The 57,671-nt window shown below is 72.4% G+C and carries 40 protein-coding genes and 1 pseudogene (2 of these 41 cut by a window edge); 19 read left to right on the top strand and 22 right to left on the bottom strand.

What is annotated here, in order from left to right; all coding sequences use genetic code 11:
* The 5 genes from ACWD38_RS06730 to ACWD38_RS06710 form a co-directional block, all read left to right on the top strand.
* A protein-coding gene (locus tag ACWD38_RS06730) for an amino acid adenylation domain-containing protein (protein WP_450123532.1) crosses the window boundary here: on the top strand, positions 1 to 6,591 show its final stretch. Its footprint begins 9,300 nt before the window's first position; 6,591 of the gene's 15,891 nt are visible here — the last part of the coding sequence; its start codon lies off the left edge, out of view; it ends in the stop codon at positions 6,589 to 6,591.
* Positions 6,588 to 7,487, top strand: a complete 900-nt coding sequence (locus ACWD38_RS06725) for a proline iminopeptidase-family hydrolase (protein WP_450123531.1) — start codon at positions 6,588 to 6,590, stop codon at positions 7,485 to 7,487. The genes ACWD38_RS06730 and ACWD38_RS06725 overlap by 4 nt, the downstream gene beginning before the upstream one ends.
* Before the next feature lie 11 nt (positions 7,488 to 7,498).
* On the top strand, positions 7,499 to 8,710 hold the full coding sequence (locus ACWD38_RS06720; RefSeq protein ID WP_450123530.1) for an MFS transporter: 1,212 nt from the start codon (positions 7,499 to 7,501) through the stop codon (positions 8,708 to 8,710).
* 89 nt (positions 8,711 to 8,799) lie between these two features.
* Positions 8,800 to 9,771: a diiron oxygenase gene (locus ACWD38_RS06715; protein ID WP_450123529.1), complete on the top strand. Its 972-nt coding sequence runs from the start codon at positions 8,800 to 8,802 to the stop codon at positions 9,769 to 9,771.
* A complete protein-coding gene (locus ACWD38_RS06710; protein WP_450123528.1) occupies positions 9,771 to 10,697 on the top strand; it encodes an SAM-dependent methyltransferase in 927 nt (308 codons plus the stop codon). The genes ACWD38_RS06715 and ACWD38_RS06710 overlap by 1 nt, the downstream gene beginning before the upstream one ends.
* Before the next feature lie 66 nt (positions 10,698 to 10,763).
* On the opposite strand, the gene ACWD38_RS06705 is transcribed toward ACWD38_RS06710, so the two are convergent.
* The 3 genes and pseudogenes from ACWD38_RS06705 to ACWD38_RS06695 form a co-directional block, all read right to left on the bottom strand.
* Positions 10,764 to 11,249, bottom strand: coding sequence for a hypothetical protein (locus ACWD38_RS06705; protein ID WP_450123527.1), 486 nt, complete (start codon positions 11,247 to 11,249; stop codon positions 10,764 to 10,766).
* A gap of 109 nt (positions 11,250 to 11,358) precedes the next feature.
* Entirely contained in the window at positions 11,359 to 12,957 is a 1,599-nt protein-coding gene (locus tag ACWD38_RS06700; RefSeq protein ID WP_450123526.1) for an ABC-F family ATP-binding cassette domain-containing protein, read from the bottom strand.
* A 349-nt stretch (positions 12,958 to 13,306) separates the two neighbouring features.
* A pseudogene (locus tag ACWD38_RS06695) lies at positions 13,307 to 13,950 on the bottom strand (dienelactone hydrolase family protein).
* A 460-nt stretch (positions 13,951 to 14,410) separates the two neighbouring features.
* On the opposite strand from ACWD38_RS06695, the gene ACWD38_RS06690 reads away from it, so the two are divergent.
* Positions 14,411 to 15,499: a hypothetical protein gene (locus ACWD38_RS06690; RefSeq protein WP_450123525.1), complete on the top strand. Its 1,089-nt coding sequence runs from the start codon at positions 14,411 to 14,413 to the stop codon at positions 15,497 to 15,499.
* Between the two features lie 53 nt (positions 15,500 to 15,552).
* On the opposite strand, the gene ACWD38_RS06685 is transcribed toward ACWD38_RS06690, so the two are convergent.
* Together ACWD38_RS06685 and ACWD38_RS06680 are read right to left on the bottom strand one after the other, a co-directional pair.
* Entirely contained in the window at positions 15,553 to 16,293 is a 741-nt protein-coding gene (locus ACWD38_RS06685; RefSeq protein WP_450123524.1) for a glycoside hydrolase family 16 protein, read from the bottom strand.
* Between the two features lie 54 nt (positions 16,294 to 16,347).
* Positions 16,348 to 18,297 carry a BTAD domain-containing putative transcriptional regulator gene (locus ACWD38_RS06680; protein ID WP_184480206.1) on the bottom strand — a complete coding sequence of 650 codons (1,950 nt, stop codon included), beginning with the start codon at positions 18,295 to 18,297 and terminating at the stop codon, positions 16,348 to 16,350.
* Positions 18,298 to 18,676: 379 nt separating this feature from the next.
* On the opposite strand from ACWD38_RS06680, the gene ACWD38_RS06675 reads away from it, so the two are divergent.
* Genes ACWD38_RS06675 through ACWD38_RS06660 form a run of 4 tightly spaced genes read left to right on the top strand, consistent with a single transcriptional unit; the run spans position 18,677 to position 24,118 of the window.
* On the top strand, positions 18,677 to 20,197 hold the full coding sequence (locus ACWD38_RS06675) for a hypothetical protein (protein ID WP_450123523.1): 1,521 nt from the start codon (positions 18,677 to 18,679) through the stop codon (positions 20,195 to 20,197).
* A gap of 11 nt (positions 20,198 to 20,208) precedes the next feature.
* Positions 20,209 to 20,700, top strand: coding sequence for a hypothetical protein (locus tag ACWD38_RS06670; protein ID WP_450123522.1), 492 nt, complete (start codon positions 20,209 to 20,211; stop codon positions 20,698 to 20,700).
* Positions 20,697 to 23,192 carry an Hsp70 family protein gene (locus ACWD38_RS06665; protein ID WP_450123521.1) on the top strand — a complete coding sequence of 832 codons (2,496 nt, stop codon included), beginning with the start codon at positions 20,697 to 20,699 and terminating at the stop codon, positions 23,190 to 23,192. The genes ACWD38_RS06670 and ACWD38_RS06665 overlap by 4 nt, the downstream gene beginning before the upstream one ends.
* The gene (locus tag ACWD38_RS06660; protein WP_450123520.1) at positions 23,186 to 24,118 is read left to right on the top strand and encodes an OmpA family protein; all 933 of its coding nucleotides are present in this window, start codon (positions 23,186 to 23,188) and stop codon (positions 24,116 to 24,118) included. The genes ACWD38_RS06665 and ACWD38_RS06660 overlap by 7 nt, the downstream gene beginning before the upstream one ends.
* A 162-nt stretch (positions 24,119 to 24,280) precedes the next feature.
* On the opposite strand, the gene ACWD38_RS06655 is transcribed toward ACWD38_RS06660, so the two are convergent.
* From ACWD38_RS06655 to ACWD38_RS06615, 9 genes are all read right to left on the bottom strand, one after another.
* A complete protein-coding gene (locus ACWD38_RS06655) occupies positions 24,281 to 25,363 on the bottom strand; it encodes a cytochrome P450 (protein WP_450123519.1) in 1,083 nt (360 codons plus the stop codon).
* Positions 25,360 to 30,459 carry an amino acid adenylation domain-containing protein gene (locus ACWD38_RS06650; RefSeq protein ID WP_450123518.1) on the bottom strand — a complete coding sequence of 1,700 codons (5,100 nt, stop codon included), beginning with the start codon at positions 30,457 to 30,459 and terminating at the stop codon, positions 25,360 to 25,362. Before ACWD38_RS06650 ends, ACWD38_RS06655 begins: the two co-directional genes overlap by 4 nt.
* Positions 30,460 to 30,521: 62 nt before the next feature.
* Positions 30,522 to 31,334, bottom strand: a complete 813-nt coding sequence (locus ACWD38_RS06645; RefSeq protein ID WP_184480187.1) for a hypothetical protein — start codon at positions 31,332 to 31,334, stop codon at positions 30,522 to 30,524.
* Complete coding sequence (locus ACWD38_RS06640) at positions 31,331 to 32,569, bottom strand: class I SAM-dependent methyltransferase (protein ID WP_450123517.1); 1,239 nt, start codon at positions 32,567 to 32,569, stop codon at positions 31,331 to 31,333. The genes ACWD38_RS06645 and ACWD38_RS06640 overlap by 4 nt, the downstream gene beginning before the upstream one ends.
* The gene (locus ACWD38_RS06635) at positions 32,566 to 34,998 is read right to left on the bottom strand and encodes a non-ribosomal peptide synthetase (protein ID WP_450123516.1); all 2,433 of its coding nucleotides are present in this window, start codon (positions 34,996 to 34,998) and stop codon (positions 32,566 to 32,568) included. Before ACWD38_RS06635 ends, ACWD38_RS06640 begins: the two co-directional genes overlap by 4 nt.
* The gene (locus ACWD38_RS06630; protein ID WP_450123515.1) at positions 34,998 to 36,326 is read right to left on the bottom strand and encodes a serine hydroxymethyltransferase; all 1,329 of its coding nucleotides are present in this window, start codon (positions 36,324 to 36,326) and stop codon (positions 34,998 to 35,000) included. The genes ACWD38_RS06635 and ACWD38_RS06630 overlap by 1 nt, the downstream gene beginning before the upstream one ends.
* Positions 36,320 to 36,583 carry a phosphopantetheine-binding protein gene (locus ACWD38_RS06625; protein ID WP_450123514.1) on the bottom strand — a complete coding sequence of 88 codons (264 nt, stop codon included), beginning with the start codon at positions 36,581 to 36,583 and terminating at the stop codon, positions 36,320 to 36,322. Before ACWD38_RS06625 ends, ACWD38_RS06630 begins: the two co-directional genes overlap by 7 nt.
* Complete coding sequence (locus ACWD38_RS06620) at positions 36,580 to 37,386, bottom strand: hypothetical protein (RefSeq protein WP_450123513.1); 807 nt, start codon at positions 37,384 to 37,386, stop codon at positions 36,580 to 36,582. The genes ACWD38_RS06625 and ACWD38_RS06620 overlap by 4 nt, the downstream gene beginning before the upstream one ends.
* The gene (locus ACWD38_RS06615) at positions 37,383 to 37,919 is read right to left on the bottom strand and encodes an isochorismatase family protein (protein ID WP_450123512.1); all 537 of its coding nucleotides are present in this window, start codon (positions 37,917 to 37,919) and stop codon (positions 37,383 to 37,385) included. Before ACWD38_RS06615 ends, ACWD38_RS06620 begins: the two co-directional genes overlap by 4 nt.
* Positions 37,920 to 38,210: 291 nt before the next feature.
* Here ACWD38_RS06615 and ACWD38_RS06610 point away from each other — a divergent pair, with 291 nt between their 5' ends.
* A complete protein-coding gene (locus tag ACWD38_RS06610; protein ID WP_450123511.1) occupies positions 38,211 to 39,185 on the top strand; it encodes a 3-oxoacyl-ACP synthase III family protein in 975 nt (324 codons plus the stop codon).
* A gap of 311 nt (positions 39,186 to 39,496) precedes the next feature.
* On the opposite strand, the gene ACWD38_RS06605 is transcribed toward ACWD38_RS06610, so the two are convergent.
* From ACWD38_RS06605 to ACWD38_RS06595, 3 genes are all read right to left on the bottom strand, one after another.
* Positions 39,497 to 42,088 (bottom strand): MMPL family transporter, encoded by a 2,592-nt coding sequence (locus ACWD38_RS06605; protein WP_450123510.1) that lies wholly within the window; start codon positions 42,086 to 42,088, stop codon positions 39,497 to 39,499.
* A 146-nt stretch (positions 42,089 to 42,234) separates the two neighbouring features.
* Positions 42,235 to 43,548 (bottom strand): RbtT/DalT/CsbX family MFS transporter, encoded by a 1,314-nt coding sequence (locus tag ACWD38_RS06600; RefSeq protein WP_184480162.1) that lies wholly within the window; start codon positions 43,546 to 43,548, stop codon positions 42,235 to 42,237.
* Positions 43,549 to 43,562: 14 nt separating this feature from the next.
* A complete protein-coding gene (locus ACWD38_RS06595; RefSeq protein WP_184480159.1) occupies positions 43,563 to 44,654 on the bottom strand; it encodes an alcohol dehydrogenase catalytic domain-containing protein in 1,092 nt (363 codons plus the stop codon).
* A 572-nt stretch (positions 44,655 to 45,226) separates the two neighbouring features.
* Between ACWD38_RS06595 and ACWD38_RS06590 the strand changes: the two genes are divergently transcribed.
* Together ACWD38_RS06590 and ACWD38_RS06585 are read left to right on the top strand one after the other, a co-directional pair.
* A complete protein-coding gene (locus ACWD38_RS06590) occupies positions 45,227 to 46,150 on the top strand; it encodes a sugar-binding domain-containing protein (protein ID WP_184480156.1) in 924 nt (307 codons plus the stop codon).
* A gap of 285 nt (positions 46,151 to 46,435) precedes the next feature.
* Complete coding sequence (locus tag ACWD38_RS06585) at positions 46,436 to 46,690, top strand: hypothetical protein (RefSeq protein ID WP_184480152.1); 255 nt, start codon at positions 46,436 to 46,438, stop codon at positions 46,688 to 46,690.
* Positions 46,691 to 46,857: 167 nt separating this feature from the next.
* Here the strand turns inward: ACWD38_RS06585 and ACWD38_RS06580 are convergent, their stop codons facing one another.
* A complete protein-coding gene (locus ACWD38_RS06580; RefSeq protein ID WP_450123509.1) occupies positions 46,858 to 48,141 on the bottom strand; it encodes an FAD-dependent oxidoreductase in 1,284 nt (427 codons plus the stop codon).
* A gap of 163 nt (positions 48,142 to 48,304) precedes the next feature.
* On the opposite strand from ACWD38_RS06580, the gene ACWD38_RS06575 reads away from it, so the two are divergent.
* Positions 48,305 to 49,207: a LysR family transcriptional regulator gene (locus ACWD38_RS06575; RefSeq protein WP_184480149.1), complete on the top strand. Its 903-nt coding sequence runs from the start codon at positions 48,305 to 48,307 to the stop codon at positions 49,205 to 49,207.
* Positions 49,208 to 49,927: 720 nt separating this feature from the next.
* Here the strand turns inward: ACWD38_RS06575 and ACWD38_RS06570 are convergent.
* Together ACWD38_RS06570 and ACWD38_RS06565 are read right to left on the bottom strand one after the other, a co-directional pair.
* On the bottom strand, positions 49,928 to 50,344 hold the full coding sequence (locus tag ACWD38_RS06570; protein ID WP_450123508.1) for a (R)-mandelonitrile lyase: 417 nt from the start codon (positions 50,342 to 50,344) through the stop codon (positions 49,928 to 49,930).
* A gap of 196 nt (positions 50,345 to 50,540) precedes the next feature.
* Positions 50,541 to 51,104, bottom strand: coding sequence for a helix-turn-helix domain-containing protein (locus ACWD38_RS06565; RefSeq protein WP_450123507.1), 564 nt, complete (start codon positions 51,102 to 51,104; stop codon positions 50,541 to 50,543).
* Positions 51,105 to 51,248: 144 nt separating this feature from the next.
* Here ACWD38_RS06565 and ACWD38_RS06560 point away from each other — a divergent pair, with 144 nt between their 5' ends.
* The gene (locus ACWD38_RS06560; RefSeq protein ID WP_450123506.1) at positions 51,249 to 51,737 is read left to right on the top strand and encodes a YbaK/EbsC family protein; all 489 of its coding nucleotides are present in this window, start codon (positions 51,249 to 51,251) and stop codon (positions 51,735 to 51,737) included.
* Positions 51,738 to 52,148: 411 nt separating this feature from the next.
* Here the strand turns inward: ACWD38_RS06560 and ACWD38_RS06555 are convergent, their stop codons facing one another.
* Positions 52,149 to 53,126 carry a LysR family transcriptional regulator gene (locus ACWD38_RS06555; RefSeq protein WP_184480136.1) on the bottom strand — a complete coding sequence of 326 codons (978 nt, stop codon included), beginning with the start codon at positions 53,124 to 53,126 and terminating at the stop codon, positions 52,149 to 52,151.
* Positions 53,127 to 53,253: 127 nt separating this feature from the next.
* Here ACWD38_RS06555 and ACWD38_RS06550 point away from each other — a divergent pair, with 127 nt between their 5' ends.
* The 4 genes from ACWD38_RS06550 (at position 53,254) to ACWD38_RS06535 (ending at position 56,803) form a co-directional block, all read left to right on the top strand.
* Complete coding sequence (locus ACWD38_RS06550; protein ID WP_450123505.1) at positions 53,254 to 54,279, top strand: SDR family oxidoreductase; 1,026 nt, start codon at positions 53,254 to 53,256, stop codon at positions 54,277 to 54,279.
* Between the two features lie 77 nt (positions 54,280 to 54,356).
* Positions 54,357 to 55,109, top strand: coding sequence for an SDR family NAD(P)-dependent oxidoreductase (locus tag ACWD38_RS06545; protein ID WP_450123504.1), 753 nt, complete (start codon positions 54,357 to 54,359; stop codon positions 55,107 to 55,109).
* A gap of 142 nt (positions 55,110 to 55,251) precedes the next feature.
* Positions 55,252 to 55,671 (top strand): putative quinol monooxygenase, encoded by a 420-nt coding sequence (locus ACWD38_RS06540; protein WP_450123503.1) that lies wholly within the window; start codon positions 55,252 to 55,254, stop codon positions 55,669 to 55,671.
* 454 nt (positions 55,672 to 56,125) lie between these two features.
* The gene (locus ACWD38_RS06535; protein ID WP_450123502.1) at positions 56,126 to 56,803 is read left to right on the top strand and encodes an EF-hand domain-containing protein; all 678 of its coding nucleotides are present in this window, start codon (positions 56,126 to 56,128) and stop codon (positions 56,801 to 56,803) included.
* Between the two features lie 60 nt (positions 56,804 to 56,863).
* Here ACWD38_RS06535 and ACWD38_RS06530 read toward each other — a convergent pair whose 3' ends face one another.
* Positions 56,864 to 57,671, bottom strand: the 3' portion of a protein-coding gene (locus ACWD38_RS06530) for a DegT/DnrJ/EryC1/StrS family aminotransferase (RefSeq protein WP_184480122.1). It continues 329 nt past the right edge of the window; the window shows 808 of its 1,137 coding nt (coding positions 330-1,137); its start codon lies beyond the right edge, outside the window — the gene reads right to left on this strand; the stop codon is at positions 56,864 to 56,866.

Below are 57,671 nucleotides of genomic sequence, written 5' to 3'. Positions count from 1 at the left end.
CGCACGTTCTTCGACTGGCGGCACCGGCCGGTGCAGGTGGTGGCCGGGCACGCCGAGGTGGACTGGCGCTACCACGACCTCACCGGGCACCCCGATCCGCAGCGGGCGTTCGACGACCTGCTCGCCGAAGACCGGGGCGTCCCGTACGACCTCGGCACCCCGGGCTTGTTCCGGGTGCGGCTGTTCCGGTTCTCCGACCGCCGGTTCACCTGCCTGCTCAACACCCACCACGCGATCCTCGACGGGTGGAGCAGTCCACTGCTGGTCGACGCCGTGCACGCCGCTCACCGCGCCTTGCGCGACGGCGATCCGGTGCCGCAGCCGACCGACCACGCGCCCGCCGGGCACCGGTACCTGAGCCGGGCGGTCGGAACGCACGACGCGTACTGGCGCGACCAGGTGCGAGGCGCCGGGGAACCGTGCGATCTCGGCGGCCTGCTGCGACCGGAGCAGCGGCACGTGGACCTCGGCACCCGTTCGCAGGTCGAGGACCAGCGCCAGGAGACGCAGGTGCTCGACGCGCACCTGGTCCGGAAGGCGCGCGGCGCGGCGGCGAGCGGTGGGGTCACGTTCAACGCGGTCCTGCAGCACGCGTGGCACCGGCTGCTGGCCACCTACGGCAACAGCACCACCACCGTCGTGGGCACGGTGCTCGCGGGGCGCGATCTGCCGGTGGCGGGCATCGACGAGGCCGTCGGCCTGTTCCTGAGCACCGTGCCGCTGGTGGTGCGCCACGACGGCACCGGCACCGTGCTCGACGAGATCCGCGCTGTCCAGGATTCGGTGCAGGAGGCCAACGCGCGCAGCGCGGTCGACCTCGCGGCGCTGCAACCAGCGGGCAGGCGGCTGTTCGACGCGCTGTTCATCTACGAGAACTACCCGGCTTCCGCGGCCGACGAATCCGACCTGCGCCCGGTCTTCCGCTTCCGCCACCAGAAGCGCGACTACCCGCTGGTTCTGTCCGTCGTGGAGGACGCGGAGGACGTCTCGCTCGTGCTGGACTTCGCGGGTGAGCTGATCGAGCCGGAGACCGCCCGCCGGTTGCTGCGCGGGGTCGAATCGGTGCTCACCCGGTTCGCGGAAGCTCCGGACGCGGCGGCCGACGGGCTCGACCTGACCGACGAGTCCGACGTGGCGCGGCAAGCGGAGTGGAACGACACCGGTTCCGCCGAACCCGCGCATCCCCTGCTGCACCGGGGTTTCGAGCTCCACGCGGCCCGGTCCCCGCACGCCCCGGCGGTGGAGCAGGACGGGCGGGTGCTGAGCTACGCGCACCTCAACGCCGAGGCGAACCGGCTCGCGCGGCATCTGGAGAGCATTGCGGGCGAGGGCGAGCGCGTCCTGCTGCTGCTCGATCGCGGACCACGACTGATCATCGGACTGCTGGCGGTGCTCAAGTCCGGTGGGGCCTACATCCCCGTCGACGCGAGCTACCCCGATGCTCGGATCGACCGCATGGTCACCGGCAGCGGTGCGCGGGGCGTGCTGACCGAACTGCGCCACGCCGACCGCGTCGCGCGGCGGTGGCCGGAGCTGGTCGCGGTCGTGATGGACGACCCGGACACCGCAGCGCGGCTCGGCCGGGAGGACGCCGCCGACCGGGAGAAGCCGATGACCGGCGATGAGCCGGCCTACGTGCTGCACACCTCCGGCAGCACCGGCGACCCGAAGGGCGTGGTCGTGGGGCACCGCGCGGTGACCAGCACGGTGGAAGCCGTTCGCAGGCGGCACTTCGCGGATTCCGGTCCGCTGCGCACGTGCAGCATGACCAACCACGTCTTCGACATCTTCGGGTTGGAGTACGGGCTGACGCTGCTCACCGGCGGCTGCATCGTGCTGGCGGACCCGATGATCCCCGAACTGGACTGCGCGGGCCTGGACTTCGTCCAGATGACTCCGAGCCTGCTGGAGATGAAGCGCCGGGTCCTGCGGCGCACCACCGGGACGCGGTTGCTGGTGGGCGGCGAGAAGCTGGAACGGCACCTGCTGGCGGTCGCGCTGGAGCACTTCACCGAGGTCGTCAACGTCTACGGGCCGACCGAGACCACGATCTGGTCGACCTCGCGGACCTATCGCGGCGAGCTCGGCGGGACCGAACCGGTGAGCATCGGCCGCGCGCTGCCGGGTGAGCAGGCGCACGTGCTCGGCCGGGGCGGGATGCCGCTGCCCGTCGGGGCGGTGGGCGAACTGCACATCGGCGGCACCGGGCTCGCGCACGGCTACACCGGTGATCCGGAGCTGACCGCGCGGCGGTTCGTCGACGGGCACCGGCTGTACCGCACCGGGGACTTCGTGCGGTGGCTCGGCGACGGCGAACTGGAGTTCCTCGGCCGGGGCGACGGCCAGGTCAAGCTGCGGGGCCATCGAATCGACCTCGGCGAGGTGGAGGCGGCGCTGTCCGCGCACCCGGCCGTGCGGCACGGCGTGGCGCGGGTGGTCTCCCCGGAGGGCGCTCCGGCGGCGGCACGGCTGGTCGCCTACTACGTGTCCGCGGTCGAGGGAGACGTCGAGCAGGAGGCGTTGCAGCGGCACTTGGCGGAGCTGCTGCCGCCGCACGCGATGCCCTCGGCGCTCGTCGCGCTGGACGAGATCCCGCTGACCTACAGCGGGAAGCTCGACGTGCTCGCGCTGCCGGTGCCCGGTGCGGAGTCCGCGGCCCGGCAGGTCGCCCCGCGCGGTGAGGTGGAAGCCGAGCTGGCCCGCGCGTGGCAGGAGGTGCTGGGACAGGAGCGGGTCGGCGTGCACGACCGGTTCTTCGACCTCGGGGGGAACTCGGTGCTGCTGACCCAGGCGCACGCCAGGCTCGCCGAACCGCTGCGCGGCAGGGTCCGGCTCAACGACCTGTTCACCCATCCGACGATCGCCGAGCTCGCCGCGCACCTCATCGGTCAGTCCGAAGTGGACGATTCTGCTGATGTCGCGATTCCGGTGGCGGACCAGGACATCGCCGTGATCGGCATGGCCTGCCGCTTCCCCGACGCTGACGACGTCGACGAGTTCTGGCGCAACCTCGCAGCCGGGCACGAGTCGATCGTCCGGCACGACCTCGAAGGGCTGCGCGCGGCGGGGGTGGCCGCCGACGTGCTCGACCACCCCGACTACGTGCCCGCGCAGAGCAGGCTGCGCGACATCGCCGGGTTCGACGCCGCGTTCTTCGGCTTCTCCCGGCGGGAAGCCGAGATCATGGACCCGCAGCACCGGGTCTTCCTGGAGTGCGCCTGGCACGCGCTGGAGGACGCGTTCCACGATCCGCGCGGTGACGGCGGCAGCGTCGGCCTGTTCGCCGGGGTGGGGCACAACGGTTACCTGGACGAACACGTCCGCCCGGCGCTGGCGCCGCTGGACCCCGCCGGTGAGTACCAGGCGATGATCCACAACCGATCCGACTTCCTGCCCACCAAGACCGCCTACCGCCTGAACTTGACCGGACCGGCCGTCACTGTGCAGACGGCGTGCTCGTCGTCGCTGGTCGCGGTGCACCAAGCCGCGTCGGCGCTGCTGGTGGGGGACTGCGACGTGGCGCTCGCGGGCGGGGTGTCGATCGGCAAGCTCGGCACCGAGGGCTACCTGCACCAGGAAGGCATGGTGTTCTCCCCGGACGGGTACTGCCGTGCGTTCGACGCCGGGGCAGGGGGCACCGTCGAGGGTCAGGGAGTCGGCCTGGTGGTGCTCAAACCGCTGGCGCGGGCCCTCGCCGACGGCGACCCGGTGCGCGCGGTGATCAAGGGTTCGGCGATCAACAACGACGGGCACGACAAGGTGGGCTACACCGCCCCCAGCGCTCGCAGGCAGACGGCGGTGATCCGGGCGGCGCACCGTCGGGCGGGGGTCGATCCGGCCACGATCGGCTACGTCGAAGCGCACGGCACCGGCACTGCCTTGGGCGATCCGATCGAGTTGGCCGGGCTGCGCGCCGCGTTCGGCGGCGGCGCCACCGGGCCGAACTGCGTGCTCGGCGCCGTGAAGACCAACATCGGCCACCTCGACGCCGCCTCCGGTATCGCAGGCCTGATCAAAGCCGTGCTGTGCCTGGAGAAGCGCGAACTGGTGCCGACGCTGCACCACCGCGAGCCGAACCCGGCGCTGGAGCTCGACGGCAGCGGTTTCACCATCGGCACCGAACATCGGACGTGGCAGGGCGACCTGCTCCGGGCCGGGGTCAGCTCCTTCGGCATCGGGGGCACCAACGCCCACGTCGTCCTGGAGCAGGCACCGGCTCCCGCGCGGCGGACGGAGTCCGGCGGCACCAGGAACCTGCTGGTGTTGTCGGGCCGAACCCCGGATGCCGTGCAGCGGCAGTCGCGCGCCTTGGCGGCGCACCTGGTCGAGGAGCCCGAGGCGGACCTGGGTCGGGTCGGCTACACGCTGGTGGCGGCGAGGCGTCGGTTCGAGTTCGGCAGGGTGGTCGTGGGAGCCGATCGCTCCGCGCTGCTCGAAGCGCTCGACCGGCCGGTGGACGAGTGCGTGCCGGCGCGGGAGGGACGACCTGCGGTCTTCCTCTTCCCCGGCCAAGGTGCCCAGTACGAAGGAATGGGCGCCGGTCTCTACGACGCCGAACCGGCCTTCAAGGCCGCCGTGGACGAATGCGCGGCGCTGCTGCGGGAAGCGTTCCCCGGAGTGGACGAGCAGGACCTGCTGGGGCGCACCGCGCGGGTGCACGAACCGCTGTTCACCCAGCCCGCGCTGTTCGTCGTCGAGTACGCGCTCGCGAAGCTGCTGCTGTCCTGGGGACTGCGCCCCGCCGCGATGCTCGGGCACAGCCTGGGCGAGTACGTGGCGGCCTGCCTGGCGGGAGTCTTCTCGTTGCCGGACGCGCTGCGGCTGGTGTGCGCGCGAGCACGGGCGATGGCCGCGACCGAACCGGGCGCGATGCTCGCCGTTCCGCTGCCCGCCGAAGAGGTGCGGGCGGAGGAGCACGGTGTGGACCTCGCCGCCGTCAACGACGCCGACAGCTGCGTGCTGTCCGGGACGGTCGACGCGATCGAGCGGTGCGCGGCGGTGCTCGCGCAGCGCGGTGTCGCGGCCAAGCGGCTGTCCGTTGAGCGGGCCTTCCACTCGCGGCTGCTGGACCCGGTGCTCGCCGACTTCGAGAAGGCCTTCGACGGGGTCGATGCGCACCACCCGGAAACGCCGTTCGTGTCCGGGTTGACCGGTGACTGGGCGGACCCGGACGAGGTGACGCGGTCGCCGTACTGGGTTCGGCACTTGCGCGAGCAGGTCGCCTTCGCCGCCGGGCTGGACCGCCTGCACGACTCGGACGTGGTGGGGGACGCGCTGCTGGTGGAGGTCGGACCCGGCCGGGCGTTGACCCGGTTCGCCCGCAAGAACCCCCGCCGGGCAGGTGCACCGGCGATCGCGGCCATGCCCGGACGCGCCGACGAGCACCGCACCGCGCTGGCCGTGCTCGGCACTGCGCACGCGGCGGGGACGGCGATCGACGCCGACGCCCTGTTCGAACTCGGCCCGGCCGACCGGGTTCGCCTTCCCGGCTACGCCTTCGACGGCACCGAGCACTGGATCGGGCGTGGTCCCGCCCGCGCTGAAGCGGTGGCGGCCCCGGCTGGGGCGGGCGGGATCGACACCGTCGTCGACGAGGCCTGGCGAGCGGTGCTGGGAGTGACCGGGGTGCGTCCGGAGGACGACTTCTTCGAGCAGGGCGGCGACTCGCTCGCGGCGGTGCAGCTGGTGGCGCGGATCGAGCGCGGCACCGGTCGTCGCCTCGAGTTCATGGCGCTGCCGCGCCACACGCCGGCCGCACTGCTGGAGCAGTTGCGCGGGCAGTCCCCGGAACGGGCACCTGCCAGATCGGTGGTGCGCGTCAAGCAGGGCGACCCGGACCTGGTCGCGCCGCTCGTGCTGGTGCATCCGGTCGGCGGCGACGTGTACTTCTACCGGGAGCTGGCGCAATGCCTGCCCGAGAACCAGCCGGTGTTCGTGATCCGGTCTCCCATGCTCGACGGGCTGGCCGAGTTCGACACCATCGAGCGGATGGCCGAGTCCTACGTGGACATGCTCGACGAGCTGGGCCTCAAACCGCCGTACCGGCTGGGCGGGGCGTCGTTCGGCGGCATCGTGGCCTACGAGATGGCCCAGCTGGTGTTCCGGCGCACCGGCTGCGCGCCCGAGGCGGTGCTGATCGACAGCCCCGCGCACGGGCACTTGCCGGACCGGATGTCGGAGGTGGAGATCCTGCACTACCTGGTGCGCTACGGGCTGCCGCCGGAGATCTTCCCGCTCGCCGAGGTCGAAGCCCTGGACGGCCTGCAGGACAAGATCGACCACCTGGCCCGGTCGGCGCGCGGAACGGTGTTCGAGGAGATGCTGGCCGCCGAGTTCCTTCCCCGGTACCTGGAGACCTGGTGCAGGCACAACGAGGCGATGCACCGCTACGTCCCCCGGCCGTACGGGGGCGATGTCGTGTTCTTCTCGCACCAGGAGGAGATCCCGGACTTCCCCGCGGGCCAGGACCGGCATTGGCGGGAGCTGGCCCGCGGCGGATGGCGGCACGTCCCGGTGCCGGGGAACCACTTGAGCATGAACGCGATGCCGCACGTGGCGACCATCGCCGAAGGATTGGGGAGGACTCGATGATCGGGCACGGTGCGGAAGCGGGCGTGGGGGAGCGGATCGCGGTGCCGGGCGGCCGGGTGTGGAGCGAGCTGCTCAACCCCGGCGCCGCGGGAGTCCCGGTCGTGGTGGTGCACGGTGGACCGGGCACTCCGCACGACTACCTGCGGCCGGTGGCCGATCTGCTCCCCGCGCACCCGGTGCTGGTCTACGACCAGCTCGGCTGCGGGCGATCGGATCGCCCGGACGACCCGGAACTGTGGCGGCTGCCCCGGTTCGTCGACGAGCTCGCGGAGGTGGTGCGCGCCCACCGGTTCGACCGCTTCCACCTGTACGCGCACTCCTTCGGCACCATGATCGCCTGCGATCTCGCGCTGCGCGGGGAGCCCGGACTCGCCTCCTTGGTGCTGCACTCGCCGGTGCTCAGCGTCCGGCGCCACGAGCGCGAGATGCAGGACCTCCTGATGCGGATGCCGCCGCGGGTGTCCTCGGCGATCAGCGCGGTCGTGCGGGGCGTTCCGGGCGGCGCGGAGCAGGCGGACGCGATGCTGCACTTCGCCGAGCGGTACCTGTGCAGGCGGCTGCCGTGGCCGGACGTGCTGGCGCACGGCTCGGCGGCGGCGAGCACCACCGTGCGCGACGCGATGTGGGGCCCGACCGAATTCCAGGTATCGGGAAATCTGCGCTCCTATCACCGGTCCGACCGGTTGTCCGAGTTGGGTATTCCCGTTCTGCTAACGTGCGGCGAACACGATTTCACCTCGCCCAAGGTGTGTCGTGCGCATTCTCGGGGATTTTCGGACGCTCGCGTTACGGTAATCCCAAATGCGTCACACATGGCGCATCTGGAGGAGCCCGAGGAATGCGCGCGGCAGTGGGGTGAATTCTTCGAGAACGTCGTGAACGCAGTCCCCTCGTGAGAAGCGGAACAATGACTGAAGAAACCCGGCCCACACCCGGGAAGTACCTCCCGGCGCTGCTGGTCGTCACCCTGATCGGCACCATCATCGAAATCGACATGTCCGTGCCGAGCTTCCCGGACATCGCCCGCGAGCTCGGCGTCGCGGGCTCGGTCGTGCAGCTGACCATCACCCTGAACTTCCTGGGTTATTGCCTCGGCGCGCTCGTCTACGGTCCGCTCTCGGACCGGTTCGGCAGGCGCGGCGTCATGCTCATCGGCAACTCGATCATGCTCGTCGGCGCGCTGGGCTGCGCGATCGCCCCGAGCATCGAATTCCTGCTCGCCGCGCGGTTCGTGCAGGGGATCGGCGCGAGCACGTCGGTGGTCCTGGTGTTCGTCATCATCAGCGACCTCTACCGCGGTGAGCGCGCCATGGCGATGTTCGGCATGACCAACGCCGCGATGTCCATCCTGATGACGATCGCCCCTCCGCTGGGCGGCCTGGTCAACCGCACGATCGGGTGGCGCGGCAACTACCTCGTCGTCTTCGCCGTCACCGCGCTCGGCCTGCTGCTGGTGGCGCTGTTCCTGCCCGAGACGAAGGGGCAGCTGGACCGCAGCGGCGCCCGGAAGGTCGTCGGCGACTACCGCAGGCTGCTCGGCAGCGGGCTGTTCGTGGCGACGTCGCTGGTGCCGAGCCTGCTGTTCGCCTCGTACATGGTGTTCATCGCCTCCAGCTCGTTCCTCTACGTCGGTGCGTTCGGGCTTTCGACGCTGGAGTTCGCCCTGCACCTGCTGCTGATCGTGGCCTCGTTCGCCATCCCGAGCATGCTGGCGACGAAGGTGATCCCGCTGCTCGGCGGCCCGGAGTCCACCGTGCGCATCAGCTTCGGCGTGGCGCTCGCGGGAGTCGTGCTGTTCCTGCTGATCGGCGGTGGTGCGGTGGCCACGACGGTGTCGATCATGCTGTTCTGCGTCGGTTTCGCCATCTGCTACCCCGTGGTGTTCGGCCGGTCGATGGAGGTCGTCCCCGAACTCGGCGGGGCCGCCTCCTCCCTGACGATGAGCTCGCGGGCCCTGCTGGTGACCGTCCTGACCGGTGTCTCCAGCGGCCTGTTCACCGGCACCGCGGTCGTGCCCGCCGCCGTGATGCTCGTCGCCGTCCTCATCGCCGCGCCGCTGGCGCTGTCCGGGCGACGACTGCTGGACGCGCGAACCGAGAAGGTCCCCGAACCGAGCTGAGCCCTCCCGTCAGTGCCGGGGCCCGCGAAGCACGGGCCCCGGCACGAGCGCGGGGCCGGCCGAATCGCATTCCGCGAGAAAGGTGAACCATGACCACTATCGACGAGACCGCCGCGCACGACACGCGGCTGCGCAGCCTGGGGCCGGACTACGTGGCCCGCTGGGAGGCGCGCGGCTCGGTGCGCACCCGGCCCCGCAAGACCATCGACTTCACCCAGACCGGGTACTTCTTCCCGGAGGACCGCCAGCCGCTGCTGCTGGACGCGACCGTCGCGGCGCTGGGGGAGGAGGCGAAGGAACGGATCCTCATCCAGTCGTTCTTCAAGTACTTGCACGACATCGTGAACCTGGAGATCAAGGAGATCGTCTCGGCCTGCACGAAGGTCCTCTACTCGGACCTCCCGGTCGAGTTCGGGCCCGAGGTCAAGCTCAACACCTACTCGATCGTGATCGACGAGTACTACCACGTCTACATCGCGCAAGACCTCATCATGCAGTTGCGGGAGCAGTACCCGGACCTGGGCGAGTTCGACTTCCCCACCTCCGATTCGCAGCACGCAGTCGCCGAGATCAAGAAACGGCTCGAACCGCAGTACCACGACGTGTTCGAGATTCTGGCGAACTGCTGCTTCGAGACGACGCTGGTGCGGGAACTCGTCGAATTCTTCGACAGCAAGGACGTGCACCCGTCCATCCGCTATTACGTCAACGACCACATGAACGACGAGTCGCGGCACTACGCCTTCTTCCTCGACCTGATGAAGTACCTGTGGGCCGAGGTGCCCGAGGACTTCCGCGAGGCCATCGGCTCCCTGATGGGGGAGTTCGTGAAGCTGTACTTGTCCTTGGAGTCCGAGAAGCGGTTCAACGCGCAGCTGTTGGAGAGCGTGCTCGGCGACCGCGAACGGGCGGAGCGCTCCATCGGTGAGCTGTACGCGGGTTTCGACGTCACCACGGACATGCCGATCGTGCAGAACGTGCTGCGCGCCTTCGGCAAGGCGGGGATGCTCGAGCACCCCGCCGTCCGCTCCAGTTTCCGCAAGATCGGCTGGGAGATCTGATGAGTTCGACCATTTCGCACCGTCCCGGATCCGGCTCGGAGGACGCCGCCGCGCTGTCCGAACTGGCCGCCACCGTGGAACGGCGGCTGCGCTCCGCGGATCGGCTGATCCTGGACCTCGACGAAGAGCTGGCGGTGCTGGCCGGGTTGCAGGAGTTCCCACTGGGGCGCTTCCTGCTGCGCAACCAGGGTCTGAACGGTTACTGGACCTCGTACATCTTCCGCTACGAGCCGGGCACCCCCACCGAGTCGGACACCGAGTTCTGGTTGCTGAACCGCTCGCTGCTGTCCGGAGCCCGCGAGCGCTACCACCGCTTCCGGGCGGAGATCGCGCGATCGATCACCGATGGCGCGGTGCTGGCGTCCGTCCCGTGCGGCGTGATGGACGACTTGGTGCGCCAGGACTACGGTGACGCCCCCGGCGCCCGCCTCGTCGGCATCGACATCGATGAGGAATCCCTGGCCCTGGCCGCGGAGAACGCGAAGAGCCGCGGGCTGGGCGACCGGACCGACGTGGTGCTGGCCGACGCGTGGGAGCTCGGCATCGATTCGGAGTTCGACCTGCTGGTCAGCAACGGGCTCAACATGTACGAGCCGGATCCCGGCAGGCTGGTGGAGCTGTACCGCAACTTCGCGCGGGCGCTGCGCCCGGGTGGCCGGCTGCTGCTGAGCTTCCTCACCCCGCCGCCCCCGCCGCCGTGGGAGGCGCCGGAACGGGCCGGGGAGTGGCAGCGCTACGGCATCGCCGAGCACGATCTGCGTCGTGAGCTCGCGTTGTTCGGCGACATCATCCAGGCGAAGTACCTGAACTTCGTCTCCGAGGCCGACACCCGGTCCCAGCTGGCCGAGGCGGGGCTCGAAGTGGAGCACGTCGGGTACAGCGAAGGCGGCGTGCTGCCCGTCATCTCCGCGATCCGCCCGCGCTGAGGTCGTGCCCGCGGGGCCCGGGGGTGCCGGGCCCCGCGGCGGCGTCCTCGGTCGCGGTGCGGGGGATCAGCTCGCGGTGTCCTGGCGCGTCGAGGTGCGGAACCGGATGAGGTTCTCCGCCGTGCGCGGGCCGTAGCGCCGCCGGGCCGTCGCGAACGTGATTCCCAGCCAGGAGCTGATGTCCGCCCAGGAGAACCCCGCCGCGCGGTCGCGGGTCACGGCGGCGTCGGTGACCCGCTGGGCTCGTGCTACGAGGTCCGCCACGGCCTCCGTCTTCGGCCGGGACGGATCGCCGAGTTCGCGGTGCCCGCGCAGCACGGCGTCGAGCAGCGACCGCATCGCGTCGCCCACCTCGTCGTCGAGGGCCTGCACCGCGGCGGCCGTGTCGATCTCGCCGTCGCGGTGGCGGGCGCGGTACGACGCCTGCCTGCACGCGGTGGAGCAGAACTTCCAGCGGGCGGTGGAGTCCAGCGGCCGGGGCGTCGTGCAGCGCGGCGCGGCGCACGTGGTCGCGCGGGAGGTGTCGTGGGCGAAAAACCGGTAGTGGGACATCGGTCCTCCGATGAGTGGGAACAGGGGGGATCGCGGTGAGGTGCGTTCGGCGACGGCATCCGGGCGCGCGACGGCGACCGGATCGTCCACTTCGGAACGAGGGGATCGGTCAGGCGAGCGAGACGAGGTCGCGGTACTCGTCGTGCCAGAGGTCCTCGGTGCCGTCCGGCAGCAGCAGGACGCGTTCCGGGCGCAGCGCTTCGACGGCGCCGTCGTCGTGGGTGACGAGCACGATCGAACCCCGGTAGCTCGCGATGGCGCGAAGGATCTCGGCGCGGGAAGCGGGATCGAGGTTGTTCGTCGGTTCGTCGAGCAGCAGCACGTTCGACCGCGAGCACACCAGCGCTGCCAGGGCCAACCGGGTCTTCTCCCCGCCGGAGAGCACCCGCGCCGGTTTTTCCGCGTCGTCGCCGGAGAACAGGAAGGAACCGAGCACCCTCCGCGCCTCCCCGTGCTCGAGGTGCGGGGCCGCGGCGGTGAGGTTCGCCAGCACCGTCCGGTCGCCGTCGAGCGTCTCGTGCTCCTGCGCGTAGTACCCGACGCGCGCGCCGGCGCCGTGACGCACCCGCCCGGAATCGGGGTGCACCCGCCCGGCGAGGATGCGCAGGAGCGTCGTCTTCCCCGCACCGTTGAGGCCGAGGATCGCCATCCGGGCGCCCCGGTCCACGGCGACGTCGACGCCGGTGAACACCTCGTGCGAGCCGTAGCCCTTGGAGACGCCGTCCGCGGTCAGCGGAGTCCTGCCGCACGGTGGCGGGTCGGGGAGCCGGAGCCGGGCCACCTTGTCGTCGCGGCGTTCCGGTTCGGTCTCGGCGAGCATCCGTTCTGCCCTGCGCACCATGTTCTTGGCGCTGGCGGCGGTTTTGGCGTTGCTCTGCATCTTCGCGGCCTGCGCGCGCAGCGACTCGGCCTTCCGCCGCGCGTTGAGGCGTTCGCGCCGTCGCCGCCGGGCGTCGGTGTCGCGCTGGGCCTGGTAGGTGGCCCAGTCGACGTTGTGGACGTCGATCGTGCTGCGCTGCGCGTCGAGGTGCAACACCCGGTTCACCGTCGCTTCGAGCAGCGACACGTCGTGGCTGATCAGCACGAATCCACCGGTGTGGTCCAGCAGGAACCGGCGCAGCCAGGCCACCGAGTCCGCGTCGAGGTGGTTGGTCGGTTCGTCGAGCAGCAGCGTGTCGTGCCCGGCGAACAGCAGTCCGGCCAGTTCAACGCGCCTGCGCTGTCCGCCGGAGAGCGCGTCCCACCGTTGTTCGAGCACGTCCTCGTCCAGGCCGAGGTGTGCTGCCAGTTGAGCCGCGTCCGCTTCCGCGGCGTAGCCGCCCTGAGCGAGGAACCGATCTTCGGCGCGGGCGTAGGCGTTCATCGCCTTCGCCAGCTCGGTGCCGTCGGCCTCGGCCATCGCCGCTTCGGCGGCGCGCATGTCGCGGACGGCTTCGTCCATGCCGCGGGTGGACAGGATGCGTTCGGCGACGGTCTCGCCGCGCCCCTCCGGTACGGACGACTGCCGCAGGTAGCCGACGGACCCGGTGCGTTCGACCGCGCCGGAAGCGGGTGCGGTGGCACCGGACAGGACGGTGGCGAGCGTGGTCTTGCCCGCTCCGTTGCGCCCGACCAGCCCGATCTTGTCGCCGGGCGAGACGCGGAAGTCGACGTGGTCGAGAAGCAGGCGTGCGCCGACGCGCACGGATACATCACTAACCGTGATCACTGAAGTACTCTCCGGATCTGACTCAGGACACACTCGTACTGCGGTGGTGTGCCCGTGAGCTAGTAGATCCGGGAGTTGGACATGAGAGCACTGTAACCGGCCGCGCCCCGCGTTCGCACCGATTTTTTCCGACCGGCGCGCTGATCAGCTCCGACACCCGGCGCACCCGGGAGCCGACATCTGCGGGTTCGCTCGCAGAGCCGCGGACAGCGGCGGACTGATCGAGCGCAGGGGCTGGTGCTCGGGCCGTCAGCGGCGACCGGCCGCCGACGCGGGAGCCGCCACGCCGGATTCGCCGTCCGCGCGCAGGTCAGGGTGCGGGCGGCGAATCCGGCGGCGAGCGGAACCCTCAGCCGTCGGTCAGCGCGCGGTCGAGGAGCGGGAGCAGGCGGTCCCAGTGGTGTTGCATCGCGGCGGGGTCGAAGGCGTCGGTGTCGGACATGGTGAAGCCGTGGAGCGTTCCGGGGTAGATCTCGGAGGTGTGGTCGAGCCCCGCGGCCTCCAGCGTCCGGCTGAGCTCGTCGAGATCGTCGGGCGTCAGGTCGGATTCGGCGTGGCCGAGGTGGACCTGGGCGGTGATCGTGGCGAGCATGCGGCGCAGGCCGTCAGGTCCGTCGGCGACGACGGGACCGTGGAATCCGGCGACGGCGGCTACTTCGTCCGGGTGCGCCGACGCGGTGCGCATCGCGAGGAGGCCGCCTATGCAGTAGCCGGTCACCGCGACCGGACCGGCGACGACTTCGGGCCGGTGGTGAGGAACCGGAGGTAGGCGTCGGCATCGCTGAGGACGCGATCGGTCGTGTGCAGTTCGATCAAGGGCATCAGCCGGCCGATGAGCGCGTCCCGGTCCTCACCTCCGATGTGGTCGGGGAGTTCGACGACGGGTACCGGGCCGTGGCGGTAGAAGACGTGGGGCACGAGCACGTAGTACCCGTGCTCGGCCGGTTCGACGGCCAGCTGCCGCAGCGCGGGGCGGATGCCGAAGGCATCCATGTACATCAGCACTCCCGGGTGCCGCTCGCCGTCATCGGGGAACGCGGCGAAAGCCTCGGCCCGGCCGTCGGTGGTGGGAATCTGCAAGGTCCTGGTGGCCATGAATCCGTCCTGTCGTGGTCGTTTCGTCGGAACTGCGAACGACACGACGGAGGCGGACCTCGTGCGGTGGCGCGAAGTCCTCGTTCGATCGGCGGGACCGTGCCGGTCCCCGCGGCGCTCAGCGGAGCACCGGGTCACCGATCTGTGCGCGGCACGTGGCCATCCCGGTGGTCATCGTCGCGCAGCTTAGCCCACCGGCGACGGTGCGGGACCGGTTTCCTGGCTCGCGGCGCAGGCGACCGCGCATGACCGGGCGGGTCCTCGTCGACGCTCAGCCGTACCGCTGCGAAATTTCGTGGCGGGGACGGGTTTTCGCGTGTTCTGCTGCACGCGCCTCGGATCGCGGGAGGGGGAACCTATGTCGATCGAACCGCACGTGCTGCTCGCGGGTCCGCGCGGGCGTCGGCTGTGCTTCGAGCTGGCGCGGGTGCTGGGGCAAGGCACACCGGAAGGCATCGCCCTCCACCGCGCGGCCTTCTACGCGACGTACGACCTCGATCTGGCCCGTGGTGAGGCGGGCGTCCTCTTCGGCCCCGGAGCCGACCTGCCCAGGCCGCACCCGACTCCCGGTGAGGTCGCCGAGCTGCTGGTGGACGTGCCGCTGCGCGAACCCGGCGAGCGGGAACTGGCGCACGCATTGGCGGCGGCGGTCGACCGCGCGCGCTACTGGCAGGAACCGGACGGCGGGGACGTCCTGATCGCCGGGCCGGAGTTCCACGCCCCGCTCGGGCGGATCGCCGCCCAGGTCGCCACGAGCGCCGCGGCGCACTGGTGGGCGGCGGGGATCGACCCCACCGCGCAGTGCGTGGTGGAGTTCAGCGATGCGCCGGGGCGCACGCGCTCCGGAGCCGCGGCCGAGAACCTGGTGCGGTGGCGGGAGAACGAGGACGAGGGCGAAGCCCGCTCCCGGGCGCGGGCCCGCGAGCTCGGCGCGCCGGTCAGCGGGAGCTGGTGGTCCGCGCCGGTGCTCGCCGACCTGCTCCACACCACGCGGCGCCTCGGTGAGCTCGGTCCGGCGGGCCTGCGGTTCGTGGAGGACTCGATGGGCTGGGAGCGCGCGACGGTCCGCGACGTGGCGGTCCCGTCCGACGTGGCGGTGCACGAGATCGACGGGCCCGAGGCGTGGGCGCGGCTCTGCCGCCGCTTCCCGCTGGAGGTGACCGCCGGGCGACGGCACGACTGGTTCCGCGCCACGGGCCGGGACGGGCGCTGGGTGATCCCCGGCTGGTCGGCGGTGGCGCGGGAGTTCGACGCCGTGCACCTCACCGCGGCCGGTTACCTCGCAACCGCCGGGCTCGCCGTTCCCGTCGAGGACGGCCTCGCCTCGGTGCTGGCGGGCTGGGACCCGGACGCGACCGCGTGGCTGACCGACACCGCCCGGCCGGACCCGGTGGGTCAGGAATGGCTCGACGACGACGATGGAGGCTGGCGACCGGTGCGGGCCTGAGCTCGGAGCATCCGCCCGGCCGGATCTCCGTCACCTGCCGAGGATTCGGCGGTTCAGAGCCGGTACTGCCGGATCCGATCCACCTCCATCGCGCCGGTGCCGCGCGGGCCGCCGTCGGGGAACCAGTCGAGCTGGATCGTGGGGTGCATCGCGCGCGGCGGGATCGTCTCCGGATCCTCCGAGCGGAAGAACTCGACCCCGTCGACGTAGCCGATCACGTGCTGCGGCGTCCACTCGACGGCGTAGTCGTGCCAGGTCGTCATGTCCACGGTCCGCTCGGCGCTGACCTGGTCGTTGTTCTCCCCGTAGTGCAGGAAGAACTCCAGCCGCCGCCGCTGCGGAACGGACACCTCGGAATAGTCGACCTCACCGCCCACCGGGAAGTCCTCCGCGTCCGGCCACAGGATCAGGACCTGGTGGTACGCGGCGGTTCCCGGCGTGTACCTCGCCCGCGCCTCCCACCGGCCGTGCAGTTGTCCCGGTTCCCAGGACACGCCGCCGGTGGTGCCGTCCTCGGTGCCGTCGATGCGCAGCACGCCGTCGGCGACGCCGACCTGCTCCGGTGAGCGGACGCCGTTGCCCGCGTGGCCGGGACCGTCGTAGAGGTTCCAGCCGGGGCCGAGTTCGTCGCCGTCGAAGTCGTCCTCCCGCACCAGATCACCGGCCCAGCCGAACCGGGTCGCGGCGCTGCCGGGGTCGGCGGCGGCGCTGCCGGGTGCGGCCAGCAGCATCGGAGTCAGCACGAGAGCGGATAACGCGGACGCCGTCGGACGGCGCGACATGCGGAACTGCACAGGACCTCCCCAGGCCGAGGGTGCGCACGGGCCCGGCGTCGGGGAAGCCGACGATCATCGGAGCCCGTAGCGGTTCACCACATCTCGGGCGAGCGTATAGGTCTCCGGCGTGACGTCCACGTACTCGTGGTCCCAGAAGCTCCACGCGAACAGGCCCTGCGCGGTGAGCTTCGAGATCTGCCGGGGGGCGAAGACGCGCTCCAAGTCGCTGCGCGCGCGGGCGCCCGTGCCGTCCTTGTCCGGCCCGAAGTTCGACACCATCACCGGTCCGTACCGGCTGAGCCGGCCGACCATCCGGTCGACGTCTTCGGCGTTGTCCTCGTCCTGGAACGCGTTGAAGCTCTGGAAGTCCGACACCGTCATCACGTCGGAGAACTGATCGACCATCGCCTCGCGGCGGGCGGTCGATTCGGGAGTCGAGCCGTCGGTCTGCCAGCCGTCCCAGTTCAGCGCGACTCGTGCGTTCGGCGCGTACCGGTGGAAGATCTGCCGAACCTGCAGGTAGCGGTCCTTGAGCGCCAGGTAGTAGTTCGTCGTCGCCGGGTCCTTGTCGTAGCCGTGGGTGGTGCAGGCGACCTTCTCCATGCCGTTGAACATCGACACGTACAGCGGCGGCCCGTTCTCCGCACCGGCGAAGGACGTCGCCAACCGGCGCATGTCGTCGAGGAACCGCGGGGACATCTGGTACGCCTGGCCGCAGCCCGGTCCGCGCGGGGTGTCGACCGGTTCGCCCTCGTCGAAGGTGGGGGCCACGAGCAGGTGCAGCGCGGTGCCCGCCGCGTAGTGCTTCGGGAGCAGGTCCCGCCTCCAGGACTCGAACCGGGGGAGGTCGTCGGGATCGTCGTACCAGGTGGTCAACATGCCGATCGGAGCTTGGTAGAACAGCGGCTCGCGGGACGCGGCAGGGGCCTCGGGGCCCAGGCCGAACAGCAGCTTCGGGTTTTCGCTCGTCCCGGCGGGATAGGTGGGCACCGGTCGCTTCGGGGCTATCGCGTCCAAGCGCAGCTCCGGCGGTACCTCGGCGGCGCGATCCGGCGGCGGCGCGGCCGGGCGGGTGACTGCGACGACCCCGGCGACGATCAGGGCCACCACGACGGCGACCGTCCCGGCGCGGGCCGCGAACGGCAGCGTCAGCCACCGCTGGGCGGGATTCGTGGCAGCGGACTTCGGGACGTCGCGCGGTAATGCGCTGTCGAGCGCCTCTTGCGGCGGTGCGGGTGTGGACGTGGCCTTCGGGGCGGGATCGTCGTCGGCGAGCAGGTCGGCGTACAGCGCGCGGAGCCGCTGGCCGGGGTCGATTCCCAGCTCGTCGGCCAGCTCCCTGCGCGCTTCGCCGTAGGCCGCCACCGCCTCGGCCGGTCGCCCCGCCGCCCGCAGCGCGGTGATGAGCAGTTCCCAGGCCGATTCGCGCAACCCGTTCGCCGCGGTGAGCTTGCGGATCTCGTCGGCGGCTTCGTCGGGGCGGCCATCGGCGATGAGCGCCTCGGCGAGGGTTTCCTGCGCGTGCGCCCGGGTTTCCCGGAGTTCTTCCACTTCGGCGAAGCCGCCCGTCCCGGCGGTCTCCCGCATCGGATCGCCCCGCCACAGGCGCAGCGCCGCGCGCAGCGTCCGCACCCCGGCGGCCCGGTCACCGTCGTTGATCGCCGCGCAGCCCGCGTGGACGAGGTCGGTGAAGGCGCCGGTGTCGAGTTCCCCCGGAGCCACCACGAGCCGGTAGCCGCCGTGCCGGCTCTGGATCGGGGATTCCTCGCCCTCCCGCGTGCTCAGCCTGCGCAGCTGGTGCACGTAGGTCTTCAGGCTGCCGCGGGCCGTCGCGGGCGGCTCCGCCCACAGCGCCTCGATCAACTCGTCGTTGCCGACCCAGACGTTGGGGCGCAGCAGCAGTTCCGCCAGCAGCAGCCGCGGCTTCTCCGCGTTGACGGTGTTCAAGGTGCCGCTCGCGTCGCGCACCTGCACCGGCCCCAGCACGAAGTACCTGATGGCGCTGGTGTCTGGTTCGGCCACATCGGCTCCTCGCTGCACCGGGATCTTGGAGGTCGCCCGGAGTCTAGAGCGTCGGATACGCAGCGTGTCCGCACATTCACGGATTCGATGTACCGCTGCTGAACCGCACTTGACCTGCGGTGGACCCGATGTCGGCAGAGTCGGTCCGGTGATCGACGGCGAGCGGATCGGTTCGGCGGTTCGGCGGACTCCACCCGGAGGTGTGGTCGGCCGGCCGCCGCGGAGCGACGCCTCTGCGAAGCACTGGGGGTGGGGGCGTCGCTCCGCGCCACCGCTGGGTCGACCCGCCGGGCGCGCGGGGCCGTTCCCGTTGCACTGCAAGGCGGCAACGGTGCAACGGCTCCGTGCGCCGTGGACCGACGAGAGAGGGGACGGGGACATGAGTCCCACCGATCTGGGCACCGCGCTGCGACCGCTGGCCGGCCCCGGGCTGTACCACGGCAACGCGTTCCACCTCACCGGGCTTCCGGTGGGCGCGACGGCGCGGCTGATCCGCAGCAGGCGGGCGGAGACCGAGCTCGCCGCGCGGCTGGGCACCTCTGCGGGCGTGGGACCGCACATCGATCCGCAGGACCTGCGCGCGGCGTTCGAGTCGCTGGGCGACCCGGTGCACCGCCTGATCCACGAAGTGCTGTGGCTGTGGCAGGCCGACGACGCGGTGCCCCCTGAACTCGCCGCGCTGTCGGCTCGCGGTGCGGAACTGCGGTTGCACCGCGAGGCGATGGAGGCGGAGCCGTCCCGGAACGCGCTCGACGCGGACCGGCTCGACGAGATGTGGCGGCGCGGTCTCGCCGCGTGGGCGGAGGTCCTGTCCTCCGAACGGCTGTGGGACTGGGCCACGGCGAGAGTGGGCGAGCTCGACGATCCGCGGCTGACCAGGGGCACCGTGCGCAGGCTCCGGGAGTCGCTGCCGGTGCACATCGTCGCGGTGCACGCGGCGCTGACCGCGCTGGCCGTCGAATCCGGGGACGAGGACGCGGACCGCTTCGTGCGGTTGGCGGACGAGTCCCCGTTCGACGACGACGTCGTCGAACGAGGGTTGCGCCAAGTGACCCGGGTTTGCGAACAGGGCATCCGGCAGGCGTGCGAGGCGGCGCGGCGGGCCACCGCGGCGGATGCGGCCGAGTCGGCTCGCGAACTGCTGGACCGCACGGCGGTGCAGCTGCGGGTGGTGGCGACGATCCTCACCGACCGCGATCCGCTCGTGCCCGCCTTGCGCGACGAGGTGGCCGCCGCCGCGAACAAGGGCGCGGTCGTGCACTACGAGCACAGCGGCGGCTGCGGACCGGTGCTGGGCGTGCTGCACCGTGCTCGGGAGCTGGCGATGGATCCCGCGACGATCGAGCTCATCGACTCCAACCTCGCGGTGGTCGGACGCGACCCCCACCTGCTCGCGGTGGCGGCGCTGTGCGAATCGGGCCGGGTGGACCGCGCCGCCGGCTACCTGCGGGCCCTTGCTCGGCGCCTCCACGACGAGCAGGAACGGGAACGGCTCGTCGAGCTGCTCGCCGACGGGACGGAGCCGAGGGCCCCGGTGGAGCGGGCGCCGGGTGACGGATGGCTGGGGCCTTTCGCCGGTCTCGGCTGGGTCGGCACCAGGCCCGGTCGTGAAGCCGGGACCCACATCGCGACGCACGTGCTGGTGGTGCCGTTGCTGCTCCTGATCGTTCCGCTCGCCGCTTACGAGCGGGATTCGCGCTACTTCTACGCGAAGGTCCCGCTCAGCACCTTCAGCCGCTGGTGGCGGCGGGGGATGGGGGTGCTCGGCGCCGTGGGGGCGACGTGGGCCTTCGGGGCGGTGGTCGCACTGCTGATCCTCGGCGCGGTCGCGGCGGGCCTGCTGGTGCGGCGGTGGCACCTGCACCGCTGGTTGCGGGAACAGCGGACCGGAGCGGAATGAGGGGCGACGTGATGTTCAGCATGCGCGGGAACATCCGGCAGCGACGGTTCCCGCCGGAGTTCCGCATCGAACCGGCGGCCGTGGCCGCCGAACCGGCCCCGTCGACGGCGGCGCCCGTGGTCGCGCCAGAGCAGGCCGTGGAACCGCAGGCCGTCGTCGACCTGACCGACCCCGTGCTCGCCGAGGTCGTGACGCACCTCTGGCGCACCACGCGGAAGGTCCTCGGCGAAGGCACCGAACCGGACCGGTCGCGACGCCCGGGCGTGCGCCACCTGCGCGCGGCGTGGGAAGCGCTGGCGGCGGCCGGCATCGAGGCGCACGACCACGACCGGCTCGACTTCGACCCCGGCATGGCGCTGGACGTCTCGGCGTACGAGCCGAGACCCGGGATCACCAGGGAAGTCGTGGTGGAAACGGTGCGGCCGTCCGTTTACCGGGCCGACCGCTGCATCCAAGTGGGACAAGTGATCGTCGGACGACCGAAGGGAGACAACGAGCGATGAACCGGACGATGATCGATTTCGGCATCGACCTCGGCACCACCAACAGCGCGATCGCGGTGGCCGGGGGAAGCGATGCGGCGGTGGTGCGCAACAACCACCACCGCGAGTGCACGCCGTCCGCGGTGTACGTGAGCCGCACCGGCAAGGTGTACGTGGGCGACATGGCCAAGGACCGCGTCGCGGCGGACCCGGAGAACGCGTGCTCCGAGTTCAAGCTGCAGATGGGTGTGCAGGGCAGCGGCAAGACGTTCGAGGCGGCGCAGCGGACCATGTCCCCGGAGGAGCTCTCCGGCGAGGTGCTGAAGTCGTTGCGCGGCGACGCGCAGAAGGCCTTCGCCGAGGCGATCGGGTCCGCGGTGATCACCGTGCCCGCCGCGTTCGAACTCGACCAGAACGACGCCACCCGGCGTGCCGCCGAACTGGCCGGGCTCGGTTTCGCGCCGCTGATCCAGGAACCCACCGCCGCGGCGTGGGCCTACAGCGCGGGAGAGGCCCCGCAGCGCGCGTTCTGGCTGGTCTACGACCTCGGTGGCGGTACCTTCGACGCCGCCGTGATCAAGGTGGACGACGGCGAGTTCGTGGTGGTCAACCACGCCGGGGACAACTTCCTCGGCGGCAAGCTCATCGATTGGGCCTTGGTCGACGAGGTGCTCATCCCGGCGGTGCGCGAATCCGGGTTGACCGGTCTGACGCGGGACGACCCGCGTTCCGCGGGCAACGTCGCGAAGTTGAAGGCCGCGGCGGAGAGCGCGAAGATCCAGCTCTCGAACACCGACTCCGTCGACGTCGTCGTGGAGCTCAAGGACGATCAAGGCGCCGACCTGGAGTTCGCCTGCGAGCTGACCCGCGCCCAGGTGGAACGGGTGGCCCGTCCGCTCTACGTCCGCTCGATCGCCCTGTGCCGGCGGGCGCTCGACGAGAAGGGGCTCGGACCCGGTGACGTCGAACGGGTGCTGCTCGTCGGCGGCGCGACGCTCGCCCCGTCGCTGCGGGAACTGCTCGCCGATCCGGTCGAGGGGCTGGGGATCCGCTTGGACCACAGCCAGGACCCGGTCACGGTGGTGGCGCGGGGAGCTGCGATCTTCGCGGGCACCCAGCGGCTGCCCGCGGCGAAGGACCGGCCGGTGCCGCCGGGACAGGTGGCGCTCGACTTCGAGTACGAACCCGTGGGACCGGACACCGAACCGCTCGTCGGCGGGCAAGCTCGCGCCGAGCGACCGCAGGAATGGGCGGGCAGCACGATCGAGTTCGTCGACGCCGCCGCGCGCCCCGCGTGGCGCAGCGGGCAGATCGCGCTCACCGCCGAAGGCGCGTTCACCACGCGGTTGCGGGCGGCGGAGCAGACCACCACGACCTTCGCCGTGGAGTTCCGCGATCCGCAGGGCACCCTCGTCGACACCGATCCCGCTGAGATCGGGTATCGGCACGGCACTGTCGGCAGGCCGCCGGTGCTGAGCCATTCCGTCGGGGTCGGGCTCAGCGACAACGACGTGGCGTGGCTGCTGCAGAAGGGAACGGAACTGCCCGCGAGCCGACGGGTGGTGCTGCGGACCGCGGTCGACGTCCGGCGCCACAGCGACGCCGGGCTGATCCGGGTCCCGCTCGTGGAGGGGGAGCGGGAACGCGCCGATCTCGACACGCTGATCGGCGGCCTGGACATCCGGCCCGACGAGGTCCGCCGCGACGTGCCGGCGGGTTCCGAGATCGAGGTGTCGCTGCGCATCGACCGGAGCTTCAGCCCGCGCGCCGACGCGTACGTGCCCGTGCTGGACGAGGAGTTCGAGATCGAAGTGGACCTGGGCCGCACCCGGACGACGGATGTGGCGCTGCTGCGCCACGAGTACGACCAGCTGGACCAGCGCCACCGGAACCTCCGGCAGGAGGCCGCCGAGCTGGAGGCGCCGTCCGCGCTGCAGCAGCTGGACCGGCTCGCGGAGGACGGCGTGCTCGCCGAGATCCGGCGCCTGGTGTCCGCGGCCGAGGTCGATCCGGACGCGGCGCCGACCTGCGCGTCGCGGATGCGCGACGCGGAGGCGGTGCTCGACGACGTCGACGACGACCTGGAGCTGCCGAGGACGATCAGCGAAGCCCGGTCGTTGCTGGAAACGGTCCGCGATCTCGTCGCCAAGGCCGGCAACGATGCGGATCACCTGGACTTCCGCGCCGCCGAGGCGGCTTTGACCGCGGCCGTCAAGGTCGGTTCCCAGACGATGATCCGCCGCCAGATCGAGGCGCTGCAACGGATTCTGCGACGCATGTTGGAGAACGCGGGCGTGCTCGACGCCGTGGTCTTCGGTCAGTTCGAGCGGGAGTTCGCCCAGCACGCCGACCGCGACGTGCAACGGCTGCTCAAGGACGGCAAGAGGTACCTGGCCGGGGAGGACGCGCACGGCCTGCGGACCGTGCTCGCGGAGCTCCGGCGCAGGCTGCCCGAAGGACCGGCCGGCCGGACCGGGCACGGGAGCACCGTCACGGGAGGCACGCGGTGGTGACGGCGACGGAGACCGACGTCCGGGACCGGGAGTCGCGCCTGGCGCATGCGAACCGGCTCGCCCGCGCCGGCCGGTACGCGGGCGCCCGGCACGTCCTGGCGGAGCTGGGCGGCCGGGACGCGACCGACCCCGACGTGCTCGACCTGCTGGCGCGGATCTGCGCCCAGCAGGGCGAATTCTCGGAAGCCGACGAGTGCTGGTCCCGCGCGCAGGAGTTCGGCGACGGCTCGCCCGCAGCGCGCGACGGCAGGCGGCGCATCGCCGAAATCCGGGACCGCGGGCGATCGGGAGCGGGCAGGCCGGTGCTGTGGGCGGCGGTCGTCGCCTGCTTGGCCGCGTCGGTGACGGGCGGTGCGCTGGTCGTCCGGGGCGACCGGGCTGACGCGGAAGTGCTGGCAGGCCTGTCCCGCGCCGAGGACGCGCAGCGCGACCTGCAGGACCGGTTCGCCGATCTGCGAACGGAACTCGCCGGGACGGTGCCGGGGCGGCAGCGGTCGCTGGACGAGCTGCAGGCCGAACTGTCCGGGACCTCGCTGGTGCTGGAGCGCGACGGGGACGTGCTGACCGCGGTGTTCCCGATCGGCCTGTTCTCGCGGACGGTCGTCCTCTCGGCGGAGGGGGAGGCCGCGCTCGGTGAACTCGCCGGGCACCTGCGGCGGTTCGGGTCGGAGGTGGACCTGACGGTGGTCGGCCACGTCGACGGCGTGCGGGTCTCCGACGACGGCCGGTACGACGGCAACATCGAGTTGGGGCTGTCCCGCGCGAAGGTGGCCGCGGAAGCGCTGGTCGCGGGCAGCGGCATCCCGCCGTCCGGAGTCGCGCTGACCAGCGCCGGCGCCGCCCGACCACCGCACCCCGGCACCACCGCCGAGGGCCGGGACCGGAACCGGACGGTGACGCTGCGGATCAGCCCGAGTCGGCGGTGACGACCTCGGCGCCCGGCGTTGCGCACGTCGACTTCCGGGGGGCGGGAGTTCGTCGGTCCAGCGCGGGATTCGCCCGCGAGCCGCCACCGACCGGCCGTTCGCACCTGCTCGGCGCTGCGCCGAGGCGATCATCCGCCGAGTAGGTCGAGGCCGCCGTCCGCCTCATCGCAGTACGAGGGTCGCCGGGCCGCGGAAGGTCGGGTTGTCCCGCCAGCGCAGCTCCTGCACCGCCATGTCCGGCAGCGCGCGGGCGAACGCCGTCACCGTGGAAGCGGCGATCGCCCGCGCGAGCGGGGCGCCGATGCAGAAGTGCGGTCCGCCGCCGAACGCCAGGTGATCGCGGCGGGCCGGGCCGTGCGCCGGGCAGCGGGTGGGCATTCCGGGCGCGGCGAGGACGTCCTCGCCGTGCAGCGCGACCATCACCAGCGCCCCGGCGGGGATCTCGGCGTCGCCGAGCGGGACCGGCCGCAGCGCGAGGCGCGCGACGTGCCCGACCGGGGCGAACAGCTCCAGCGCCCGCTCCACGACCGCGTCGGCCTCGGCGCCCGACGGATCGGCGGCTACCCGGTCGGACAGGCCGTTGGAGACCAGGTACCACAACGCGAACCCCACCAGCCCGGACGTCGTCTCCATGCCGCCGAACAGCAGCATCGACGCCGTCGCCAAGCGCTCGGCGGGATCGCCCGGCGCGACGGTGGGCATGGCGCCCGGTACGTCGAGGACGGACGTCGCCATCTCGTCGAGCGCGGCCTGCGCGGCGCGGGCCCGGTCCGCCCGGTAGGACGTCGCGAGGAACGCCGACACCGCCCGCGCCCAGTCGTTGAGGCGCTCGTGCGCCACGCCGTCGAGGTCGAGCAGCGCCGCGATCCCTCGCGCCGCGACGACGTCGGCGATCGCGGGCACCACGTCGCCACCACCGGCGGCGGCGCACCGCCCGACCGCCGCGTCGGCGATCCCGGTGAGGACGTCGTCGAGCTCGCGGATGCGCCGGGTCGCGAACAGGTGCGCCACGGCCTGGCGCCGCTCCCGGTGCGGTTCGCCGTCGAGGGTGACGAACCAGCGGCGCAAGGCGTCGAGCAGCGGCGCGCACTCCGCGCGCACCTCGGGCGGCAGGAACGCGACGGTGGCCGCCTCCAAGGTCTGCGCCGACAGCGCCGGATCGCGCAGCGCGCGCCGGACCAGCTCGGGGTCGGTCACCACCCAGCAGTCGAACGTCTCGTCGTAGCGCACTCCGGGGACGTTCACGGCCGCCTCCCTTCCAAGATCTCGCCGATGCGCGGGCCGACCGTGAGCATCGAGTGCGGGCGCATCATCTCGTTGTGCCCCACGTCGAACAGGTGGCCGCGGACCTCGCCGTCGACCAGCGGCTGCCACAGCGCACGGCCGTCCGGCACGGGGCCGTACTGCGGGCGGTCGGCCTGCAGGTGCTCGACGGTGCCGCGGAACACCGGGTCACCGAAGGTGGCCGCGATCGGGGCGGCGTCCTTCATGCAGCGGCGCAGGCCCGCGACGACCTCGTCGTCGAGCCGGACGTCGGTCAGCGGGGCGGCGGCGCCGAGCGTCGTGAGGTTGCCGATCGCGTTGCGCTGGAACTCCGCGACCTCGTCGTCGGTGAACTCGTCGACCGGGCGCTCGTAGCCCGCCGCGTGCGACGGCGGGTACGAATCGACCAGCACCAGGCTCTCGACCTCGTCGCCGTCGTCCTGCAGCGCGCAGGCCACGGCGAACGCGATCAGCCCGCCGAGGGAGTAGCCGAGCAGGCGGTACGGGCCCGACGGCTGGGTCTCGCGGATCAGCTTCGCGTAGTCGCGCACCAGGTCGGGCGTGGTCAGCGGCGGGGCGCCCGGGTCGCCGAGGCGCGGGGACTGGATGCCGTGCACCGGGATCGCGGGGTCCAGGTACGGCAGCAGGTGGGCGTAGGACCAGCACAGCCCACCGCCCGGATGCATGCAGAACAGCGGACGCCCGCCGTCGCCGGGGCGCAGCGTCAGCAGTCGCCGCGTCGCCCCGTCCTCGGCGCGGCCGTGCACCCCGGTGACCAGCCGGGCCACCCCCGCCGCGGTGGGTGCGCCGAACAGGGACCGGACGCCGAGTCCGACGCCGAGCTCGTCGCGGATGCGCCCCACCAGCGTCGCGGCCATCAGCGAGTGCCCGCCGAGGTCGAAGAAGCTCTGGTCCGGTCCGACTTCGGGCCGCCCCAGCACTTCCGCGAACAACCGGCACAGGGTGCCTTCGACCCCGCCGGTCGCGGGCCGTCGCACCGGCGCCACCGGCTCCGGTGCGGGAAGCCGGTCCCGGTCGAGCTTGCCGTTCTCCGTGCGGGGCAGCTCGGGCACGGTGACGATCTGCGCCGGAACCATGTAACCGGGCAGGCGACCGCGCAGCTGTTCGCGGAGTCCGGCGCCCAGCTCGGCGGACCGCGGGGCGACCGGGGTGTTCGCCGTCGCGCCCGCCCCCGCGAGCACCGCGGCGGGCGGCGGGTTCCCCTCGCGGTGCACCAGCACGTCGACCGCGTGCGCGTCGTCCGCCGCGAAGTCCACCCGCCCCAGGTATCCGCAGGCTTGCGCGGCGGCCAGCAGGTCGACCGGCTCGACCGGATCGCGCCGGTCCGGCGGGGCCGGGTCGGTTCGATCGCGAGCCGCGCGCACTCCGGCGGTGCGGGCGAGATCCGCCGCGAGGCGCCCGTTCGGAACGCCGCGCAGCACCACCGACGGCGCCCCGGAGGCGCGCAGCGCGGCCTGGAAGGAGGCGGGCCCGTCGACGTCGGCATCCCACCGCAGCCGCACCGGGTCCGGGTCGCGGAGCGCGTCGTCGGTGGAGAGCACCACGTCGTAGCGGTAGCGGCCCATCTCGGTGGTGCCGCTGTGCTGCAACGCGCTCTCCGCGCGGATGAGCACCGGGCTCGTCGACACGAGCCGGTCGAACCAGGCCGGTTCGAGCAGCAACTCCGATTCCGCGGCGCGGGCCCGGTCGGCCAGCGCCGCCAGTTCCGCGTCCGGCGGGGTGGGCTCGTCGGTGTCGGCGGCGCGGCGGACCGCCAGCGCGTCGTGGAACAGCGGGGCCAGGCCCCACCGGCGCACGTCACCGACCACGATCCGGCCGCCGGGGGCGAGCAGCGCGGCCAGCCCGTGCAGCACCTCGGCGAGGTGCTCGGCGTCGGGAAGGTACTGCACCACGGAGTTGACGACGATCGTGTCGAACCGGCCCGCCGGCAGGCCCGAGAAGTCGTGCGCGGGCTGGCAGCGCAGCACCAGCTTGTCGGAGACCTCCGGCAGGTCGGCGCAACGCCGGGCCACCAGGTCCAGCGCGGCGGCGGAGATGTCGGTGGCCCAGTAGTCGTCGCACTCCGGGGCCAGCTCGGTCAGCAGCAAGCCTTCGCCTACACCGACTTCGAGCAGGTGGCGCGGTCGCAGTTCGCGGATCCGGGCGACGATCCCGTCGCGCCAGCGCCGCATCTCCCGAACGGGGATCGCGCTGCGGTCGACGCTGTCGGACCAGCCGTGGAAGGCCTCCGCTCGGCCGGGCGCGGAACTGTCGTAGAGGCCGTCGAACATGCGCTGCCAGCCGCCGGTGTGCGCGTCCGGGTCGGCGGCCGTGCGGTGTTCCACGACGTAGCCGATCAGGCGGGCGTCGGCGCCGCGGTCGCCGTGCACCGCCACCGCCGCTCGCGACACCCGGGGGTGGGCCATCAGCGCCGACTCGATCTCGCCGAGCTCGATGCGGTGGCCGCGCAGCTGCACCTGGTCGTCGTCGCGGCCGAGGTGCTCCAGCTCGCCGGTGTCGCGGCGGCGCACCACGTCACCGCTGCGGTACATCCGGCTGCCGTCGGCGGCGAACGGGTCGGCGACGAACCGGGCCTCGGTCAGCTCCGGCCGGTTCAGGTAGCCGGCGGCGACACCGGTCCCGGCCACGTGCAGCTCACCGGCCACGCCCGGCGGCACGGGACGGCCGTCGCCGTCGAGGACGTGGCCGTGCAGGTGCGCCAGCACCGTCCCGATCGGCAGCGGGCCGGTGCCGTCGGCCTCGGCGGCGGTGATCTCCTGGCCGCTGACGAACACGGTGGTCTCGGTGATGCCGTAGACGTTCCAGAGCCGAGCGCCGGTGCCGGGCGGCCGGGCGAACCAGCGCGACACCAGCTCGCGGTCGAGGGCCTCGCCGCCGACCAGCACCCAGGCGAGGTCCGCCGCTTCCGGGCCGTGCGCCGCGGCGTCCAGCAGCGCCGCCAGCGCGGTCGGTGTCTGGCTGAGCACCTGCACGCCTTCCGCCGCCAGCAGGCTCAGCAGCAGCGCCGGATCGCGCCGTTCGGTGTCGGTGGCCAGCACGACCCGCCCGCCGGTCAGCAGCGCGCCCCAGACCTCCCAGACGGCGAAGTCGAACGCGAACGAATGCGTCGACGCCCACACCGCGCCCGGTCCGACCGGGAACCAGCCGCTCGCGGCGTCGAGCAGGTCGAGGACGTTGCGGTGGGAGGTGACGACCCCTTTCGGGGCGCCGGTCGATCCCGAGGTGTAGATGACGTACACGGGATCGTCCACATCGGACGGTTCGGGCGCGGCACCGGGACCGGGCGGCGCCGGGTCGAGCGGGTGGCCCGCCGGATCGATCAGCACCGCCGGGAGCTCCGGCCCGGCGTGGTCGGGATCGGTCGTCACCACGGCGACGGGCGCGGCGTCGGCGCACACGAACTCCCACCGCGACCGCGGCCCGCCCGGCTCGACGGGCAGGTACGCCGCGCCGCAGCGCACCACGGCCAGCGCCGCGATCACCATCCCCGCCGATCGGGGGACGACGACCGCGACCCGCCGCCCCGGACCGGCGCCCAGCCGGGCCAGCCGCTCGGCGAGGACGTGCGCGGCGCGGTCGAGTTCGCGGTAGGTGGTCGTGACGCCGTCGCACACCACGGCGATCTCATCCGGCCGGGCCGCCGCGACCTCGTCGAACGCGGCGGTCAGCGTCCGGGCCGGACCCACCGGCCGGGGAGCGGGCGGGGCGGTGAGCACGGCGTGCTCCCGCGCGGTGGTCAGGCCGATCTCCGCCAGCGGCCGCGCCGACGCCGCCGGGTCGCCGACGACGTCGAGCACCCGTGCGAGCAGCGCGCCGAGGTCGGCGCTGGTGCGGGTGCGGTCGGTGCCCGGACCGGTGAGCGTCTCCAGCAGCATCTCGTCCGACGACACCATCCGGCCCCAGAACGAGGGCACGTCGACCGCGCTCATGACACCGCGGTCCTCGCGCGCCAGGCACGGCCCGAACGCGACGTCCACGACGGGCGGCAGCACGTTGAGCTGGGCGTCCACCCGGCCGGACAGCCGGCCGCGCCCACCGCCGTCGCGCACCACCTGCTCACCCCGGTAGCGCTGGTGCTCCAGCGCCGCGACCAGTTCGGACTGGGCCAGCGCGACGAGCTCGGCGACGTCGTGGACACCGCCGAGGTCGAGCGCCACCGGCACGATGTTCGACACCATCCCCGGCGTCTCGGCCTGCTCGGGGACGCGGGCGGCGACGGCCAGCCCCACCCCGACGACGTCGCGACCGGTGAGCCGTCGCACGAGCAGCCCCACCGCCGCCAGCAGCACCGCCGTGCGGCGCACCCGCAGCGCCGAGGTGACGCCCCGCAACCTCCCGATGACGTCGGGGCCGAGCACGTGGCGGGAGTAGGAGACCCCGACGGCCGGGTCGGGTTCGGACAGCGACGGCAGCACCGTGAGCCGGTCGAGCCAGTACCGGCGGTCCTGCCCGTGCTGATCCGAAGCGCGGTACGCGGCGTCGACGGCGACGAGCTCGGCCAGCGACCCGCCCCGGCCGGCGCGCACGGTCCCGCCGTCGGCGAGGTCGGTGTAGATCTCCGCGAGCCGCCGCAGCACCAGCGTCATCCCGGTGGCGTCCGAGGCCACGTGGTGGAAGTCCAGGTAGAGGTGGTGGTGCTCGGGTCCGAGGCGGAACAGCACGGCGAAGAAGACCTCACCTCGGGTGGGGTCCATCGGCACCGCGAGCCGCTCCTCGATGCCCCGGTGGGCGTCGGCGGTGGTGGCGTCCGCGCCGAGGTCGACGACCTCCAGCACCGGCCCGGAACGGGCGCCGACGGTCTGGACGGCCGAGTCGCCGTCCTCGACGATGCGAATCCGCAGCGCCTCGGTCTCGTCGACGACCCGGTGCAGGCTCCGTTCGAGCAGCGCGACGTCGAGCGGGCCGTCGATGCGGGTGCTCGCCCCGGTGCGGCAGCGCGCACCGGAACCGTCGAGCCGGTGCAGCAGCCACACCTCGTGCTGCCCGGCGGTCAGCGGCAGCGAGTCCGGCGCGGTGTGCTGGGCAACGGTGTCCCGCGGCGACGACGTGACGTCCATGGCGGCTCCTTCGGCTGGCGGGCGGCCCGATCTGGGGGACGCGGCTCGGTCGGCGGGATCGGTCAGCGCGGTAGCAGGTCGTCGACCAGCCGCGCCGTTCCGGGGGCGCGCAGCAGGTCCTGGTACGGGGCCTCGCACTGCACGACCCGGCCGACCAGACCGGGGCGTTCGGCGGCGGGGAACGCGTCGAGGCCGTAGCCGTCGGTGGCCGAGTTCAGCGCGGTCGCCGAGGACCACAGCGGTCGTACGTCGAACTCGGTCGCGGCGGCGAGCCAGTGCAGGTAGGCGGCGAGGACGTCGGCGAGCTCGGTGCTGCGCCGCCCGGTGAGACCGGCCCGGCGGCACGCGGGCGGCAGGATCTCCGCGCACAGCGCGCCGAGCCCGGCGGCCAGCTCCAGCGGCCCGGCCGCGTCGGCGTCGACGGCCCGCCCGGCGCGGACCGACTCCTCGACCTCCTCCGGGGTGAGCAGCGCGGACAGCCGGGTCGTGGCGAGTTCGGCGAAGTAGTCGATGACCATCGCGCGGTCGGCCCGGTCGGGGTCGAACAGCACCAGCTCCGGCGGGTCCTGGAAGCGGGAGATCTCGCGGTGCATCGCACCGGCGTAGACGCTGCCGCTGCAGAACCCGAGCACCGCGCGCACCGGGCGCCCGGCGGCCCGGATCTCGGCGACCCAGGTCTCGACGTGGTCCTGCCCGCCCGTCCCGGCCGTCGGCCCGCCCGGTGGGGGCAGGGTCTCCCACGTGGTGTGCGCGGTGTTCAGACCCGCCACGAGCTCGGTGAAGTTCGCCGCGGGACGTCCCGCCATCGCGAAGTCCGCCGCGACGACGAGCCCGTCACCGCCCGCGCGCAGGACCGCGTGCACGCGCGGCGTCACCGGCCACCCGCCGGTGTCAGCGGCGACGGCCCGGTGGTCCACGGCCGGTCGGAGCCGGGGGAGGTCGGCACGGCCAGGCCGCGGGTCCGCCCGGCCCCGGCGAACACGGCGTCGTAGGCCGTGGGGTCGGTCGCCGACGGCGTGACGAAGCAGGCCCGTCCCAGCGCGGCGGCGGCGTCGACCACGTCGGCGTGGTGCATCCCCGGTCCGGGCGCGTCGGCGCCGGATCCGGTCGGCAGCGACCCGGGGTCGACGGGAGCCTCCGCGGTGAGCTCCCGCAGCCGGTCCAGGGCCGCCGCGATCGGGGTCAGCTCGGGTCTCGGGATGCCGGTGATCGCGGTCGGTGCCGAGCTCGCCGCCGCCCGCTCAGCCAGCGCCGCCGCCGGGGCGCCGTCCCACGGGGTGCGCTCGACCTCGGTCGGGTCGAGCAGGTCGTCGGCGCGGTGGTGCAGCCGCACGTCGTAGCGGAACAGGTTCATCTCGATGGGACGGCGGCCCGGTTTGAGCCGGACGTCGGCGGACAGGCCGTGCTCGGCGGCGAACGCGGTGAAGAAATCGGGGTGCACGACCAGTTCCCGGTCCAGCGCGGCCGAACCGGACAGCTGCTCGCGCACGTCCCCGGCGCTCGGGACCTTCGACGTGGCGCGCAGCCGGTTCGCGACCACGCACAGGTGGTGCAGGTCGCGCAGGTGCAGGCCGGGCACGTCCCCGATGAACACCGCGCCAGCCGGGGCGCTCACCTCGGCCATCCGGGCCAGCGCCCGCCGCAGGTAGTCGGCGCCGGGGAAGTGCTGGATCACCGAGTTGACCACGACGGCGTCGAACGAGCCGAGATCGCCGATCCCGTCGGCGTCGCGCACCGCGAACTCGGCGCCCGCCCAGCCGCCGAGCCCGGACCGGAGCCGGTCCACGCCGCGCGGCGAGATGTCGGTGCCCGCGTACCGGTCCACGTGCGGCAGCAGTCCGCGGGCGATCAGGCCGGTTCCGGCGCCGACGTCGAGGACGCTGCGCGGGTGCAGCGCCAGCACCTGCGCGACGGTGCCGTCGATCCACTCGATCACTTCGGCGTCGGTGTAGTTCTCGCCGCTGAGGCCGCTGCGGAATCCCGCGAAGTCCCGGTCCGGGCGGTCCCCGGCGTGCCGGTAGACGGCGTCGTAGATGCCGGTCCACTGGGCGAGGATGCGTTCCTCGCCGCTGGGGCCGGTGTCGGGTCGGGTGCCGATGGGGTCGGTCATGCGTCTGGCCCTCCGGGAGCGTTCGGGTCGGAGCGGTCGCGAAGCCGCCGCGCCAACCCGCGGACGGTGGGGTCGGAGTAGAGCTCGGTGGTGGGCAGGTCGGGGTCGAGCCGCTGCACGATGATCATCGCGGCGAGCGAATCACCGCCGGAGGCGTGGAATTCGCTGTCGCGGCCGAGCGGTCCGGTGCCCAGCACCTGCTGCCACACCTGCGCGACCCGGTGCTCCCACTCGTCGCGGGGCGGCTCACCGGTGCCGGTCGGTTCCGGGGCGGGCGCGGTGGCCAGCGCCCGCCGGTCGACCTTGCCGTTCGGGCTCAGCGGCAGCGCGGCCGGCCACGCCCAGGCTGTGGGCAGGAACGCCGCGGGCAGGCTCCGCGCGGCGTGCGCCCGCAACTCGTCGCCCGCCGGAGCAGGCCCGTCCGCGCGCACCACCACGTGCGCGGTCAGCTTCCCCGCGGGCGCGGCCACCGCGCAGGCCACCACGGCGGGATGGGTGAGCAGCACCGCTTCCACCTCGGCGGGTTCGATCCGCACCCCGCCGATCTTGAGCTGGGCGTCGATCCTGCCGAGCAGCTCCAGTTCCCCGTCGGGGTGCAGCCGCGCCCGGTCGCCGGTGCGGTAGAGCCGCTCGTGCCGGACGGGGCCGAAGGACCAGTCGGTGAAGCGGTCGGCGGTGCGCTCGTCGTCGCCGACGTAGCCGGTGGCCAGGCCCGCGCCGGCCAGGTGCAGCTCTCCCGGCACCCCGGCGGGCACCGGACGGTGGTGCTCGTCGAGCAGGTAGGCGCGCTGGTTCGCCATCGGACGGCCGTACGGGATGCTCGCCCGGCCGGGATCCGGCCCGGACCCGGGAACTTCGTGCACCGTGGAGTGGATCGACGCCTCCGTGGCGCCGCCGAGCGCGACGAACCGCAGCCGCGGGGCGAGGGCGCGCAACCGCGCGGGCAGGTCGGTGCCGACCCAGTCCCCGCCGAGCAGCGCCAGCCGCAGCGAGTCCAGGCGGGTGCCGGTCCGCTCGGCCCGCTCCACGAGCCGTTCCAGCAGCGCCGGCGCGGAGTTCCACACCGTGATCCGGTGCCGCAGCACGAGTTCCACCCAGTGCGCGGGGTCCCCGGCCCGCTCCGGTTCGGGCAGCACGACCGCGCCACCGGCCACCGGCAGGCCGAGGAATTCGAACACCGACATGTCGAAGCCCGGCGCGGACAGCGCCAGCGCGGAGTCGTCCGGGCCGATGCCGAACCGGGTGCCGAGGTCGACGAGGTTGTTGAGCACTCCCGCGTGGCGCAGCTCGATGCCCTTGGGGCTGCCGGTGGTGCCGGAGGTGTGGATGACGTAGCAGGGATCGTCCGGCTCCGCTCCCGCAGGGCCGACCGGAGCGTGTTCGGCGCCGGGGTCGAGGCGGATCTCGGGGACCGACGCCGAACCGGGCAGCCCGGCCGTGCCGTCCCCGATGACGACGGCGGCACAGCCCGCGCCTTCCAGCGCGGAGCGCAGCCGGGCCTGCGGGTGCGCTGGATCGAGCGGCACGTAGGCGGCGCCGGCGCGCAGCACGCCGAGCACCGCGACCAGCAGCTCCAGCGACCGGTGCAGGCACACGCCCACGCGCACGCCACGGCGCACCCCCGCGGCGCGCAGCTGCGAGGCCGCGTGGTCGGCGGTGGCGTCGAGCTCGCCGCGGGTGACCCGCCGAGCACCGTCGACGGCCACGACTGCCGTCGGGTCCCGGCGTGCCACGGCGGCCACCGCTTCGTGCAGCGTCGGGCCGGGCAGCGGCAGGTCGGTGCGGGTGGCGTTCCAGGCCACGAGCATCGCGTGCAGCTCGTCGGCGGAGGACACCGGCAGCGCGGACACCGGAGCGCCGGGTGCAGCGGCGGCGCCGTCGAGCAACGTCGCGAACTGCTCCACGAGTCGGCGCGCGGTCGGAGCGGCGAACACGGCGGCGTCGTAGTCCACCGCGACTCGCGGGGACGCACCGCCGATCAAGCGCAGGCACAGTTCGTCGGTGGTGCCGGGCCACGGTGCGTCCGGTGCCACGATCGCCACGCCCGTGCCGGGCGAGGCCGCGGTCATCGGCTCCTGCTCGGCGGAGATCCGCGCGACCAAGGTCGTGAACGGCAGGTCCTCGTCGACCTCGACGGCGACGATCCGAGACGGATTTCCCGGGCTGTGCAGGGTGAACGCCCGGTGGCCGTAGCCGGTGCAGCGCGCCAGCAGGGCCGCCGCCGCGGCGACGAGCACGGCGTCGGTACCGGCGCCGGTGGCTCGGGCCAGTTCCCGGACCGCCTCGGCGGGCAGCGGCCGGGCCGGTTCGCCGCCGTCGACGCGCGGGGCGTCCGGGTCACGACGCCGGTCGGCCGGGAACCGGACGGCGGTCGCCCCGGCACCGGGTTCCGGCGCGGCCGAGCTCGCGGTGCCGGGATTCCGCCCCATCATCGGACTCCTTCCGGCACGGGCCGACCGGGCAAGGGGAAGGACCGGGTCAACTCCCGCACTTCGGCGCGGATTTCGTCGCGCACCACCGGGTCGAGCCGGTACCGCGTCGCATCGACCGGCTCCGCGCACCGCAGCACGCGGTCGAGCAGCCCGGCGCACCGCGCCATCTCCGCCGGTCCCATGCCGCGGCGGGCGAGCACGTTGGTGCCGAGCCGCAGACCGCCCGTCACGGTGGGCGGTGCGGTGTCGCCGGGTACGGAATTGCGGTTGGCGAGGATGCCGCACTCCTCCAGCGCGCGTTCGGCCACCAGCCCGGACGGGCCGTCAGGACGCAGGTCGAGCATCACCATGTGGGTCTCGGTGCCGCCGGTGAGCAACCGGTACCCGAGCCCCCGCAGGGCCGTGGCGAGCGCCGCCGCGTCGTCGAGCACGAGACGCGCGGTGCGCTCGAACTCCGGCCCCCGCGCCCGGTCGAGCGCGCGGGCCTTCGCCGCGATCGCCGCCGGAGCCGGGGTGCCCTGGGTGCCGGGGAAGACCGCTCGGTCGATCAGCCGGGCCAGCGGAGCGCCGCCGGGTCCGGGGCGGTCGTGGTCGCGGCCGAGCAGGATCAGGCCGCCCCGCGGGCCGTCGAGCTGCTTGTAGGTGCTCGTCGTGGTGACGTGCGCGACGTCCACCGGATTCGGGTGCAGCCCGGCGGCCACCAGCCCGGCGACGTGCGAGATGTCCGCGAGCAGGTAGGCGCCGACCTCGTCGGCGATCTCCCGGAACCGCACGTGGTCGATCCGGCGCGGATGCGCGCTGGCCCCGGCCACGATCACGCCGGGCCGGTGCTCGCGCGCCGCGCGGGCGAGCGCGGCGTAGTCGATGCGGCCGTCGTCGCCGACGCCGTAGGACACCGGCCGGAACCAGCGCCCCGTGACCGACGCCGGGGCCCCGTGGGTGAGGTGACCGCCCGCGTCGAGGCGCAGTCCTAACAGGACGCCGCCGACCGGCAGCAGCGCGGTGAGCACGGCGAGGTTGGCGGCGGAGCAGGAGTGCGGCTGGACGTTGGCGTGGCTCGCGCCGAACGCCGCGCGCGCCCGCGCGACGGCCAGCCGCTCGACCGCGTCGAACCCCTCGGCCCCGGGGTGGAAGCGGGAACCGGGGTAGCCCTCGGCGGTCACGTCCGACAGCGCCGCCGCCCCGGCGGCCAGCACCGAGGCGTCCGCGACACCGGCCGAGGCGACCAGCGACAGCGTCTCGTCCTGGCGGGTCAGCTCGTCTTCGAGCAGCCCGGCCAGTTCCGGGTCCTCGGCGCGCAACCGGGTGGTACCGGTGCTCAGCACGGCGAATCCGGCGCCGGGGCCGGGTCACCCGCCGTCGCGGCCCGCACCCGCTCACCCAGCCGGGCCGGGGTGGGGCACTCGAACAGATCGGCCAGCGGCAGGTCGGCGCCGGTGAGCTCCTGGACGCGTTCGAGCATGACCAGCCCCAGCAGCGAATGCCCGCCGTGGACGAAGAAGTTGGAGTCGGCGTCGAGGTCGTCGTGGGACAGCGTCTCCCGCCACAGCGCCAGCAGAACGGACTCGAGGTCCTCGGTCATGTCGGCTCCTTCTCTCTCACCAGTCGTGCGGTGGTGCGCGCCGCCTCCGGCGTGCGCATCAGGTCCTCGTGGGAGACGTCGAGGTGGACGGCGTCGGCGACGAGCCCGGCGCGCTCGGCGGGCGAGAAGCCGAGCAGGCCCGAGCCCGGCGTCGACGAGTTGATCGCCGAGGCCGTCGTCCAGGACGGCCGCGGGCGCAACGACCCGGCGCCCGCCAGCCAGTGCAGGTAGGAGGCGGCGACGTCGAGGTAGTCGGCGGTGCGGGCGGCACCGAGCCCGGCGTTCGCGCACGCCGGTTCCACGACCTGGGCGCACAGCGCGACGAGCCGCTCGGCCAGGGTCGTGAGGTCGTCCTCGGTCGCCGCGGCTTCGGCGGCGGCGAGGGTGTCCGCGGCGCCGGGCGGTGCGAGCGCGGCGAACCGGGCGACGACTTCGCGGTGGAACGCCAGCATCGGGCGCGCGTCACCGGGTTCGGGGTCGAGCAGGATCAACCGGGTGGGCTGCGACCGGGAGATCTCCGCGGCCAGCGCGGCGGCGTACACCGCCCCGGTGCAGAACCCCAGCACCGCGCGGACCGGGCGCCCGCTCGCGCGGACGGCCTCCGCCCAGCGCGCCACTTGCGCGTCGCCGTCCGGCGAGCCGGCCGGTGGTGCCGGTGCGCTCTCCCAGACGGTCGGCCCGTCACCGGTCAGCGCGACGAGGTCGGCGAACGTCGCGATCCGCCGTCCCGCCGTGGCGAAGTCGCAGGCCAGCACGAGTTCGGAGCCGGGGCCGTCGCGCAGCGCGGTCCAGGCCGGGCTCATCGGTGGTGCTCCGCCCCGAAGTCGATCTCCGCCGCCAGCGCCACGTGGCAGCGGGCCGCCGCGGACAGACCGGGGAACACGTGGTTGTGGTGGGCGACGACCCGGTCCGGGGGCAGCACCCCGCCGGTCGCGGCGGTGGTGTGCCCGTCGCCGGGAACGAGGACGTCGAACGCGCCGCTCAGCGCGGCGCGCACCGTGGAGTCCACGCAGTACTCGGTGCTGAACCCGCCGATCACCAGCGTGCTCGCGCCTTCCGCGCGCAGCAGTTCGTCGAGGCCGGTGCCGACGAACGCGTCCGGCGTGTCCTTGACCAGGACCCGTTCCGAGCGGGTCGGCGGGATCGCGAGCTCCCATCCCGGCCGATCCGGTCCGAAGCCCGGCTCGCGGTGCTGGATCTGCACCACCGGGGCTCCGGCGCGCACCGCTCGATCGCGGAGGCCGGTCAGCACCTGGACGGTCGCGGCTCCGTTGAACGCCGATTCCACGTACTCGACTTGGAGGTCCACGATCACCAGCGCCCCTCCGAATTGCACGAGGCACCTCCTGTTTTCGTCGCGGATCCCGGAACAAACAAACGGCACCGAAAGCCATTTCCGCGTCGACCCATCTCGCCGCAATGAAAAAGAAGGGGAAATCCCTCACGAGTGATCCGGGCGGGGTGAGTCCTATAATGTAAAAAGACTGTTAAATCCACCCGATGATGACGGTGGAATATGCCGAGGCGACGTGTTAGTGTGCCATTCGCGGCGCGAAAATTGATTCTCGAAATGTTTGCGGAAATGAATTCCGACGCATGTGGCCGAGTGCGGCCCGGGAGGTCGTCAATGGGTGTCGGAGTAGTGGGAACGGGTTCCCACGTACCGCCGCGGGTCGTCGACAACGCCACCGCGGGAGCACCCGCCGGGGTCGACGACGAGTGGATCCGGCGCAAGACCGGCATCCGCGAGCGGCGCTACGCCGAACCCGGCGACGCCACCTCCGACCTCGCCGTCGCCGCGGCCCGCCGCGCGCTGGAAGCGGCGGGCACCGACGTCGCCGACCTGTCCCTCCTGGTCGTCGCGACCTCCACGCCGGACTCCCCGCAGCCGCCGACGGCCGCGGTCGTCGCCCACCGGCTCGGCGCGCCGCAGCAGGTGGCCGCCTTCGACCTCAACGCGGTGTGCAGCGGTTTCGTCTTCGCCCTCGACCTGGCCCGGCGCTACGTCGCCGGCGGCGGCACCGCCCTGGTGATCGCCGCCGAGGTCTACTCCCGCGTCATCGACCCCACCGATCGGCGGACCGCGGTGCTGCTCGGCGACGGTGCGGGCGCGGCGGTGATCGGCCCGGCGGCCGACGACCGAAGCGTGCTCGGCGTCCGGTTGTCGTCCTACGGCGAGCTGGCCGGGGTGGTGCGGGTCGAGGCGGGCGGCAGCCGGATGCCGACCAGCGCCGAGACGGTCGAGGCGGGGCTGCACCACTTCCGCATGGACGGCCGCGAGGTCGTGAACTTCGTCCGCGGCCGGGTGCCGCCGGAGGTGGACCGGCTGCTCGCGGGCCTGGGCCTGACCAGGGACGACGTCGACCACGTGATCACCCACCAGGGCAACGGGCACCTGATCCGGACCTTGGTCGACGACCTCGGCCTCACCGGCGCCCGGTTGCACACCACCGTCGAGCGCTACGGCAACACCGGCGCCGCCTCGGCGGCGATCACGCTGGACCAGGCGCGTCGCAGCCCCGGCGTCGAACCCGGGTCGATCGCGCTGCTGGCTACCTTCGGAGGCGGAATGTCGGTGGCCGTGGCTCTGCTGCGCTTCTGATCGCGCGCGCTGTGAATGCGCTTTCGCGCTGTGCGCCGATGCCGGGGGAGTGTCGCCCGATCGATTTTGACGACGCGGATCGGCCGGTCATCTCACCATTCGGACATTCGCGGTTCGGGTTCGAGTGCGGCGATGCCGGAAGGGGCTCGCCCTCATTCGTCCGGAAGGACCGAGTGCTGGATTCGGGAATGTGTTCGCCGAGTAATCGTCCGGTCGCCCGCGGTCGCGATTCGATTCGCCGAGAACGGGCAGGGCGGAGCATCGGAAGTGCGAACCACCGGTGAATTCCCCGTGCGCGATGCGCCGGCACGTCATCTCACGGGTGCGAGCCGTCGGGTGATCTCGGCGGAGCTCTCCACCGGTGCGATCGGCCGGGTGATCTCGGCAGCGGACTCCACCGGCGGGATCGGGCGGGTGATCTCGTGGGGGCGCACGGGCTCGATCGGCAGGGTGCGCTCACAGGGGTGCTCCGCGAGCGGGATCGGCCGGGTGATCTCCCCGCAGCCCTCCGCGGGCTCGATCAGCCGGGTCGCCCCCTCCTGGTCGTCCACCGGCCACGGCTCGTGGAACGGTTCCGGATCGTCGACCGGCCACAGGTCGTCGAGCGACTCGTCCACCGGCCACTCGTCGAGCTCGTCCGGCCGCCCCGGCTCGTCCGGCCGCCCCGGCTCGTCCGGCGGCTCCGCCTCGTCGCGCGGCTCCTCGACCCCGGCCCGCTCCTGCAAGCGCCGCAGCGGCCCCGGCGCCCACCACGCGGCGTCGCCGAGCAGCCGCAGCACGGCCGGTACCAGCACCATCCGCACGACGGTGGCGTCCAACGCCAACGCCAGCACCATGCCGACACCGATGAACCGCATCATCAGGATGCCCGAGGACGCGAACGCTCCGGTGACCACGATCAGCAGCAGCGCGGCGGCGCTGATCATCCGGCCGGTCCGGCCGAGCCCGGTCCGCACCGCCTCCTCGGTGGTGGCGCCGCCGGCCCGCGCCTCCACCATGCGGGACAGCAGGAACGCCTCGTAGTCGGTGGACAGGCCGAACACCACGGCCGCCATGAGCACCACCACGCTGGCCTCCAGCGGTGACGGCGTGACGCCCAGCAGCGAAGCGCCGTGCCCGGCGTCGAAGACCCAGGTGAGCACGCCGAACGTCGCCGAGAGGCTGAGCGCGCTGACCACCACCGCCTTGACCGGCAGCAGCACCGATCCGAACGCGAGCAGCATCAGCACCGCGGTCGCGCCCACGATCAGCAGCGCCATCCACGGCAGCCGGTCGGCGGTGGCCTGCAGGCTGTCGGCGTTCGCCGCCGTCGGACCGCCGACCAGGACCAGGGTGTCGGCCGGTGGCGCCAGCGCCCGGAGGTCTTCGACCGATCGGACGGAGCGGTCGCTGAAGGCGTCCTGCTCCAGCGCGGCGTTGAAGACGACGACGTTCTCGTGCGCTCCCGCGGGTCGCAGCTCGCCCACACCGGCGACGTCGCCCGCCGCGGACCGGAAGCCTTCGACGTCCTGCGGCGGGGGCGGGGCCGTGCCGTCGCCGCGCAGCACGATCCGCACGTCGTCGTCGCTCATCGCGGGGAACTCGCGCGCGACCGACTCGACGGCCTGCCGGGCGGGATCGTCGGCGGGCAGCATCGCTTCGTCGGGGCTGCCGAACCGCACGTGCAGGAACGGCGCCCCCAGCGCCAGCAGCACCACGACGATCGGCACCGAGGTGAGCAGCGGTCGTGCCATCACCCGGTCCGCGAGCCCGCGCCAGCCCCGCCCCTCGGACCCGTCGCCCGCGGCCCCGCGGTACCAGGGCAGCGCGAGCGCGTCCACCCGGTGTTCGAGCAGGCCCAGCAGCGCGGGCAGCAAGGTCAGCGAGATCGCCGCGGCCAGCGCCACGGCCGACATCCCGCCGTACGCCAGCGAACGCAGGAAGTCCTGCGGGAAGAACAGCAGCCCCGACAGCGCGATGATCAGCAGGGTGGAGGAGAAGGCCACCGTGCGCCCGGCGCTGGCCACGGTGCGCCGCACCGCCTCGGCGCCGCGTCGGCCCTGGCCCAGTTCCTCCCGGTACCGCCCCACGATGAACAGCCCGTAGTCGATGGCGAGGCCGAGGCCGAGCAGGCTCGCCACGTTCACCGCGAACACGTTGACGCTGGTGAACAAGCTGATCAGGTGGAGCAGGCCGAGCGAGCCGAACACGGCGAGCCCGCCGACGAGCACGGGCAGGCTCGCGGCGACCACGCCGCCGAAGATGAGCACCAGCAGCACCAGCACGACCGGCATGGACACCGCTTCGGCCCTGGCCAGATCCGCGGTCGCCCGCTCCTGCAACGAGGCCTGCATGGGCGTCTCGCCCGCCACCTGCGTCGACACGCCTTCGACCTGGAGCAGTCCCGCGATCCGCTCGTAGGAGCGCAGCTCGGCGTTCGCGTCGTCGCCGGCCAAGTCGATCACCGCCAGCGCGACCTGCTTGTCCTGGGTCGCGAGCTCCGGCACCGGCGTGCGCCAGTACGACCGCACCCGGGTGACCGCGCCGGGAGGGAGCGCGTCCAGCCGCGCGCCGATCTTCGAGGCCATCTCGGGGTCGTCGACCGTCCGTCCCGGCGGGGCCGTGTAGAGCACGAGGACGTCGGCGGCTTGCTCGCGCAGCGCGGCGTCCCCGACCCGCTCCGCCCGGGTGGCCTGGCTGCCGGGGTCGTCGTAGCCGCCGTGGCCGAGGCGGTCGAACACGCCGAGGCCCCAGACGCCGCCGGTGACCACGGCGAGCAGCACGAGGAGCAGCACGGGCAGTCGGAACCGGTGGGCGGCCGCGCCCCAGGACACGAACACGGACCCTCCTTCGTCGGCTCGCTGCCCGGACGCGGCGCCGGTGCCGCCCGAGTCGGCGTCGTCCGCCGATCCCTCGGCGCACACCGAGTGAACATCGTTCACTCAGTTGGCGGCGAGAACAACGTGTCGCCGCACACCAGGCGCCCGACGGGGCGGTCTTCCCCGCAAGACGCAGGTCCGCCCGTGGTCGAGGGGACCACGGGCGGACCTGGGGGATCTACCGGACTCGATCAGCGGCTCGCGGCCACCGCCGAGCGGTTCTCGTCCTCCGGGACCTTCAGGTAGCCGACCATCACGAAGGCGGCGACGTAGAGCAGGACGAACGCCCACACGACGCTCGCGTTCCCGAGGCCGATGGCGAGGACGACGGCCGGGACGGCCGCGCCGAGGAAGGCCGCGCCGCCCGCCGCGGTGGTGTACATGGCCATCGCGGCGCCCTTCTGCTCCGGAGCGAGCGCCGGCATGATCGCGCCCATCGGCACGAATCCGGCCAGCAGCGCGCCGAACAGGCAGCCCGCGGCGGTGGCGGCCCAGAAGCCCCACGCGGAGCCCGCGGGCACGAGGTGCGCCACGTACCACCAGGCGAGCAGGCCGAGCGCGGATCCGAAGACGCCGAACCACTGCACGGTGCGCCGCCAGCCCCACTTGTCGCCGATGGCGCCGAACACGGCGTTGAGCAGGATGTTCGACGCGTAGACCAGCGTCGTCATGATCAGCCAGCGGGACTGGCCCCAGCCGAGCTCGTCGGCGATCACCGTCGGCAGGATGATGAACATGCCGTACTGCGGCGCGGTGTTGATCAGCCGCACCAGGAAGCCCATGAGGATCTTCGGCCGGCGCGCGGTCAACCGCAGGCCCGCGGTGAGCACCTCGGTGGTGGACAGCTCCGCCGAGGCGACGCGGCGGTCGCCCCGCGGCTCGTGGACGGCGAACTGGGCGATCAGGAACCCGATCACCACGAGGGCGATCGAGGCCACCATCGCCCCGGTCTCACCACCCGTGCCGCCGCCGAAGGCGGGGATCATGCCCAGCGCGTACAGCGAGCCCAGCGTCGGCAGGCCACCGGTGAACATCACGTAGAACCAGCCGACGGCCTTGCCGTTGCGCTCGACCGGGGTGACGACGTTGACCCACACCAGGAACGCGAACGCGAACAGCGGATAGCCGAACCCGCGCAGGAAGTAGGTCAGGAACACCAGCGGCAGGCTGCCCAGCGCGAGGCTGGCCAGGAACAGCAGCTCGAACACGACCCACACGACGACGCCGAGCTGCATCACGCGGCGCGGCCCCCACAGGTCGGCCAGCACCCCGGAGAGGTAGCTGCCCACCAGCACGGACACGCCGTACATGGAGATGATCGTGCTGACGGTGGTGGCGGGACTGCCCAGTACCGTCTCGATGTGCGGGGAGATGAAGTTGGTCTCGGTCCCGTTGCCGGTCATGAAGATCAGCACTGCGAGGAATCCCCAGCGCAGGGAGTGCGGGATGCCGATCCGGTCGAGGAACGTCTCGCGCTGCGCGCCCGTGGTGGCGGTGTCGGTCATGGTGTTCTCCGCCTTCACGCGTTGGGCAGGATCGAGACCTTCACCGACGCACCCGAGGTGTCGGCGACCAGGTCCAGGGCTTGCTGGAAATCGCTCAAGCCGAACTGGTGGGTGCAGATCTCGTCGACCGGGATCTTGCCCTGCTCCAGCAGCTTGATCGCCGCGGGCCAGCAGTGCGGCCCGAGGTGCGCGCCGAGGACGTTGAGCTCCTTGTCGTCGGAGATGATCGACCAGTCGACCGTCACGTCCGAGCCGAAGACCGAGTACTCCACGTAGGTCCCGAGCTTGCGCAGCAGGTTCAGCCCCTGCCCGACCGCCGGGGTGGCGCCGGTGCCCTCCAGGTAGACGTCGGCGCCGTAGCCCTCGGTCAGTTCCGCGACCTTCGCGACCACGTCCTCCTTGGCGGGGTTGAACGTGACGTCGGCGCCGCAGCGGCGGCCCAGTTCGAGCTTGTCGTCGTCGAGGTCGAGCGCCACCAGCGTCATCGGGTTCTTCTGCCGCGCCCCCGCGATCAGCCCGAGGCCGATGGGTCCGCACCCGGCCACGACGACCACGTCGCCGAAGTTGATGTCCGCCCGCTCCACCGCGTGCAGCGCGCACGAGAGCGGTTCGGCGTAGGCCGCGTGCTCCGGCTTCAGGTCGTGCGAGACCTTGTGCGCCCGCGCCTTCTTCGGCACCAGCGTGTACTGGGCCATGGCGCCGTTGTAGTTGCGGAAGCCGAACATGTCGTGCGGCCCGCACATCCAGTACTGGCCGCGCCGGCAGTAGCGGCACTCCTCGCAGGGCACGATCTGCTCGCAGGCGATCCGGTCGCCGATCTCCACCTTGTGGTGGCCCAGCGCCTCCTGGTCACCGGCGACGATCGTCCCGACGAACTCGTGCCCGGGAGTGATGCCCTTCTGCGCCCAGGCGGCGCGGTTCTCGTCGCCCCAGAACTTCGCCGCGCCGTGGTAGCACTTCAGGTCGCTGGCGCAGACGCCGACGGCCTCCACCTCTATCAGCAGTTCGCCCGCGGCCGGCCGGGGGACGTCCACCTCTTCCAGGCGGTAGTCCTCCGGGCCGTGGACGACGACGGCCGTCATCCGGCTGGGAATGGGGTTCGGCACCTTTGCCTCCAGTGGTTCCATCACATTCGATCGACCCGCTCGCCGCAGCGGCGGGTCCTGTTCGCTCTCGGGGTCGGCCGCGGGCCGCGGCGGCGAGCTGAGCGCCCGCCACCGCCGACGCGCGGCGCGGACCGCCGGCGGCGCGGAAGCCGCCGGGAACGGCCGGACCGGCGGATCCGTCGGAGATCTCCGCCGCTTCCGGCATCGTCCCGCGCGGTTCGGTTCCGCGGGATCGCCGCCACTGCCGCCGGGGTGCCGCCTCGCCCGATCGAGGGGAGGTGCGGCGGGGTGGGGGAGGAGCTCGGTGTTGCCGAGCCGCCTCGGCGGCGATCAGCCGGGCGCTCGCAGGTCGCCGTGCGGAGGAGGTCCGGGCAGCGTCGAGCGCCGGCGGCGGTTCGTCCCCGCCGCTCGGTCCGGCTTCGGCCAGCCGGTCCTGTCGCGTTGCCGTGCACTGCTCTCCTCGCACGTCTGACCCCGATGTCGACGAAGTGCTAACCTTCCGACCCGCGCCGCTCATCAGTCAACACCGACCGCTCAGATGAGCGGTCGACGGCGGGCAGTCGGGAGACCAAGTGGGTCCGGAGCGCCAGATGCTGGCCGCGCTCGTCGCGACGAAGCACTACTTCGAGAAGCAGACCAAGTCGCAGATCGCCGACGAGCTGGAGCTGTCGCGGTTCCAGGTCGCGCGGCTGCTCGACGCGGCGCACGCCGAGGGCATCGTGCGGATCACCGTGGAGCTCCCGTCCGGTGTGGACGCCGAGCTCTCGGACCGGCTCCGCCGCCGCTTCGGGCTCACCCGCGCGCTCGCCGTCGTCACGGCCGACGATCCCGCGACGCGTCGGCGCCAGCTCGGGAAGGTCGCCGCCGACCTGCTCGGCGACGTGGTCACCGAGGACGACTGCCTCGGTGTCGCGTGGGGGCGCACGCTCGGCTCGATCCCCGCCGCGCTCACCAGGTTGGCGACGTGCCCGGTGGTCCAGCTGACGGGCGTCGCGGGCTCCGTCTCGGAGAACACCGTCGAGCTGGTGCGGCAGATGTCCGCGGTCAACGGCGGCCCGGCGACCCCGATCTACGCGCCGTTCGTCGTCGCCGACACCGCGACGGCCCGCGGGCTGCGCAGCCAGTCCGGGATCGCCCGCGCCCTGGAGCTGCACCGGACGGTGACCCGCGCGGTGGTCGGTGTCGGCAGCTGGGACCCGCCCGATTCGAAGATGCACGATTCGCTGCCCGTCGAGGAGCGGCGGGCGCTGCTGGCGAAGGGCGTGCAGGCCGAGGTGTGCGGGACGCTGCTCAACGCCCGAGGCGGAGTGGTCGGCGGGCTCGAAGACCGCTGCATCGCCATCCCGGCGGAACTGCTGCGCCAGGTCCCCGAGGTCATCGCGGTCGGCGGCGGCGCCACGAAGATCAGGGCCATGCTCGCCGCGATCCGCTCCGGCCTCATCCACGGCCTCGTCACCGACGCCACCGCGGCCGAGGAACTGCTCTCCCTGGAGTGATCCGGGCAGCGGCGCACCGGCCTCAATGCCGGGCATGCGGCAGGCGCGGTCCGATTCGTCGCCACCGGCCTCGGTGATCTGGACGCGGTACCCGAGATCGCGCGGCCGGTCGATGTGCTCGTGCACGACGCGAGGCGCGTGGCGACGGGCGTCGGGAGACGCTGATCAAGGTTCTGCGCCTGGGACGGCGGCGGTGCGCCGCGTGCAACGGTTCGGATGCGAAAAGCCTCGGGGCGGCCGAGCTGCCCTAGGCTCCGGTCCCCGAACCCGACCGAAGGTGGTGCCATGTCCGGCCATTCGGATCGCAAGCCCGTCCGCAAACGACTCCGCAACACCGGTTGCCTGATCGGGCTGATCGTGTTGCTGATCCTGCTGGGGCTGATCATCCTGCTCGCGGCGATCGCACAGGATCCGACCGGTGCGGCTGGCGGAGTCAACTACTGGTGGGGGCAACTCGGTGACGGAGCCCGAGCCGTGTTGGGCGCTCCCATCGACTTCTTCGGTTCGCTGCTCGAATTCGGCCGCGAACTCGGCGGCTGACCCGAACCAGGGCCCGGCGGCAGGCTCCGGTCCGCCGGGCCCGCCGGGCCCGCGGCGGTGAACCGCGATCGTCCGTCCATTGAGGACAAAGTCGGTCGCGACCAGTGCTGCGGTGTCATGTCCTCCGGCGATGCCTCGCCACTGCACGTGCGACGCTCGACGGGGTGTCATGCGGACGTGACATCCGAGCCGACTCCCGTCGAGCACTCCGCGAACGTGCCGTTCCTGCGGCGCTCTTTCCGGCTCGTCCGCGAGAGCAGGTCGGTGGGCATGAAGTCGCTGTTCATGGCGCGCGGATCGGCCGAAGCGCGCAAGACGGGGAAGACCTCGGCGCGCATGTCCGCCTCGTAGCCGGCGATCGCCTCCAGCGGCTCCGCCTCGCCCCTGGCGGCCCGGTGCAATGCGGTCGTCAGCGCCGCGGCGTCGCGCAGGGCGCTGTTGGCCCCGGCGCCGAAGGTCGGCGGCATGGCGTGGACGGCGTCGCCGAGCAGCGTCACCCTGCTGGTCTCCCATGGCTCGGCCGGTTCGAGGTGGCGCACGGACTGCGGGAACAGCGTCGCCGGGTCCACGTGCTCGACGAGGCCGGCCAGCGCCGGGTGCCAGCCGGTGGTGGCGGCGCGCATCGCGGCGTGGAGCCGATCGGGCGCGGCGCTCCACAGGTCCGGGACGTCCGGTGCGCCGGGCGGGAAGTTGACGTTGACCATCATGTACGGCTCGACCGGATCGATGACGGCGTCCGGGGCCAGCTCGGCCGCCGCTTCGGCGACCGGGCGCCGCGGCCGGTAAGCGCCGTAGGCGAACGCGGTTCCGTCCGGACCGGTCGCGATGACGAAGCCGTCGAACAGCGCCTCCGGCAACGCGGCGGCCAGCTCGTCGGTCAGCGGTGCCCGCGAAGCCAGGCCCCGCATGCCGGTGTCTACGGTTCGCACGTCCGGGAGCAGCTGCCGCCGGACCGCGGAGCGGATGCCGTCCGCGGCGACGAGCACGTCCCCGGTGGCCGATGACCCGTCGGTGAACGACAACCGGACGCGGTCCCCGTCGTCCTCGAAACCACTGACGGTATGTCCGAAGTGGACGATCTCGTCCAAGTCCGCGCTCATGATCTGGCGCAAGGCGCGCCGGTCGACCGCGGTGTGCGGGCGGGCGGCATCGTTCGCCGGGCCGATGTGCGGGCGGGTGCCGAGCTCGCGCGCCCGGTGGTCGAGCACGACCAGGCATTCGCGGCGCGGCGTCTCCCGGGAGGTCTGCGCGTAGAGCTCGTAGAGGTTCTCCGGCAGGCAGTGCCGCAGCGCGCCGCCGCCCGCGCCGTTCATGTGCAGCCGGTACCCGGACCGCACGATCCCGGGGGCGCTCTCGTGCACCGAGCAGTCGATGCCCCTGCTGCGCAGTCCTTGCGCCAGGCAGAGACCTCCGATGCCGCCTCCGGCGATCAGGACGTGGAACGACGACACGGTTTCCTCCTCGAATCCGGTGGCGGGGAAGGCGAAGTCCGTTCCCCGCCGGGTCACAGCTGCTCGACCTGGGACCTCCCACCCTGGCCCGGCGATCCGCATCGGGGAACCCGAAATTCCCTATGCTGGTCATCGGTATGACCGATGACCGAGGCGAGGTGTCGTGGGGCTCGATCTCAACCTGCTCGTATCGCTGGACGCGCTGCTGCAGGAACGCAGCGTCACCAACGCGGCACGGCGGCTCGGGCTGAGCCAACCGACCTTGAGCACCGCGCTGGCCCGGTTGCGCCGCCACTTCGGCGACGAGCTCCTCGTCCGCGTCGGCAACGGCCACGAGCTGACCGCGCTGGGCGAACGCCTCGCCGAGAACACGACGCACGCCCTGTCGTGGACCGACCGGGTCTTCCAGACCCGCTCGGACTTCGACCCGGAACGCTCCGAGCACGAGTTCACCCTGGTCGTGGCGGACTGCCACCTGCCGACGTTCGGCAGAGCGCTGGTCGACCTCGTCCGGCGGCACGCGCCGCACGTCAGGTTGAAGTTCCAGCACAGCACGACCCACGTAGTGCAGCGGGCGTCCGAGCACCTGCGCACGGTCGACGGGATCGTGCTCCCGCAGGGAGTGCTGGTGAACTTCCCCTCCACGCACCTGTACCGGGATCGGTGGGTCTGCGTCGCCTCGATCGGGTCGGAGCCGTCCGGGACCGTCGCCGACCTCGGCGGCCGACCCTGGGTGGCGGCCTACCGGCCCCCGTTCTCCGCGCTGTCGCCCATGCCCGGCCCGCTCGCCGAGCACGCGCGGCTCGACGTCGCCGTCATAACCGAGGACTTCCTGTCGGTCCCGCACCTTGTCGCGGGCACCGACCGGCTCGGCCTGATGCCGGAGCGGATCGCCCGCATGCAACCGGAATCGGCCGGCATCACCGTCGTCGACCTGCCCTTCGAACTCGGCTACCTCAACGAATCCTTCTGGTGGCACCCGGTTCACGAACGCGATCCCGCCCACAACTGGTTGCGGCACATGGCATCGCGGGCCGGCCGGGCGATCGATCAGGGCGGCGCCTGAACGACGGAGTCGCGGCGTGCGCCTTCCCCGTTCCTGATTTCTCCGAACGCGCGCCGCGCCGTCCCGTTCCAGTGATCCGTTCAGGGCATGGCAGAAGGCGGAAGTGGCTGAGGATCAGCTTCGGCGCGTCAAGGGCGACCAACTGGGGGGGATTGAATGAAGCGACGTCTAGGTGCGGCTCGCGGCGTGGCCATCGCGGCGGCAGCGATGCCGCTCGCCACAGCGCGCCCAGGATTGCACGACCCATCTCGGAGCCGATTTCATCGTCGCGCCTCAGGTGCAGACCAGCCGCGGCTTGGGTTCAGGGCGGTTCCCCAAGCCGTGGTACCGCATCACGGGCCTTGAGCGCGCGGGGGTGACGCCGGAGCACGCCACGGTCGCCTGCGAACTCGCGCGGCGATCACGCCGGCCCGGTCGCACCCCGCAGCCGATCCGGCGACCGTCCTCTGCGGACTCCGACCGGGCATTGCGACGGGAACGCGCGGTTCGGCTCCGCCGCCGCGATCACCGCTCCAGCAAGAGGTCGTCGGCGGCCTCGTTCGCGGCAGCGCCGTTGATGCCGGAGGACGACGACGGCGCCCGCTCGGGCGAATTCACGGGCCGTCTCATCCCCGAGCCGGTGCCGAGCGCGACTTGGCCGGTGAATCGGGTTCGCCGGTGACTCCTCGTGCTGTGCCGTGCCGGGCGCGGTGCGCGCCGCGCCCGTGGATCCGGTGGTCGTCAGGCGGGGTTCTCGGGTTCGACGTGGTACTCGTCATCGGTGACGTGCCGTCCCCAGGTGACGGCGTTTCCGGACTCGTCGTTCTGCTGGATGGCGATGTGCACCATGAACCGGTTGGGGGCGGCGCCGTGCCAGTGGTTCTCCCCGGGCTCGAAGAAGACCCGGTCACCGGCGCGGATGGTCTCCACCGGGCCGCCTTCGCGCTGGCACAGCCCGATGCCTTCGGTGACGAAGACGGTCTGGCCGTGGGGGTGGGTGTGCCAGGCGGTGTGAGCACCGGGCGTGAAGTGCACGGCAGCGGCGGCGAAGGTGGAGCTGCCCGCGGGCGCGGCGACGGGGTCGATGTAGACGTCACCGGTGAACCAGTCGGCGGGACCCTGCTGGGTGTCGAGGCTGCTGCTGCGGGTGATCTGCACGGCGTGCTCGCTTCCTGTCGTCGGTGCTGGTGTTCAGCGGGTGTGAAGACTTTCGGTGGTGCGGCGTCGGTATTCGCTGCCGTGAAGCCGATCCTGCTGCCGTTCCGGTTACCGCGCCCGGCGCGGGCCGGGCGGCCCTCAGTCGGTGACTCCCGAGCCTGGCAGAACCGGTGGTGCTGCAGCCGGGCCGGTCGGTTCACGGCTGGTTGCGAGTGATGACCAGCAGTCCGCGCACTTGTTGCTTTCCGACGCGCTGGTAGACGTGGTCCCGGCCGGCGTCGAAGGTCGCGAAGTCGCCCGCGCCGATCTCGACGGTGGCGCCGACGGGGCCGACGAGGATGCGGCCGGAGTAGAGGTGCAGGTGTTCGTGCGTGCCGCGCGGGTGGCCGGTCGAGTGCTGCGTCGCCGCGTTGTGCAGGCGGAAGTCGTAGATCTCCGTCGAGGTCGCCCTGCCGGCGGTGGTGTGGAGCAACCATGCTTCGACGGCCTCGCCCGCCACGCGCGTCCCTTCGCCACGGGGTACGACGCGGGGCGGCACGACCGCGTCCGGTTCGGTGATCAGATCGGCGAGACCTGCGTCGAGGGCCGTGGCCAACGCGTAGAGCGTGTCCAGCGTGGGGTTCCCGCCACCGGCTTCGATCTGGGTCAGCGTTGCTCTCGACATCTCCGCTCGACGCGCCAGCTCCACGACGGACAGGTCGTTCTGACGGCGCAACCTGCGCAGGTTCGCTCCGAGCGGCACCTTCCCGATCTCATCCATGCTGACCATTATGGCAGTCATGGTGACTGCTGTGATAGACACTGGGTGGAAAGCGGGAAGACGGCGCTGGCGGTTTTCGGTGCTGATCCCGCGGTTCCGCCGGTGCGCGAACCCGCCGCACCGCCGAGTGAGGAAGGGTTCACCATGACCGAGGTCGAGCAACTGCCGGAGCGCAGCCGGATCGTGCAGCGGCACCTGGCCGACGCGGGCCTGACCGCTCGCGTCCGCGAGCTGCCCGATTCCACCCGCACCGCTGCGGAGGCGGCCGCGGCGCTCGGCTGCGAGGTCGGTGCGATCGCGAGCAGCCTGCTGTTCCTGGCGGACGAGGAACCGTTGCTGGTGATGACCAGCGGACGGCACCGCGTGGACACGGCCGTCCTCGCCGATGAGCTCGGTGCGACGACCATCCGGATGGCCACCGCGAAACAGGTCCGGGCCGTCACCGGCCAGGTCATCGGCGGGGTGGCCCCGGTAGGGCATCCGGCGCCGGTGCGCACGGTGATCGACCGGGCGCTGGCCGATCACGAGATCATCTGGGCCGCCGCGGGAACCCCGCACGCGGTCGTGCCGCTCACCGTCGACCAGCTCACCGCGCTCACCGGTGGCCGGACGGTGCGGGTCGCGGCGAACTGACGCTCGCCGTCGGGGTTGCCAGCGCGCCCCTCCGGCGAAGAGGTGGTGGCGGGAGACGCTGCTCTCGGCGCCCGAGCCGCGGTGGAGCCGCGCACGTCGTCCTCGGTGCCTGCCGAGGCCCCGATGACATGCGGTGCGCGCTTTTCCCGATTCCGATTCGGTTTCCCGCCGAGTGCCTCCCGGCCGGATGACCGAGAAGCGGCGTCGAGAACACCGTCCCGTTTCGCCGTCGCGGCAGGGTTGGCGCCCGAGCCGCCCAGATCGAGGTGCGCTACGACGGGAGGGGCGAGTTCGCCCGCAAGTCGCGGTCGCCCGCACCTGCGCGCTCGGCCGAATCCGGGGAGTCGCCGGGTGCGGCCGGTCCCGTCGCCGGGCGGCGAGCTCTTGCTCGGCCCGGGTTTCCGCGATTCATCAAGCCTCCGAACGTGATTCCCCCTCGGCCAGGGTCAAGGGCGCTTCCCGGAACCGGCCGTCCTGGTCGACGCGGTTCGGCCGCGCCGGTGAGACGGTGGCGGGCACGTGCCAGGACTCCTGGCGCAAGAAGCCGAGCAGGGCCTTCTCCGCCGGGCCCGCACCGGGCCGGATGGCGGCCATCGCGGTCTGGGACACGGCCGGGAACACCGGGCGGGCGAGATGCTCGTGACCGTGCGGCACCGCGGAGGCGGGTACGAGGGTCGCGCCCAATCCGTGAGCAGCCCACCGCACGGCCGTAGCCGTCTGGGTCGCCCGCGCGACCGCGGTCGGGGTGAGGCCGTTGTCCCGCAGTACGGTGCGCAGCACGCCGTCGAGCGCACTGTCCTGGTCGAACCGCACCCACGGTTCCCGAGCGAGGTCGCGCAGCTCGACGCGCTCCGCGGCGAGCCGCGGATGTCCCTCGGCCAACACCACGACGAACTCCTCCTCGCCGAGGTGGTGCCCCTCGTACAGGCCCTCGTCGCACGACCCGGTCACCAAGGCGAGGTCCAGCACGCCGCGGCGCGCCAGCCGACCCAGCTCGGTGGGGTTCGGTTCCTCGAAAACGGTGACCTCCAGCCGGGGGAAGCGACGGCGCAGGGCGCCCAGCGCGCCGGGCAGCTGCCGCGTGCCCAGGCCCATCTGCGCCGCGACGACCAGCTCGCCCACCAGGTCCTCGGCACCGGCCCGCGCCGTCGTCCTCGCCCGGCGCGCCGCCTGCACGGCGATCTCGGCGTCCCGCAGGAACGCCCGGCCGACGACGGTGGGCACCAACCCGGTCGGCGTGCGGGCGAACAGCTCCACGCCGAGGTCCCGCTCCAAGCTGCGGATCTGCTGGGACACCGACGGTTGAGCGACGTGCAGCAGTTCCGCCGCCGCCGTGACCGAGCCCGCGGCGGCCACGGCCAGGGCGTAGTCGAACTGGCGCAGGCTCATCGGCTCCCTGTCCCTCCGCTCCGGTGGACCGCGCGGTCCACCGCGTCGTCACCGGGAGCAACCGAGTTCCGCCGCCGGAGATTCCCGTTCCCGGCCAACGGCGCGCCGCGCCTCCGCATTCTCGCAGGTGCCTGAACCGCAGCCGCCGGCCGTTCAGGCACCGGTTCGCGAGCAGGCGACCGAGCTGCCGCACCCGCTACCCGGCGTGCCCGAGTGCGGCCATAGGAGTCTCCTATGGTCCCGACCAAGAATGCGTCTTTGCTTTCCGAATACGAGCCTCCGTAGCTTGAAGAAATCAGCGATGCGGACACCGCAAAGCGCACTGGAGTTGTGCGAACGAGTCATTCGCGTCGATCGAATCCGGAATGAAGAGCGGAACCAGGACATGACATCCATCCAGCACGGATCGGCAACGCAGGAGCTCAAGGGAAAGCGGGCTCTCGTCACGGGCGGTACTCGCGGAATCGGTGCCGCGATCGTGCGCAGGTTCGTGGAAGAGGGAGCGGAGGTGCTCGCGGCAGCGAGGTCGGTGCCGGACACCGCGCCGGAAGGGGCCGGTTACGTAGCGGCCGATCTGCGGACGCCGACCGGGGTGGAGGAAGTCGCGGCCGCCGCGTTGGAGCGGCTCGGCGGTGTGGACGTCCTGGTCCACAACGCCGGTGGCGCGGGCCCGCACGCGAGCGCGCTGGCCATCTCGGAGGACGAGTGGCAGGACGTGCTGAACCTGAACCTCATGTCGGCGGTGCGTCTGGACGCGCTGGTGGCGCCGGGTATGCGGGAGCGGCGTTCGGGCGCGATCGTGCACATCTCCTCGGCCGCCGCCTTCCCGCCGGTGCCCCAGGTCGTGCACTACACGTCGACGAAGGCGGCGCTGGAGAATTACAGCCGCGGGATGACGGCGGAACTCGCCCCCTTCGGGGTCCGGGTGAACGTCGTGACTCCCGGTCGAACAGACACCCCGGGCGGGGCGCGCAACCGGGAGGAGATCGCTCTCATGGGCGAGGGCGCGATCGAATTCCCCGACGTGCCGTTGGGACGTGACGGTCTGCCCGAGGACATCGCCGAAGCGGTCCTGTTCATCGTTTCCGACCGGGCGAGCTGGATCGCCGGCGGCAATCTCGTCGTCGACGGCGCGGAATTCCCCCGGCGCTGACGTCGCCGGAATTCCGGTACGCACCGGGCCCGGCGAGAACGACGGGTCCGACACCTCATCACGAAAGGCCGCCCAGCATGGAATTGCGAGGCATCACCGCTCTCATCACCGGCGGGACTTCTGGAATCGGGCTGGCGACCGCTCGGCTGCTGGCCCGCGACGGTGCCGAGGTCGTCATCTCCGGCCGTGACGAGCAGCGCGGCAAGGACGCCGAACGGGCGGCGGGAGAGGACGGCGCGGTCCGATTCGTCGCCGCCGACCTCGGTGATCTGGACTCGGTCCGCGATCTCGCCCGGCAGAGCGGCCCGGTCGACGTGCTCGTGAACAACGCGGGCATCTACCCGGCCGCACCGACCGTGGAACAGAGCGTCCAGGGCTACCAGCAGATTTTCGACGTCAACGTCCGCGGCGCCTACTTCCTCGTCGCCGCGCTCGTTCCGCACATGCTCGCGAAAGGCGAGGGCGCCATCGTCAACGTCACCTCGATCACCGCATCCCGGGGCTTCGCCGGGTCGTCCGCGTACAGCGCGTCCAAAGCGGCGCTGGACGCGCTGACCCGGAGCTGGGCTGCGGAATTCGCATCCGGCGGGGTCCGGGTCAACGCCGTGTCTCCCGGATCCACCCGCACTGAAGGAGTGCTGCGGGAAATGGGCCCGGAGGCCGACAAGGCCGTGACCGAGATCCTGGGGATCCCGCGGTTGGCGCAATCCGAGGAGATCGCCGAGGCGATCCGTTTCCTCGCCTCCCAGCGAGCCGGCCACATCACCGGCACCACCCTCGACGTGGACCTCGGCGCCGCGACCACGTGGAGGTATCCGGCCGCCCGTTGACGACTTCGCCCGAACGGCGCGCCGCGCTCGCTTCGAGCTGCGGGCGCGCTGTTCGGGAGGATCACGACGGCGCGGGCGAAGCACCGCCCGCGCCAGGACGAGCACGTCGACCACATACCCCGCGACATGACGGAGGCAGAAGATGCTCACACCCGGCCCGAACGGCCCGGTACGACCGATGACCCGGGCGGCCGCAAGCGGAACCGAAGTCTGGGCCGTCGCGCGTCTGAAACTGCACGAAGGCAAGCTGGAAGAGTTCAAGCGTGCGGCGGCGAAGTGCCGAGAAGCCACCCGCACCCGGGACACCGGAACGCTGCGGTACGAGATCCACCTCAGCGCCGACGAGTCCGAGTGCGTCTTCATCGAAGGTTACCGAGACGTCGGCGCACTGCTCGAGCACAACGCCAACATCGGTGCTCTGCTGCCCGCGATGCTCAGCACCGGATCGGTTTCCGCCGAACTCTTCGGGCACTTCAGCGATGAGTTCAAGACGCGGTGGCAGGGCGATCCCGTTCAGTTCTTCGCTCCGCTCGAAGCTGCCCGGAGTTCGGCCGGCGCCTGATGCCGGGAGAGTCGGTCGGTCGCAGGCAGCGCCTGTCACGTTGCCTGCGCGACAGGTGCCTGACCTCTGGTTCGACCGCCGGGGCGGCGATGTTCGCCCGTAGTAGCCGAGACGCGTCGTTCAGAGGAACCATGCCTCCTGCTCAGGTCGGCGACTTCGTCGCCGCGGAGATCGGTAAGGAACGGCCATCGCTGTGACCAGGGACAGCAACGGGCCGTCGCCTTCCTGGAAGTCGGCACCAGGTCGCCCGCAGAGCCAGGCCCCCGGGGCCACGGTCGTGCTGTTGACGGCGAAGCCCTTCCTGGCGAAGAAGCGAAGCGACGGCGAACCCGCCCGAGCACCCCGAGGCCGGTTGACGAAGCTCCGGACTGCTGGAAGACCACCACGGCATTCGGGGCTCCGCGATCCCAGGTCGACCTGCCCGCCCTCCGGCTCGGCCAGGTTCATTCCCGACGTGTTCTTCCTGCTGACGCTGAGGAAAATCGTCGCGAGCTCGGAGCAGGCATCGAGGCGTGATCATCCCATCGTGTCAGGCGTGGCGGCTGCATCGGTTGATCTCGGTCGGACAAGATCATCGTGTTCGGCACGACGTTCAAGGAGATCACCGGTGACCACCGCATTGCTGAAGACCAAGCACGACAAGCTGTTCGACCTGCTCGACTACGACGGCAACGGCGCGATCGAACTCGCGGACTTCGAACAGCTCGCCGCCGACCTGGTGAAGGCAGGTACCGACAACCCGCACGCCCAGTCGGCGGAAGCGGTGTTCTCGGCATACCGTCGCGCGTTCGAGCGCTTCGCCGCGCACGCCGACACCGACCGCGACGGCACGATCGACCGGGACGAGTTCCACGCGGCGATGGCCACGCAGGCCGACCGCGAGGCTCGGGTCGACGACATCTGGGGCCCGACCTGCGACGTCGAGTTCGACAACGTCGATGTCGACGGCGATGGCAAGCTCGACCGCGACGAGTTCGCGACGCTGATGGCCGGGTTCGGCCAGACGCCGGTGGCCCCTCTGCCGGGTTCGATCGGCTGGCCACCGAAGGTGCCATCTCCCGCGAGGCGTACTACCAGGCTTGGAAGACCTACGTCAGCAGCGACGACGTCACCGCGGGCGCGAACGCCATGATGGCCTGATGGCACGAGGGGGCGTGCGTCCCGTCCTGCGGGACGTGCGGTCCCTTCCGCGTCAGGCTCCGCCGTCGAAGAACGACCTGACGCCGGCGATGATCGCGTGCCGTTCCTCGTCCCGGAGTTCCGGGTAGATCGGCAGGCACAGCAACTTCGGGTTGTTCGCTTCGGCGACCGGAGTCGGGGCGGCGCGGTGCGGCAGATCCGCGAACGCGGGCTGCTGGGACAGCAGGCGGGGGTAGACGCGTTCCGCTTGGATTCCCCGCTCGGCCAGGTGGGTTGCCAGCGCGGTGGTGTGCTCGGTGTGCACGGCGTACTTGTAGAACGCGTGCTCGCGGCCCGGCAGCACGACCGGCGTCGTCAGCGGAAGGTCGGCGAACGCCTTGTCGTAGCGGTCCGCCGTCAGCCGCCGCCGCTCGTTCCACACCGGGAGCATCGGGATCTGGTGGCACAGCACCGCCGCGTCGAGTTCGCTCAACCTGGCCCGGCTGCCCCACGAATGATGCACGTAGCGGTCATCCGGGTCACGGCCCAGATTGCGCAGCCGCTCCACGGCCACCAGGGTCTCCTCGTCCTTGACCACGACCATTCCGCCGTCGCCCAGCCCTCCGGCGTTCTTGCCGGCCCACACCGAGAAACAACCGAAATCGCCGAACGATCCCGCGGGCTCGCCCTGGTAGGTCGCTTCGTGCGCCTGCGCGCAATCTTCGACGACGGTCAGTCCGTGTTCGGCCGCGATCGCGGAGATCTCGTCCATTTCCGCGATCTGCCCGTACAGGTGAACGACGATGATCACCTTGGTTCTCGTCGTCACCGCGTTGCGGATCGCTTCCGGCGAGATCAGCCAGCATCCCGGTTCGACGTCG

Source organism: Saccharopolyspora sp. NPDC002578 (genome assembly GCF_053592695.1).
Note: the sequence above shows the minus strand (reverse complement) of the source record. Positions and strands in the feature narration are given on the sequence as shown.

Bases quoted from the DNA above. Each gene is read 5' to 3' on its own strand.
- ACWD38_RS06540 (WP_450123503.1), top strand. From the start codon at position 55,252: ATGCTCACACCCGGCCCGAACGGCCCGGTACGACCGATGACCCGGGCG.
- ACWD38_RS06675 (WP_450123523.1), top strand. From the start codon at position 18,677: ATGAGTCCCACCGATCTGGGCACCGCGCTGCGACCGCTGGCCGGCCCC.
- ACWD38_RS06720 (WP_450123530.1), top strand. From the start codon at position 7,499: ATGACTGAAGAAACCCGGCCCACACCCGGGAAGTACCTCCCGGCGCTG.
- ACWD38_RS06705 (WP_450123527.1), bottom strand. From the start codon at position 11,249: ATGTCCCACTACCGGTTTTTCGCCCACGACACCTCCCGCGCGACCACG.
- ACWD38_RS06620 (WP_450123513.1), bottom strand. From the start codon at position 37,386: ATGAGCCCGGCCTGGACCGCGCTGCGCGACGGCCCCGGCTCCGAACTC.
- ACWD38_RS06665 (WP_450123521.1), top strand. From the start codon at position 20,697: ATGAACCGGACGATGATCGATTTCGGCATCGACCTCGGCACCACCAAC.
- ACWD38_RS06635 (WP_450123516.1), bottom strand. From the start codon at position 34,998: ATGGGGCGGAATCCCGGCACCGCGAGCTCGGCCGCGCCGGAACCCGGT.
- ACWD38_RS06710 (WP_450123528.1), top strand. From the start codon at position 9,771: ATGAGTTCGACCATTTCGCACCGTCCCGGATCCGGCTCGGAGGACGCC.
- ACWD38_RS06560 (WP_450123506.1), top strand. From the start codon at position 51,249: ATGACCGAGGTCGAGCAACTGCCGGAGCGCAGCCGGATCGTGCAGCGG.
- ACWD38_RS06555 (WP_184480136.1), bottom strand. From the start codon at position 53,126: ATGAGCCTGCGCCAGTTCGACTACGCCCTGGCCGTGGCCGCCGCGGGC.
- ACWD38_RS06725 (WP_450123531.1), top strand. From the start codon at position 6,588: ATGATCGGGCACGGTGCGGAAGCGGGCGTGGGGGAGCGGATCGCGGTG.
- ACWD38_RS06600 (WP_184480162.1), bottom strand. From the start codon at position 43,548: ATGACCGACACCGCCACCACGGGCGCGCAGCGCGAGACGTTCCTCGAC.
- ACWD38_RS06625 (WP_450123514.1), bottom strand. From the start codon at position 36,583: ATGACCGAGGACCTCGAGTCCGTTCTGCTGGCGCTGTGGCGGGAGACG.
- ACWD38_RS06610 (WP_450123511.1), top strand. From the start codon at position 38,211: ATGGGTGTCGGAGTAGTGGGAACGGGTTCCCACGTACCGCCGCGGGTC.
- ACWD38_RS06640 (WP_450123517.1), bottom strand. From the start codon at position 32,569: ATGACCGACCCCATCGGCACCCGACCCGACACCGGCCCCAGCGGCGAG.
- ACWD38_RS06715 (WP_450123529.1), top strand. From the start codon at position 8,800: ATGACCACTATCGACGAGACCGCCGCGCACGACACGCGGCTGCGCAGC.
- ACWD38_RS06670 (WP_450123522.1), top strand. From the start codon at position 20,209: ATGTTCAGCATGCGCGGGAACATCCGGCAGCGACGGTTCCCGCCGGAG.
- ACWD38_RS06565 (WP_450123507.1), bottom strand. From the start codon at position 51,104: ATGGATGAGATCGGGAAGGTGCCGCTCGGAGCGAACCTGCGCAGGTTG.
- ACWD38_RS06585 (WP_184480152.1), top strand. From the start codon at position 46,436: ATGTCCGGCCATTCGGATCGCAAGCCCGTCCGCAAACGACTCCGCAAC.
- ACWD38_RS06690 (WP_450123525.1), top strand. From the start codon at position 14,411: ATGTCGATCGAACCGCACGTGCTGCTCGCGGGTCCGCGCGGGCGTCGG.
- ACWD38_RS06545 (WP_450123504.1), top strand. From the start codon at position 54,357: ATGGAATTGCGAGGCATCACCGCTCTCATCACCGGCGGGACTTCTGGA.
- ACWD38_RS06650 (WP_450123518.1), bottom strand. From the start codon at position 30,459: ATGGACGTCACGTCGTCGCCGCGGGACACCGTTGCCCAGCACACCGCG.